General features: G+C 72.6%; 47 protein-coding genes (2 of these 47 only partly in view). 27 read left to right on the top strand and 20 right to left on the bottom strand.

Annotated elements, in window-relative coordinates; translation table 11 throughout:
- Positions 1 to 1,479, top strand: partial view of a peptidoglycan DD-metalloendopeptidase family protein gene (locus tag ACZ3X1_RS20430; protein WP_467280521.1) — the 3' portion only. Its footprint begins 63 nt before the window's first position; 1,479 of the gene's 1,542 nt are visible here — the last part of the coding sequence; its start codon lies beyond the left edge, outside the window; the stop codon is at positions 1,477 to 1,479.
- Positions 1,480 to 1,571: 92 nt separating this feature from the next.
- Here ACZ3X1_RS20430 and thpR read toward each other — a convergent pair whose 3' ends face one another.
- From thpR to ACZ3X1_RS20415, 3 genes are all read right to left on the bottom strand, one after another.
- Positions 1,572 to 2,126: an RNA 2',3'-cyclic phosphodiesterase gene (gene thpR, locus ACZ3X1_RS20425; RefSeq protein WP_356812963.1), complete on the bottom strand. Its 555-nt coding sequence runs from the start codon at positions 2,124 to 2,126 to the stop codon at positions 1,572 to 1,574.
- 121 nt (positions 2,127 to 2,247) lie between these two features.
- Entirely contained in the window at positions 2,248 to 3,615 is a 1,368-nt protein-coding gene (locus ACZ3X1_RS20420) for an MFS transporter (protein WP_467280520.1), read from the bottom strand.
- 25 nt (positions 3,616 to 3,640) lie between these two features.
- The gene (locus tag ACZ3X1_RS20415; protein ID WP_356812964.1) at positions 3,641 to 4,078 is read right to left on the bottom strand and encodes a MarR family winged helix-turn-helix transcriptional regulator; all 438 of its coding nucleotides are present in this window, start codon (positions 4,076 to 4,078) and stop codon (positions 3,641 to 3,643) included.
- 141 nt (positions 4,079 to 4,219) lie between these two features.
- Between ACZ3X1_RS20415 and ACZ3X1_RS20410 the strand changes: the two genes are divergently transcribed.
- Positions 4,220 to 4,402, top strand: a complete 183-nt coding sequence (locus ACZ3X1_RS20410; RefSeq protein WP_030662366.1) for a hypothetical protein — start codon at positions 4,220 to 4,222, stop codon at positions 4,400 to 4,402.
- A gap of 18 nt (positions 4,403 to 4,420) precedes the next feature.
- Here the strand turns inward: ACZ3X1_RS20410 and ACZ3X1_RS20405 are convergent, their stop codons facing one another.
- Positions 4,421 to 5,881, bottom strand: a complete 1,461-nt coding sequence (locus ACZ3X1_RS20405) for an NCS2 family permease (protein ID WP_467280519.1) — start codon at positions 5,879 to 5,881, stop codon at positions 4,421 to 4,423.
- 193 nt (positions 5,882 to 6,074) lie between these two features.
- On the opposite strand from ACZ3X1_RS20405, the gene ACZ3X1_RS20400 reads away from it, so the two are divergent.
- Positions 6,075 to 6,368: a DUF2530 domain-containing protein gene (locus ACZ3X1_RS20400; protein ID WP_467280518.1), complete on the top strand. Its 294-nt coding sequence runs from the start codon at positions 6,075 to 6,077 to the stop codon at positions 6,366 to 6,368.
- 578 nt (positions 6,369 to 6,946) lie between these two features.
- Positions 6,947 to 9,409, top strand: coding sequence for a cation-translocating P-type ATPase (locus ACZ3X1_RS20395; RefSeq protein WP_390078776.1), 2,463 nt, complete (start codon positions 6,947 to 6,949; stop codon positions 9,407 to 9,409).
- Positions 9,410 to 9,446: 37 nt separating this feature from the next.
- Here the strand turns inward: ACZ3X1_RS20395 and ACZ3X1_RS20390 are convergent, their stop codons facing one another.
- A complete protein-coding gene (locus ACZ3X1_RS20390; protein WP_467280517.1) occupies positions 9,447 to 9,866 on the bottom strand; it encodes a nuclear transport factor 2 family protein in 420 nt (139 codons plus the stop codon).
- A 95-nt stretch (positions 9,867 to 9,961) separates the two neighbouring features.
- Between ACZ3X1_RS20390 and ACZ3X1_RS20385 the strand changes: the two genes are divergently transcribed.
- Together ACZ3X1_RS20385 and ACZ3X1_RS20380 are read left to right on the top strand one after the other, a co-directional pair.
- The gene (locus ACZ3X1_RS20385; RefSeq protein ID WP_356812969.1) at positions 9,962 to 10,540 is read left to right on the top strand and encodes a PadR family transcriptional regulator; all 579 of its coding nucleotides are present in this window, start codon (positions 9,962 to 9,964) and stop codon (positions 10,538 to 10,540) included.
- Positions 10,524 to 11,327 carry an SGNH/GDSL hydrolase family protein gene (locus ACZ3X1_RS20380; RefSeq protein ID WP_356812970.1) on the top strand — a complete coding sequence of 268 codons (804 nt, stop codon included), beginning with the start codon at positions 10,524 to 10,526 and terminating at the stop codon, positions 11,325 to 11,327. The genes ACZ3X1_RS20385 and ACZ3X1_RS20380 overlap by 17 nt, the downstream gene beginning before the upstream one ends.
- A 260-nt stretch (positions 11,328 to 11,587) precedes the next feature.
- On the opposite strand, the gene ACZ3X1_RS20375 is transcribed toward ACZ3X1_RS20380, so the two are convergent.
- Complete coding sequence (locus ACZ3X1_RS20375; protein ID WP_467280516.1) at positions 11,588 to 14,716, bottom strand: sacsin N-terminal ATP-binding-like domain-containing protein; 3,129 nt, start codon at positions 14,714 to 14,716, stop codon at positions 11,588 to 11,590.
- A 313-nt stretch (positions 14,717 to 15,029) separates the two neighbouring features.
- The gene (gene serC, locus ACZ3X1_RS20370) at positions 15,030 to 16,148 is read right to left on the bottom strand and encodes a phosphoserine transaminase (RefSeq protein WP_356812972.1); all 1,119 of its coding nucleotides are present in this window, start codon (positions 16,146 to 16,148) and stop codon (positions 15,030 to 15,032) included.
- Positions 16,149 to 16,236: 88 nt separating this feature from the next.
- On the opposite strand from serC, the gene ACZ3X1_RS20365 reads away from it, so the two are divergent.
- From ACZ3X1_RS20365 to ACZ3X1_RS20350, 4 genes are all read left to right on the top strand, one after another.
- Positions 16,237 to 19,194: an FAD-binding and (Fe-S)-binding domain-containing protein gene (locus tag ACZ3X1_RS20365; RefSeq protein ID WP_467280515.1), complete on the top strand. Its 2,958-nt coding sequence runs from the start codon at positions 16,237 to 16,239 to the stop codon at positions 19,192 to 19,194.
- Between the two features lie 57 nt (positions 19,195 to 19,251).
- Positions 19,252 to 20,187 carry an EamA family transporter gene (locus ACZ3X1_RS20360; protein WP_467280514.1) on the top strand — a complete coding sequence of 312 codons (936 nt, stop codon included), beginning with the start codon at positions 19,252 to 19,254 and terminating at the stop codon, positions 20,185 to 20,187.
- Positions 20,187 to 20,543, top strand: a complete 357-nt coding sequence (locus ACZ3X1_RS20355; protein WP_356812975.1) for an iron chaperone — start codon at positions 20,187 to 20,189, stop codon at positions 20,541 to 20,543. The genes ACZ3X1_RS20360 and ACZ3X1_RS20355 overlap by 1 nt, the downstream gene beginning before the upstream one ends.
- 360 nt (positions 20,544 to 20,903) lie before the next feature.
- A complete protein-coding gene (locus ACZ3X1_RS20350; protein ID WP_467280513.1) occupies positions 20,904 to 22,451 on the top strand; it encodes a PKD domain-containing protein in 1,548 nt (515 codons plus the stop codon).
- A gap of 100 nt (positions 22,452 to 22,551) precedes the next feature.
- On the opposite strand, the gene ACZ3X1_RS20345 is transcribed toward ACZ3X1_RS20350, so the two are convergent.
- Positions 22,552 to 24,174 carry a CocE/NonD family hydrolase gene (locus tag ACZ3X1_RS20345; protein ID WP_467280512.1) on the bottom strand — a complete coding sequence of 541 codons (1,623 nt, stop codon included), beginning with the start codon at positions 24,172 to 24,174 and terminating at the stop codon, positions 22,552 to 22,554.
- Between the two features lie 318 nt (positions 24,175 to 24,492).
- Here ACZ3X1_RS20345 and ACZ3X1_RS20340 point away from each other — a divergent pair, with 318 nt between their 5' ends.
- The 7 genes from ACZ3X1_RS20340 (at position 24,493) to ACZ3X1_RS20310 (ending at position 34,155) form a co-directional block, all read left to right on the top strand.
- A complete protein-coding gene (locus tag ACZ3X1_RS20340; protein WP_467280511.1) occupies positions 24,493 to 25,305 on the top strand; it encodes a TIGR03084 family metal-binding protein in 813 nt (270 codons plus the stop codon).
- Positions 25,306 to 25,373: 68 nt separating this feature from the next.
- Positions 25,374 to 27,245: an acyclic terpene utilization AtuA family protein gene (locus ACZ3X1_RS20335; RefSeq protein WP_467280572.1), complete on the top strand. Its 1,872-nt coding sequence runs from the start codon at positions 25,374 to 25,376 to the stop codon at positions 27,243 to 27,245.
- On the top strand, positions 27,242 to 28,840 hold the full coding sequence (locus ACZ3X1_RS20330; RefSeq protein ID WP_356812979.1) for an acyl-CoA carboxylase subunit beta: 1,599 nt from the start codon (positions 27,242 to 27,244) through the stop codon (positions 28,838 to 28,840). The genes ACZ3X1_RS20335 and ACZ3X1_RS20330 overlap by 4 nt, the downstream gene beginning before the upstream one ends.
- A gap of 8 nt (positions 28,841 to 28,848) precedes the next feature.
- A complete protein-coding gene (locus tag ACZ3X1_RS20325) occupies positions 28,849 to 30,762 on the top strand; it encodes an ATP-binding protein (RefSeq protein ID WP_467280510.1) in 1,914 nt (637 codons plus the stop codon).
- Positions 30,759 to 31,931, top strand: coding sequence for an acyl-CoA dehydrogenase family protein (locus ACZ3X1_RS20320; RefSeq protein WP_467280509.1), 1,173 nt, complete (start codon positions 30,759 to 30,761; stop codon positions 31,929 to 31,931). Before ACZ3X1_RS20325 ends, ACZ3X1_RS20320 begins: the two co-directional genes overlap by 4 nt.
- An 884-nt stretch (positions 31,932 to 32,815) precedes the next feature.
- Positions 32,816 to 33,553 carry an enoyl-CoA hydratase family protein gene (locus tag ACZ3X1_RS20315; protein ID WP_356815101.1) on the top strand — a complete coding sequence of 246 codons (738 nt, stop codon included), beginning with the start codon at positions 32,816 to 32,818 and terminating at the stop codon, positions 33,551 to 33,553.
- Entirely contained in the window at positions 33,541 to 34,155 is a 615-nt protein-coding gene (locus ACZ3X1_RS20310; protein WP_467280508.1) for a TetR/AcrR family transcriptional regulator, read from the top strand. Before ACZ3X1_RS20315 ends, ACZ3X1_RS20310 begins: the two co-directional genes overlap by 13 nt.
- 118 nt (positions 34,156 to 34,273) lie before the next feature.
- Here the strand turns inward: ACZ3X1_RS20310 and ACZ3X1_RS20305 are convergent, their stop codons facing one another.
- Positions 34,274 to 35,380: a citrate synthase 2 gene (locus ACZ3X1_RS20305; protein WP_030027765.1), complete on the bottom strand. Its 1,107-nt coding sequence runs from the start codon at positions 35,378 to 35,380 to the stop codon at positions 34,274 to 34,276.
- Positions 35,381 to 35,580: 200 nt separating this feature from the next.
- On the opposite strand from ACZ3X1_RS20305, the gene pdxH reads away from it, so the two are divergent.
- The gene (gene pdxH / locus ACZ3X1_RS20300; protein ID WP_356815099.1) at positions 35,581 to 36,243 is read left to right on the top strand and encodes a pyridoxamine 5'-phosphate oxidase; all 663 of its coding nucleotides are present in this window, start codon (positions 35,581 to 35,583) and stop codon (positions 36,241 to 36,243) included.
- A 259-nt stretch (positions 36,244 to 36,502) separates the two neighbouring features.
- Here pdxH and ACZ3X1_RS20295 read toward each other — a convergent pair whose 3' ends face one another.
- Positions 36,503 to 36,763, bottom strand: a complete 261-nt coding sequence (locus ACZ3X1_RS20295) for a hypothetical protein (RefSeq protein ID WP_390080321.1) — start codon at positions 36,761 to 36,763, stop codon at positions 36,503 to 36,505.
- A 305-nt stretch (positions 36,764 to 37,068) separates the two neighbouring features.
- On the opposite strand from ACZ3X1_RS20295, the gene ACZ3X1_RS20290 reads away from it, so the two are divergent.
- Positions 37,069 to 38,385: a PAS domain S-box protein gene (locus ACZ3X1_RS20290; protein ID WP_467280507.1), complete on the top strand. Its 1,317-nt coding sequence runs from the start codon at positions 37,069 to 37,071 to the stop codon at positions 38,383 to 38,385.
- Here ACZ3X1_RS20290 and ACZ3X1_RS20285 read toward each other — a convergent pair.
- On the bottom strand, positions 38,379 to 39,134 hold the full coding sequence (locus ACZ3X1_RS20285; protein WP_356815096.1) for an SIS domain-containing protein: 756 nt from the start codon (positions 39,132 to 39,134) through the stop codon (positions 38,379 to 38,381). The two genes, ACZ3X1_RS20290 and ACZ3X1_RS20285, sit on opposite strands and share 7 nt — an antisense overlap.
- A 210-nt stretch (positions 39,135 to 39,344) precedes the next feature.
- Here ACZ3X1_RS20285 and ACZ3X1_RS20280 point away from each other — a divergent pair, with 210 nt between their 5' ends.
- The gene (locus ACZ3X1_RS20280) at positions 39,345 to 40,037 is read left to right on the top strand and encodes a metal-dependent transcriptional regulator (RefSeq protein WP_030665907.1); all 693 of its coding nucleotides are present in this window, start codon (positions 39,345 to 39,347) and stop codon (positions 40,035 to 40,037) included.
- 266 nt (positions 40,038 to 40,303) lie between these two features.
- Positions 40,304 to 41,179: an alpha/beta fold hydrolase gene (locus ACZ3X1_RS20275; RefSeq protein WP_356815095.1), complete on the top strand. Its 876-nt coding sequence runs from the start codon at positions 40,304 to 40,306 to the stop codon at positions 41,177 to 41,179.
- A 40-nt stretch (positions 41,180 to 41,219) separates the two neighbouring features.
- Here the strand turns inward: ACZ3X1_RS20275 and ACZ3X1_RS20270 are convergent, their stop codons facing one another.
- From ACZ3X1_RS20270 to ACZ3X1_RS20240, 7 genes are all read right to left on the bottom strand, one after another.
- Positions 41,220 to 41,894, bottom strand: a complete 675-nt coding sequence (locus ACZ3X1_RS20270) for a contact-dependent growth inhibition system immunity protein (RefSeq protein WP_467280506.1) — start codon at positions 41,892 to 41,894, stop codon at positions 41,220 to 41,222.
- A 12-nt stretch (positions 41,895 to 41,906) separates the two neighbouring features.
- Positions 41,907 to 42,206 (bottom strand): RNase A-like domain-containing protein, encoded by a 300-nt coding sequence (locus tag ACZ3X1_RS20265; protein ID WP_467280505.1) that lies wholly within the window; start codon positions 42,204 to 42,206, stop codon positions 41,907 to 41,909.
- Between the two features lie 25 nt (positions 42,207 to 42,231).
- Positions 42,232 to 42,804 carry a hypothetical protein gene (locus ACZ3X1_RS20260; protein ID WP_467280504.1) on the bottom strand — a complete coding sequence of 191 codons (573 nt, stop codon included), beginning with the start codon at positions 42,802 to 42,804 and terminating at the stop codon, positions 42,232 to 42,234.
- A gap of 11 nt (positions 42,805 to 42,815) precedes the next feature.
- Positions 42,816 to 44,003: an RNase A-like domain-containing protein gene (locus tag ACZ3X1_RS20255; RefSeq protein WP_467280503.1), complete on the bottom strand. Its 1,188-nt coding sequence runs from the start codon at positions 44,001 to 44,003 to the stop codon at positions 42,816 to 42,818.
- 785 nt (positions 44,004 to 44,788) lie between these two features.
- Positions 44,789 to 46,489, bottom strand: a complete 1,701-nt coding sequence (locus ACZ3X1_RS20250) for a transporter (RefSeq protein ID WP_467280501.1) — start codon at positions 46,487 to 46,489, stop codon at positions 44,789 to 44,791.
- Positions 46,486 to 47,328 carry an ABC transporter ATP-binding protein gene (locus ACZ3X1_RS20245; RefSeq protein ID WP_467280571.1) on the bottom strand — a complete coding sequence of 281 codons (843 nt, stop codon included), beginning with the start codon at positions 47,326 to 47,328 and terminating at the stop codon, positions 46,486 to 46,488. The genes ACZ3X1_RS20250 and ACZ3X1_RS20245 overlap by 4 nt, the downstream gene beginning before the upstream one ends.
- 123 nt (positions 47,329 to 47,451) lie before the next feature.
- Positions 47,452 to 48,120: a bifunctional DNA primase/polymerase gene (locus ACZ3X1_RS20240; protein ID WP_467280500.1), complete on the bottom strand. Its 669-nt coding sequence runs from the start codon at positions 48,118 to 48,120 to the stop codon at positions 47,452 to 47,454.
- A gap of 234 nt (positions 48,121 to 48,354) precedes the next feature.
- On the opposite strand from ACZ3X1_RS20240, the gene ACZ3X1_RS20235 reads away from it, so the two are divergent.
- Entirely contained in the window at positions 48,355 to 49,725 is a 1,371-nt protein-coding gene (locus tag ACZ3X1_RS20235) for a transcriptional regulator (RefSeq protein WP_467280499.1), read from the top strand.
- Between the two features lie 362 nt (positions 49,726 to 50,087).
- Complete coding sequence (locus ACZ3X1_RS20230; RefSeq protein ID WP_467280498.1) at positions 50,088 to 51,422, top strand: hypothetical protein; 1,335 nt, start codon at positions 50,088 to 50,090, stop codon at positions 51,420 to 51,422.
- A 22-nt stretch (positions 51,423 to 51,444) separates the two neighbouring features.
- Here the strand turns inward: ACZ3X1_RS20230 and ACZ3X1_RS20225 are convergent, their stop codons facing one another.
- Positions 51,445 to 52,746, bottom strand: coding sequence for an ABC transporter substrate-binding protein (locus tag ACZ3X1_RS20225; protein ID WP_467280497.1), 1,302 nt, complete (start codon positions 52,744 to 52,746; stop codon positions 51,445 to 51,447).
- Positions 52,747 to 52,942: 196 nt separating this feature from the next.
- Here ACZ3X1_RS20225 and ACZ3X1_RS20220 point away from each other — a divergent pair, with 196 nt between their 5' ends.
- Together ACZ3X1_RS20220 and purU are read left to right on the top strand one after the other, a co-directional pair.
- The gene (locus ACZ3X1_RS20220) at positions 52,943 to 53,389 is read left to right on the top strand and encodes an SCO4402 family protein (RefSeq protein ID WP_030902465.1); all 447 of its coding nucleotides are present in this window, start codon (positions 52,943 to 52,945) and stop codon (positions 53,387 to 53,389) included.
- A 14-nt stretch (positions 53,390 to 53,403) separates the two neighbouring features.
- The gene (gene purU / locus ACZ3X1_RS20215) at positions 53,404 to 54,288 is read left to right on the top strand and encodes a formyltetrahydrofolate deformylase (protein ID WP_356815083.1); all 885 of its coding nucleotides are present in this window, start codon (positions 53,404 to 53,406) and stop codon (positions 54,286 to 54,288) included.
- Positions 54,289 to 54,603: 315 nt separating this feature from the next.
- Here the strand turns inward: purU and ACZ3X1_RS20210 are convergent, their stop codons facing one another.
- The gene (locus tag ACZ3X1_RS20210) at positions 54,604 to 55,122 is read right to left on the bottom strand and encodes an EF-hand domain-containing protein (RefSeq protein WP_356815082.1); all 519 of its coding nucleotides are present in this window, start codon (positions 55,120 to 55,122) and stop codon (positions 54,604 to 54,606) included.
- 301 nt (positions 55,123 to 55,423) lie between these two features.
- On the opposite strand from ACZ3X1_RS20210, the gene ACZ3X1_RS20205 reads away from it, so the two are divergent.
- Both ACZ3X1_RS20205 and ACZ3X1_RS20200 read left to right on the top strand, forming a co-directional pair.
- Positions 55,424 to 56,002, top strand: coding sequence for a sigma-70 family RNA polymerase sigma factor (locus tag ACZ3X1_RS20205; RefSeq protein ID WP_030855644.1), 579 nt, complete (start codon positions 55,424 to 55,426; stop codon positions 56,000 to 56,002).
- Positions 55,999 to 56,657: the 5' portion of a maleylpyruvate isomerase N-terminal domain-containing protein gene (locus ACZ3X1_RS20200; RefSeq protein ID WP_467280496.1), read on the top strand. It continues 595 nt past the right edge of the window; 659 of the gene's 1,254 nt are visible here — the first part of the coding sequence; it begins with the start codon at positions 55,999 to 56,001; its stop codon lies off the right edge, out of view. Before ACZ3X1_RS20205 ends, ACZ3X1_RS20200 begins: the two co-directional genes overlap by 4 nt.

Genomic DNA, 56,657 nt, shown 5'->3' with positions numbered 1-56,657 from the left:
CTCATGTCCCGCCGGGTCCGCATCGCCACCGGCCTCGTCTGCGCCACCGTCGCCGCGGTGGCCCTCTCGGCCGGCGGTGCCAACGCCGACGGAGCTCCGGGGGATCCGCACGGCGACATGACCCAGCTGACGGCGGACGACCTCGGCCTGCCCGAGGGCTCGCAGATGACGGCCATGGCGGCGACCTCCGGCGACGAACGCCCCGACTTCCAGATGCCGTTCAAGTGCGGCGAGACCTGGCAGGGCGCCTCCCGCCCCCACCACAGCCCCACCGCCAACGCGATCGACTGGACGCAGGGCGGCTCGACGGTCAACTCGCCCGTCGTGGCGAGCGCCGACGGCGTCGTGTCCAAGGTGAGGGACCTCGGCGGCTCCAGCTACGGCAAGTACGTGGTCATCAACCACGGAGGCGGCTGGTCCACCGTCTACGCCCACCTCAACGGCTTCAACGTATCGAGCGGCGCGACGGTCAAGGCCGGACAGCAGATCGGCATCGTGGGCAGCACCGGCAATTCGTCCGGCGCCCACCTGCACTTCGAGCAGCGCCACGACCTGGTCGACCAGCGCCCGACCTTCAACGGCAGTGTCTTCAGCGGCTCCGGCTCCTGGTCCAAGTCGCTGACCAGCAAGAACTGCGCCACCAAGACCCCGGAGCCGATGCCCGAGGGCCCCGGTGACGGGGGTACCGGCTCGACCGGCATGGTCGACCTGGCCTCCGCCGACCTCAACGGCGACAACGTGGTCGACGTCGCCGCCGTGGAGGCGTCCACCGGCAAGCTGTGGCTCTACAAGGGCGCGTCCAACGGCACCATCGCCTCCGGCGGCAGCCGTGTCCTGATCGGCTCGGGCGGCTGGAACGGCATGTCCAACCTGACCGGCGGCGACTTCGACGGCGACGGCAAGGACGACATCGCCGCGGTGGAGGAGTCCACCGGCAAGCTGTGGCTCTACAAGGGCGCCGACAACTCGACGATCGGCTCCGGCGGCAGCCGCATCATGATCGGCTCCGGTGGCTGGAACGGCATGTCCAACCTGACCGCCCTCAACCTCAACGGCGACAAGATCGCCGACCTGGCGGCCGTGGAGAAGTCCACCGGCAAGCTGTACCTCTACCCGGGCACGGCGGGCGGCCAGCTCGCCCCCCGCAAGGAGATCGGCTCCGGCGGCTGGAACGGGATGTCCAACCTCACCGGCATGGACCTGAACAACAGCGGCCGTCAGGACCTGGTCGCGGTGGAGAAGTCCACGGGCAAGCTGTTCATGTACCCCGGTGACAAGGGCTACCTGAGCCCGCGCATCATGATCGGCTCCGGCGGCTGGAACGGCATGTCCGACCTGATCGGCGGCGACCTGCTGAACTCGCAGCTCTCGGACGACCTGATCGCCGTCCAGAACTCCACCGGCAAGCTCTTCCTCTACCCGGGCACCGGCGCCGGCGGCCTCGGCGCCCGCAAGGAGATCGGCACCGGCGGCTGGTGACCACCTGAAGGCGACGGCCCGAGGTGAAGACGCGTGAGGCGGCCCGTCCCTGCAGGACGGGCCGCCTCACGGCGTTCGCCGTGCGTACGCGGTCAGCCGGCCAGCGGCCAGGCGCGCACGGTCTCGTAGCGGGGCTGTTCGCCCGGTACCCCGCTCGCGGGCAGGTTGCTGCGGACCAGGCTGAGGGTGTCCACCTGCCAGGCGGTGCCCTCGAAGTCCGCGAGGGCGTCCAGGTACGGGCGCAGCGGGGTGGTGGCATGGCGGCTGCGGGCGAGGGTCAGGTGCGGGGTGTAGCGGCGGTGCTGCTCCATGGGTACCCCGGCCCGCCGTGCGGCCGCGTCGGCCCGGTCGGCGAGCAGGCGCAGGGCGTCGAGCTCCCCGGCGGCGCCGGTCCACAGGGCGCGGTCGCCGAAGTGCCCGCAGCCGTGCAGGCGCAGCGCGAAGGGCGCCGTCCGGTGGGCGGCCCGCTCCAGGCGGGCGTACAGCTCGGGGAGCACGTCGTCGCGCACCTCGCCCATGAAGGCGAGCGTGAAGTGCCAGCCCGCTTGCGCGGTCCAGGTCAGCCGGTCGTCGCGCACCGCGTGCACGGCGGCGGCGAGCTCGGCGACGGCCGCGTCCGGCGGCAGAACGGCGGCGAACAGTCTCATGCGGCGAGGGTAGCCAAGTCCAGCCTCGCCGGCGTTTGGGGCGCGGGTCCGGGCGGAGCCCGGCGGGGGCCGGGGCGGAGCCCCGTGAGGCGCCGGTCCGGGCCCCGCCGGAGGCGAGGGGCTACGCCACCGTCACCAGTTCGCGGCGGCGCGAAACGGCCGGGACGAAGGCCACCCCGTGGCGGCCGACCCGCAGCCGGAGGTTGCCGACGCGGGCCAGGACCACCGCGATGGCCACGGATGCGGCCAGGGAGATCAGGGCGCCCGAGGCCATGCCGACGCGCGCGCCGTAAGTGTCCGTGATCCAGCCCAGCAGCGGGGCTCCCAGCGGGGTGCCGCCGGTGAAGACCATCATGAAGAGGGCCATGACCCGGCCCCGCATCTCGGGGTCGGTGGCCATCTGCACGCTGGAGTTGGCGGTGACGTTGACCGTCAGGCCGAAGACGCCGAGGGGTACGAGCAGCGCGGCGAAGAGCCAGAAGCCGGGTGCGAAGGCCGTCACGAGCAGCAGTACGGAGAACAGCGCGGCCGCGGCCACCAGCAGCCGCAGGCGGGAGTGTCCGCGGCGGGCCGCGAGCAGGGCGCCGGCGAGGGAGCCGGCCGCGATCAGGGTGTTGAAGAGGCCGTAGGTGCCCGCGTCGCCGTGGAAGACGTCGCTCACGAACGCCGACAGCCAGATCGGGAAGTTGAACCCGAAGGTGCCGATGAAGCCGACGAGGACGATCGGCCAGACCAGCTCGGGCCGGCCGGCGACGTAGCGCAGGCCTTCGCGCAGCTGGCCCTTGGCGCGGGGCCGCGGCTGCACCGGGTGCAGCTCCTTCGTCCGCATCATCAGCAGGCCTGCGATGGGCGCGGCGAAGGAGAGGCCGTTGAGCAGGAAGGCCCAACCGGAGCCGACGGCGGTGATCAGCACGCCGGCGATCGCCGGGCCGACCAGCCGCGCGGACTGGAAATTGGCCGAGTTGAGGCTGACGGCGTTGGCGACCTGGTCCTTGCCGACCATCTCGGGGACGAAGGTCTGGCGGGCCGGGTTGTCCACGACGGTGATCAGGCCGAGGAGGAGGGCCGCGAGGTAGACGTGCCACACCTGGACGTTGCCCGCGAGGGTGAGGGCGGCGAGCGCGATGCCGGTGAGGCCCATCGCGCTCTGGGTGGCGAGGAGCAGGGGCCGCTTGGGCAGCCGGTCGGCGAGTACGCCTCCGTAGAGGCCGAACACCAGCATCGGCAGGAACTGCAGGGCGATGGTGATGCCGACGGCGGAGGCGGAGCCGGTCAGTGAGAGGACCAGCCAGTCCTGGGCGATGCGCTGCATCCAGGTGCCCGTGTTGGAGACGACCTGGCCGGTGGCGAAAAGCCGGTAGTTCCGGATCCTCAGCGAGCTGAACATCGAGTTCCTGCTCGCGGGTGCCGCGCTTGCCGCGGGTCGCGCGGCGGTAGTGGGGGTGGATATGTGGCCGGGTGCGGAGTCTGCTCCGTTTCCCGTACTCAAAAGCGTTCGCCTCCTGGCGTCGTTCCTACAGGTGTGCGAGCTTCTCCAGGACGGGTGCGGCCGCGCGCAGCTTGGCCCATTCGCCCTCGGTCAGCTCTGCCGCGAGCCCGGCCAGGAAGGCGTTGCGCTTGCGGCGGCTCTCTTCGAGCATCGCTTCGGCCTCCTCCGTCTGGCGGACCACCTTCTGGCGGCGGTCGTCGGGGTGAGGTTCCAGCGTGACCAGTCCCTTGGCTTCCAGCAACGCGACGATGCGCGTCATGGACGGCGGCTGGACGTGCTCCCGCCGCGCCAGCTCACCGGGGGTGGCCTGGCCGCAGCGGGCGAGGGTGCCGAGGACCGACATCTCGGTCGGGCTCAGCGACTCGTCGACGCGCTGGTGCTTCAGGCGCCGCCCCAGCCGCATGACGGCGGAGCGGAGGTCGTTCACGGCGGCAGCATCGTCGCCATGGGAGAGGTCAGGCATGTATTTAGAGTAACTCATTACTCTCGCTAAAGAACACCGGATTTCCCGGTCATGCACCCGGTATGTGCCAGGTCACTCGTACGGGTGAGTCGACGGCCGAAAGTGACACGCGTGCGCACCCACTGCCCCGACTCTTTCGCCATGGGGACACATGTGCTGAGCATGCGCATAGACGGGGAGCTCCTCGACAGGCTCCGTATCCATGCCGCCAAACGCGGAATGAGCGTCCAGGACTATGTGGTCCGGACGCTCATTCGCGATGACTTCGACGAGCGCTTCAAGTCGGCCGTCGACGAGACGGAGAAGTTCTACGGGCTGACGTAGGACGCCCGGCGGGATGTCCTAGCCGAGGCCGAGGGCGGGCATCGCGTAGTAGAAGACGAACACCGCCGACACGACGTACATGGCGGTCGGGACCTCGCGGCCCCGGCCGGTCGCCAGACGCAGCACGCTGAAGGCGATGAAGCCGATGCCGATGCCGTTGGTGATCGAGTAGGTGAAGGGCATCATCACCATGGCCAGGAAGGCCGGGACGGCGATGGTGAAGTCGCTCCAGTCGATGTCCTTGACCGATCCCGCCAGGATCAGGAAGCCCACCGCGACCAGGGCGGGCGTGGCGGCCTGCGACGGGACCATGGTGGCCAGCGGGGTGAGGAACAGCGCCACGGCGAACAGGGCGCCGGTCACGATGTTCGCCAGGCCCGTACGGGCACCCTCGCCGACGCCGGCCGTGGACTCCACGAAACAGGTGGTGGCCGAGGAGGAGGTGGCGCCGCCCGAGGCGACGGCGAGGCCGTCGACGAACAGGACCCGGTTGATGCCGGGGAACTCGCCGGACGTCTTGTCGATCAGCTTGGCCTCGTCGCCGACGCCCAGGATCGTGCCCATGGCGTCGAAGAAGCAGGACAGCAGCACGGTGAAGACGAAGAGGACGCCGGTGAGCACTCCGACTTTGCCGAAGCCGCCGAACAGGCTCACCTGGCCCACGAGCCCGAAGTCGGGTGCGGCCACCGGGTTGCCGGGCCACGCCGGGACGGTCAGACCCCAGCCGGAGGCGGGCAGGTCGGCGACGAGCTGGACGACGACCGCGACGAGAGTCATGGCGACGATGGAGATCAGGATCGCGCCGGGGACCTTGCGGATCAGCAGGGCGAGGGTGAGCAGCGTGCCGATCGCGAAGATCAGGACGGGCCAGCCGTCGAGGTGGCCGTTGCCGCCGAGCTGGAGCGGAACCGTGGTGTGCGCGGCGTCCGGGATGCGGGATACGAAGCCGGAGTCGACGAGGCCGATCAGCATGATGAACAGGCCGATGCCGATGGCGATGCCCTTGCGCAGGCCCAGCGGGACGGCGTTCATGACGCGCTCGCGCAGCCCGGTGGCGACCAGCAGCATCACGACGAAGCCGGCCAGGACCACCATGCCCATCGCGTCGGGCCAGCTCATGCGCGGGGCGAGCTGGAGGGCCACGACGGTGTTCACGCCGAGGCCGGCGGCGAGCGCGATGGGGACGTTGCCGATGACGCCCATGAGGAGCGTGGTGAAGGCGGCCGTCAGGACGGTGGCCGTCACGAGCTGACCGCTGTCGAGCTGGTGGCCGTACATGTCCTTCGCGCTGCCCAGGATGATCGGGTTCAGCACGATGATGTACGCCATGGCGAAGAAGGTCGCGAAACCACCGCGGACCTCGCGAGCGACGGTCGAGCCGCGCTCGGAGATCTTGAAGTAGCGGTCCAGCCCGCCGGAGGGCTCCCGGGGGGAGGGCTCCGGAGTGGCGGGTGCGGGGGCGGGGGCCGGGGTGCTCATACGGTCCTCATTGGTGGTTCATACGAAGAAAATGGGCCGCGCCCAAACCGTTTCAGTATGAACACATCAGAGAAGGGCCGTCCATCTCCGCGCGTAGACAGCGCGTGGCCCCGCGGCGGGGCAGCGGGAGCGAGCGCCGGGCGGGCCGAACGGCCGGACGGGACGCGCTCCGGCCCCCGCTTAAACTGGCTGCATGGCGAAATGGATTGCGAAGCACGAGGCGCCCGAGCCCCTTGAGGGCCCCGTCGTCGCGACGGTCACGGGTGGCACGATCCTGTGGTTCGCCCTCTTCGTGGTCCAGCTGCCCTTCTACGGGTGGTTCGCCGACCGCGGCCAGCTGTGGTGGGTCTGGACCTGCGCGGCCGGCGGCTTCCTCGGTCTGATCGGCATCTGGTACGTCCGCGGCCGCGAGGCGGCGCTGAAGCGGCACGCCGCCGACGCTGCTGCGCAGGCTCGGCAGGAGTCGGGCGGAGCCGCGGAGGCCTAGGCAGTCGTCGGAGCCCCCTGGACGTCCGGTGCGCGGGTGCCACCGAAAGAGACGGCCCGGACGCCTGTCGGGGCCGCCTCCGGCGGGAGCGGCGCCCCTGCGCTTCGTCGGGACGGGAGCGGTGCCCTTGCGGGGTTTTGGTGCGGGGCGGTGCGGTGCCCTCGCGGGGGCTTCGGATCGGCACGGTGTGGTGGTTCGTGGGGCGGCTTCGGTGCGGGGCGGTGCCCCTGCGGGGCGTCTCCTCGGCTCGTGAACCCTTCGCCGGACCGGCATGTGTCTCGGGGGTGGGTTCGCTCGGCCTGCGGGGACGCCCCGGAGTGTCCCCGCCCCGCGGTCCTGTGCCGGCCGGGCGGCGAGCGGCGGCCGCCCAGCGGCTCGGCTCCCGCCCGTGCGGACAGTCGTGGCGCGGCCCGACCGGGCTGCCGGGCGGTGGTGGGGTCACTCGGCCACGTCCCGGAGTGTCTCCACTCCGCGGGGCGGCGCCGGCTCCTACCCGGGGACGATTCGGGTCATCCGGAAGTCGCGTCTTCCGGCTTCTCGGCAGGTGAAGCCCTACAACCCCGCTTACCGTCGAAAACATGACGGAGCGGGCGAGGATCGACCATGACGGGCGGGAGCCGGGCGGCGGGCCCGGGACGGCCATAGACGCCGGGGCGGAGCTCGACCCGGTGCACCCCGTGCGGCCTCCGGCGCCCCGTTTCAAGCCGGGCGGGCTGACCACGGCCGAGGTCGCCGAGCGCGTGGCCCGCGGCGACGTCAACGACGTCCCGGTGCGCTCCTCGCGCTCCACCACCGACATCGTCCGCGGCAACGTCTTCACCCGCTTCAACGCGATCATCGGCGTCCTCTGGGTGGTCATGCTCTGCGTGGCGCCGATCCAGGACAGCCTCTTCGGCTTCGTGATCATCGCGAACACCGGTATCGGCATCATCCAGGAGCTGCGCGCCAAGAAGACCCTCGACGGCCTCGCCGTCATCGGCGAGGCCAAACCGAGCGTGCGCCGCGACGGCCGGACCGCGGAGATCTCCACCTCCGAGATCGTCCTCGGCGACGTCATCGAACTCGGTCCCGGCGACAAGGTCGTCGTCGACGGGTCCGTCGGCGAGGCCGACGGCCTGGAGATCGACGAGTCCCTGCTCACCGGCGAGGCCGACCCCGTCCTGAAGAAGCCCGGCGACCAGGTCATGTCCGGCTCCTTCGTCGTCGCCGGCGGCGGCGCGTTCACCGCCACCAAGGTGGGCCGCGAGGCCTACGCCGCCCAGTTGGCCGAAGAGGCCTCCCGCTTCACGCTCGTCCACTCCGAGCTGCGCTCCGGCATCTCGACCATCCTCAAGTACGTCACGTGGATGATGATCCCGACATCCATCGGCCTGATCATCAGCCAGCTCGTCGTCAAGGAGAACAACCTCAACGACGCCATCGCCCGGACGGTCGGCGGGATCGTGCCGATGATCCCCGAGGGGCTCGTCCTCCTCACCTCCGTGGCCTTCGCGATCGGCGTCATCCGCCTCGGTCGCAAGCAGTGCCTCATACAGGAGCTGCCCGCCATCGAGGGCCTCGCCCGCGTCGACGTGGTCTGCCTCGACAAGACCGGCACCCTCACGGAGGGCGGTATGGACGTCACCGAGCTCCGCCCGCTCGGCGGTGCGGAGCCGGCGTACGTCAAGAAGGTGCTCGGCGCGCTCGGCGAGTCCGACCCGCGCCCCAACGCCAGCCTCCAGGCGATCATCGACGCCTACCCCGACAGCACCGAGTGGCGGTGCACGGAGTCCCTGCCCTTCTCCTCCGCCCGGCAGTACAGCGGCGCCAGCTTCAGCGAGGGCGACGGGGAGAACAACACCTGGCTCCTCGGCGCGCCCGACGTACTGCTGCCCGCCGGGGACCAAGCCCTCGACGAGATCAACGACCTCAACGAACAGGGCCTGCGGGTCCTGCTGCTCGCCCGCTCCGCCCGCGAGCTGGACGACGAGGCCGTCGCCACCGGGGTCAGGCCGACCGCGCTGGTCGTCCTGGAGCAGCGGCTGCGCCCCGACGCCGCCGACACGCTGCGCTACTTCGAGGACCAGAACGTCAGGGCGAAGGTCATCTCCGGCGACAACGCGGTCTCCGTCGGCGCCGTCGCCGGCAAGCTGGGCCTGCCCGGCGCGCAGAACACCGTGGACGCCCGCAAGCTGCCCGCCGAGCAGGCCGAGATGGCCGAGGTCCTCGACGGCAACTCCGTCTTCGGGCGCGTGACCCCTCAGCAGAAGCGGGACATGGTCGGCGCCCTGCAGTCCAGGGGCCACACCGTCGCCATGACCGGCGACGGCGTCAACGACGTGCTCGCCCTCAAGGACGCCGACATCGGCGTCTCGATGGGCTCGGGCTCGGAGGCCACCCGCGCCGTCGCGCAGATCGTCCTGCTCAACAACAGCTTCTCCACCCTGCCGTCGGTGGTTGCCGAGGGCCGCCGGGTGATCGGCAACATCACGCGCGTGGCCACCCTCTTCCTCACGAAGACGGTCTACTCGGTGCTGCTGGCCATTCTGGTGGTCTGCTCGCAGGTCGAGTACCCCTTCCTGCCGCGCCACCTGACGCTGCTGTCCACCCTCACCATCGGCATCCCGGCGTTCTTCCTGGCCCTGGCCCCGAACAAGGAGCGCGCGAAACCGCACTTCGTGAAACGGGTGATGCGCTACGCGATCCCCGGCGGCGTGATCGCGGCGACGGCCACCTTCGTCACCTACCTGGTCGCCCGCCACCACTACACGGGCGCGGACGCCCTGCCCGCGGAGACGAGCGCGGCGACGCTGACGCTGTTCCTGACCTCGATGTGGGTCCTGGCGATCATCGCCCGCCCGTACACCTGGTGGCGCGTGGCCCTGGTGGGCACGATGGGCGGAGCCTTCCTGATCGTCCTGATCGTGCCGTGGCTCCAGGACTTCTTCCAGCTCAAGCTGGTCGGAGCCACGATGCCGTGGACCGCGGTGGCGGTCGCGGCGGCCGCCGCGACCCTCATCGAATTCACCTTCCGCCGGGTCGACCGCATGTTCCCGGCCTGACCGGCCTGACTTGCTTGACCGGCCGGTCGCCCGCGCCCTACGCCAGTCCGTCCGCCTGCAAGCCGGTCAGGACGGCCTGGCCCAGGGTGTGGACCGCGGACTGGGGCCGGACCATGACCGTGAACTCCTTGATGCGGCCCGACTCGTCGAAGTGCAGCATGTCGATGCCGTGGATCTCCTTGCCGTCCACCGTGGCCCGGAAGGGCAGGACCGACGCCGGGGCCGGGGCGCCGTCCGCGCTGGTCTCGGTCGTGCCGTCGAAGTGGCCGACGTAGCGCAGGTCCTCGAAGACGCGCAGCAGGACCCCGAAGAGGCCCAGCACCATCGGCCTGCCCTGGAAGGGGCGGAACTTCACCGGGCTGTACAGCCTGATGTCTTCGGTGAACAGGTCTTCCAGCGCGGACAGGTCGCGCTTCTCCACGGCGGCACGGAAGCGTTCGGCGGTCGTCTCCGTCACGGATTCCACGGCTCCTCCTGATAATCAAGGAATTGACTAGTCAGTTTCGTGAGTATCATGCGGTGGAGGACGAGGAAAGGGAAGGGGCAGCCGCGATGGCCTTGCGACATGCCGTACTGGCGGCGCTGCTGGACGGCGAGTTCAGCGGCTACGAGCTGGCGAAGTCGTTCGACATCGGCGTCGCGAACTTCTGGCACGCCTCCCCCCAGCAGCTCTACACCGAGCTGGCCAAGCTGGAGAAGGAAGGCCTGGTCGAGGGACGCCAAGTGGTCCAGGAGGCGCGCCCCAACAAGCGGCTCTTCCAGGTCACCGACGCCGGCCGGGCCGAGCTGGAAGCGTTCGCGGCGGCGGCCGTGAAGCCCTCGGTCATCCGCGACGACCTCCTCGTCAAGGTCCAGAACGCCGACCGGATCGGTACCGCGTCCGTGATCGCACAGCTCGACGAGCGGGCGGCCGCCGCCGACGCCAAGATCGACCTCCTCGGCAGGGTGCTGCGCAAGATGCGCGGCGACCTCGACGAGGAGGAGTTCCTGCTCCGCGGCGACGCGATCGGCGGGTACCTGACCGGCCTGCGCGGCATCGCCTTCGAGCAGGGGCACCGCGACTGGTGCCGCCGTAGCGCGGCGGTCCTGCGAGAGCGAGAGGGGCTGACCACCCGTGCCGACGCGCACTGAGTACCGGCGCTACGTCGCCCTGGGCGACAGTCAGACCGAAGGGCTCGGCGACGGCGACGACACCGCTGGCCTGCGCGGCTTCGCCGACCGCTTCGCCGGGCACCTGGAGACCGCCCGCCCCGGCCTGCTCTACGCCAACCTCGCCGTACGGGGACGTCTCGCCGGCCAGGTCCGCGCCGAACAGCTCGGACCCGCCCTGGCCCTGCGACCCGACATCGCCACCGTCGTCGCCGGGGTCAACGACGTGCTGCGGCCCCGCTTCGTGGCGGCCGAGGTCGCCGGCCACCTGGAGGAGATGTTCGCCGCGCTCACGGCCGCCGGGGCGCACGTGGCGACCGTGACCTTCCCCGACATCGGCAGGATCGCGCCCCTCGCCCGACCGCTGGCCCCCCGCCTGCTCCAACTCAACGAGTTCGTGCGCGCCGCGGCCGCCCGGCACGGGGTCTTCGTCGCCGAGACCGCCCTGCCGGAGGCCGTGGCGGACCCGCGGATGTGGACCGAGGACCGCCTCCACGCCAGCTCACTCGGCCACGAACGCATCGCCGCCGCCCTCGCCCACGCCGTCGGCCTCCCCGGCAGCGACGACACCTGGGCGCAGCCGCTGCCGCCGCCGGACGCGCTGCTCCGCTCCGCCGTCGCGGCCGAACTGCGCTGGGCCACCGCCTTCCTCGGCCCCTGGCTGGGCCGCCGCCTGCGCGGCCGCTCCTCCGGCGACGGCCGCACCGCCAAACGCCCCGACCTGCTCCCCCTGGCCACCGGAACCACCGGTACCGCCCGGGAGCGGTGACCCGACCGCGTCCCGGGCGTCAGTCTTTGGTGTGTCTGGCCGCCGGGCCGGCCGGTCCGGGCCGGTGACGGACGAGCAAGTCCACCGCACCCCCTCGGAAGGCGCTGACCGCCCTCGACCCGGCCCGAGCCCTCGGAACCGCCTCGGTCGTCTCTTCCCGACCTCGCCGGGCAGCGCGGGCCCGGCACGATCCGACAGAGACGGCCCTTAGGCCGTGTCGTCAAAGTCCCGCCTGGCCGGCGGCACTTTGACGACACTCCCTAGTCGAACCAGCGGTCCCGGGCCAGTTCCGTCGTGCGGGACGGGTCCTCCAGCAGGGCCGCCACCTCGAAGCGGCGCGGCCACTGGCCCGCCGACCAGGCCAGGCCCGCCGCCACGCCCTCCAGGGTGGACGCGTGGAGGGTGCCGTCGGGCGTGCGCCGCCAGTCCAGTTCGGTGCCGCCCGCGACCAGCTCCTCGTGCTCGACGTACGTCGCCGGGGTCGCCGGACCCAGCAGTACCCGCACCGACTCCGGGACCTCGTGCTCCTCGCCCGGCGTGGTCACCTCCGCCGGGACCGTGTCCGACAGCCGGCGCACCTGGAGGAGGTCCGCCAGGTCGGCCGCCCGGGACGGGGACACCGGCAGCAGGGGCAGGCCCGTCGCCAGCGGCAGCAGGTCCGGGGCGTCCGCGATCACCGCGTCCGCCGCGTCCACCACGAGCACCTCGCCGTCCACCACCGCCCGCAGCTCTTCCGGCAAGGTCACCTCCTCGGGGGCGAGATCGGCCAGAGCCCCGTACAGGCCGTGCAGCTGCCGGTCCGTCACCTCCCGGTCGGGGTCGGCGAGCCGGCCCAGCAGCTCGGCCGCGCCCCCGGGCTCGTCCAGCAGGGCCGCCACGGAGGTCCGTACCCCCAGCGCCCGCAGCACCTGCTCGTCTGCAAAACCGGTCGCGTCCGCCGAGGTGTAGAGGCCCTCCAGCAGCGGGTCGCCGCCCGCCGCACGCAGGCCCGCCGGGCGGCGGCCGTCCAGCACCGGGTGGTCGCGCAGCCACCACGCCGTGTACGGGCGCACCGACTGCGTCGTGCCGTCCGGCAGCAGGATCCGCACCGGCTGGGTCAGCGCGTCCCGCAGCGGCGGCTGCGCCAGCATCGCCAATGCCTGCGGCCAGCAGTCGTCGTCGACGAGGTCCAGGTCGCGGACGGCGACCAGCTCGGTCGCCACCGGCGGCACGGGCAGCTCCGGCAGCTGGTCCAGTACGTCCTCGCACCACACGTCCACCGCGTCCAGCAGCCCGGCGTCGTCCGGCTCGGCGAAGTCACCCTCGCGCGGCTCCATTTCGTCCGGGTCCAGGACCACGTCCGTGGCGCGCACCAGCTGGAACGACGCCAGCACCCCGCACGCGGTCAGCGGGCCCCCGCCCCAGCGCTCGGCCAGCTCGGCGTCCACGTACGGGACCTCGTCCTCACGGATGACGGCCGCCAGCGGCGAGCCCGGCAGCAGCAGTTCGCCCGCCGGGGTCAGCTCCCCGTCCTCGTCCGGCAGGGCCAGTGCCCCCAGCCAGGGCTCGTCCCCGGGAGCCAGCTCCGCGTCGCGGACCAGCCCCAGGACCACCTCGGCCAGTTCGTCGGCGTCCAGGGTGTCGGCGTCCTCGTCCCAGATCTCCCCGGCGTCCAGGGAGGCGGCCACCGCCGACCGTACCTGCGGGGTCGTCAGGACGGCACGCGCCGTCGCCGGGAGGGACCCGAGCTTCTCCAGCAGCGGGTGCGCCGCTTCCGGGTGGGCGACCTTCAGCCCCAGCCGGGCCAGTTCCGCGGGCGTCTCGGCGTACGGGAGCAGGACGTGGCGCGGCCCGATCGCCGTGCGGCCGTCGGCGAGCGGCACGGGCAGCCCGGACAGCCGGTCGGGATCCACCCCGGCGAGGCTGTCGTAGAGCCGGTACCACCACTCGGGGGTCCGCTCGATGCCCGCGATCCGCTCGATGGCCTCGCCCAGCGGGAGCCGGCCCACGCCCAGGGTGCGCAGCTCGGCGCGGCGCTCCAGGCCCGCCGGCAACAGGGTCGGCAGGACCTCCGCCAGGACGCGCACGGTGTCGGCGCCCGCGCCCTCCACCACCTCGGCCTCGAAGGGGCGCAGGGCGTTGCGCTCCTCCGCGTGCTCGGGCGGTGCGGCCGGTGCGAGGAAGGCCGTACGGGGGAGCCGCTGCAGCACGGCGGCGCGCAGGGCCCCGTCCAGCTCGCCCTTGCCGAGCGGGCCGGGGACGAGGTCCACGAGCCCGGTGCTCACCGGGTCCCAGGAGCCGAGGAGTTCGGCGTACGCGTCGGCCGCGCGCTCCACGAGGAAGTCGGTCAGCGGCCCCGGCGCGGGGTGGCGGCGGCTGGTGTCCAGCGGCAGGGTGGCGATGAGCAGCGCCGGGATGCCCAGCGGCTCGTCGGTGGGTGTCGGGGCGTGCACCACGGGCGCGGTGGTCGGGCGCAGCGGGGCGCCGTCGGGGTCGACGGGCACCGCCCACGACACCGCCCAGGAGGGCCGCAGCCGTTCCTCGACGGGCCGGTCGGCGAGCAGCGCCCGTTCGATGGCGCCGCCGTGGCGGACGGTGCGCCAGCGGGTGGTGTGCGTACCGGAGCCGGCGGTGTCCTCGACGACGGTGTACGCGCCCTCGTCGCGGCGGTTGAGGGTGCGCGAGCCGGCGGGCGTCTCCACGACGACCTCGCACAGCCCGGGCAGGGTCAGCAGCAGGGCGTCGTCGATGCCGGCGAGCAGCCGCTCGACGAGGTCCTCGGCGGCGGCGTCGCGCAGCGGGAGCACCACGACGGTGTCGTAGCCCTGGGGGGCGGTGCCCTCGGCGGGCAGGGGGAGCCGCAGCAGCGGGACGTGGCCGTCGCGGCGGCGCAGTTCGTCGCCGAGGCCGGGGCTGCCGACGGCGGCCTCGCGGGCCAGTTCGCGGGCCTCGGCGAGGGACCAGCGGACACCGCCGTGGCGGCCGAGCACCGCGGGCTCGTCACAGACGGCGAGGACGGCCGCGAAGCCGACGCCGAACCGGCCGACGCTCTCCGATGCGGGCTCCCGCTTGGCGGAGGCCCGCAGGGTGCTCAGGGACTCCACGCCCGTCGCGTCCAGCGGGGCACCGGTGTTGGCGACGGCCAGCAGCGCGTGGCCGCCCTCGCCCTCGTGGAGGGTGAGCCGAAGCCGGCCGGGCACCTTGGCGCGGGCCGCGGCGTCGGCGGCGTTCTGGGCCAGCTCGACGACGAGCCGGTCCCGGTACCCGCCGAGGGCGAGGTCCTCCTCGGCGTTGGCGTCCTCGCGGAACCGGGCCGGGCCGGCACCCCAGGCATCGAGCACGCCGCGCCGCAGCCGGGCCGTGCCGAAGGGGTCCACGCCGCTCTGGGCCGCCGTCACTCGCACGCTCACGCCGCTGCCTCCAAGAATCGCCCCACGGAACTCCTGAAGGTATCGCGTGCGCGGTCGGAGCTTGCCCGTGAGGTGGGCGAACACGACGACGTCCGCGTCCCGGTGGCGGTCCTTCGCGAGATGGCCGCCGCACTGCGGAGCGCAGCTCGGGCCGGCGACCCGCAGGCCGCGAGGGTGGCCCGGGCGTCCCGTCCGCCGGCTCTCCGCCCCGATTCCCGGGGCCGGAGCCCGCCCTGGTCCCGGCCCCACACAACAAGAAGCCCCCGGCGACGAGGAGTCGCCGGGGGCTCGGGAAGTGTCGGACGGACGACTGCTAGAGCTTCTCGATCACGTAGTCGATGCAGGCCGTCAGCGCCTGCACGTCTGCCGGGTCGATCGCCGGGAACATCGCGACGCGCAGCTGGTTGCGGCCGAGCTTGCGGTACGGCTCGGTGTCCACGATCCCGTTGGCGCGCAGCACCTTCGCGACGGCCGCCGCGTCGATCTCGTCCGAGAAGTCGATCGTTCCGATGACGGCGGAGCGCTTGTCGGCGTCCACGACGAACGGCGTCGCGTACTTGGACGCCTCCGCCCAGCCGTACAGGTTGCGCGCGCTGGCCGCCGTACGGCCGGTGGTGAACTCCAGGCCGCCCTGGCTGTTCATCCACTCCAGCTGCTGGTCCAGCAGGAACAGCGTCGACAGCGCCGGAGTGTTGTACGTCTGGTTCTTCAGCGAGTTGTCGATCGCCGTCGGCAGCGAGAAGAACTCCGGGATGTGCCGCCCCGACGCGTGGACGCGGGCCGCGCGCTCCAGGGCCGCCGGGGAGAACGCCGCCAGCCACAGACCGCCGTCGGAGGCGAAGGACTTCTGCGGGGCGAAGTAGTAGACGTCCGTCTCGGTGATGTCCACCGGCAGACCGCCGGCGCCCGAGGTCGCGTCCACCAGAACGAGGGACCCGGCGTCCGCGCCCTCGACCCGCTTGACCGGCGCCGCGACACCCGTCGAGGTCTCGTTGTGGGTGTACGCGTACACGTCCACCCCCGCCTCGGCCACCGGCTCGGGGTGCGTGCCCGGCTCGGAGGAGATCACGGACGGCTCGTCCAGCCACGGCGCGAGCTTCGCGGCCTTGGCGAACTTCGAGGAGAACTCGCCGAAGGTCAGGTGCTGGGACTTCCGCTCGATCAGACCGGCGGTCGCGATGTCCCAGAAGGCGGTGGAGCCGCCGTTGCCCAGGATCACCTCGTAGCCCTCGGGGAGGGAGAAGAGGTCCCGGAGGCCCTGGCGCACCGATCCGACCAGGTTCTTGACCGGGGCCTGGCGGTGTGAGGTTCCGAGCAGGGAGGTACCGGTGGCGGCGAGGGCGTCCAGCGCCTCGATCCGCACCTTGGAGGGGCCCGCGCCGAAGCGTCCGTCGGCGGGCTTGATGTCAGCGGGAATCTGGATCTCAGCCACGAGCGGAGCGTATCGGGTCCGGGTCCACGCTCCGGAAGCGCGTCCACCGGATGAGACGCGGCGCGACGCCCGGTGCGACGCCCGCGCGATGTCGGCGCGGCCTCGGCGGACGTCGGCGGACGGTGGCAGGCTGGGCGCCGTGACGACACCCGGTGAAGTCGAGCGGACGTTGCGGGCGGAGCTGCGCGGCGAGGTGGACTTCGGCGCCGCGGCACGCGCACTCGTGACGATGGACGCCTCCAACTACCGCCGCGTACCCCTCGGCGTCGTCGCCCCGCGCGACGCCGACGACGTGGCCGCCGCACTGCGCGTGTGCGCCGACGCCGGCGTCCCCGTCGTCCCCCGGGGCGGCGGCACCTCCATCGCCGGGCAGGCCACCGGCGTGGGCGTGGTCCTCGACCTCACCCGCCACATGGACGCCCTGCTGTCCGTGGATCCGGCCGCCCGCACCGCCGTCGTCCAGCCCGGCCTGGTCCTCGACCGCCTCCGCGACGCCGTACGCCCGTACGGACTGACCTTCGGGCCCGATCCCTCCACCCACTCCCGCTGCACCCTCGGCGGCATGATCGGAAACAACGCGTGCGGCGCCCACTCCGTGGCCTGGGGGACCACCGCCGACAACGTCACAGAGCTGGCCGTCACCACGTACGCGGGCGCCGCCCACCGCATCGGCACCGGCTGGGACGGCGCCCCCCGGGGCCTGCGCGAACTGGTCGGCGCCCACCTCGGCCTGCTGCGCACCGGCATGCCGCCCCGTTTCCCGCGGCGGATCTCCGGCTACGGCGGACTGGACGCGCTGCTGCCCGAACGCGGGGTGCGGCTCGCCGAGGCGTTCTGCGGCAGCGAAGGCACCCTCGGGGTGGTCACCGAGGCGGTGGTGCGCCTCGTGGAACTGCCGCCCGCGCCCGCCCTGGCCGTCCTCGGGTACGCCGACGAGAGCGCGGCCGCGGACGCGGCCGCCGGGCTGCTCCCGTACCGGCCCCTGACGGTCGAGGGCATGGCCGAGGACCTGCTCGGCGGGCCGGCGGGGCCGGTGGCCGGGGCGGCGGGGGTGGTAGCCGGGGCGGGGGGGCTCGGCGGCGGCGTCGCGGGGCTGCCCCGCGGCAGGGCCTGGCTGTTCGTGGAGATGCCGGACGAGGGCGGGGCGCGGGCCGTCGTACGGGGCGCCGACGCGCTGGACGCGCGGGTCCTCACGGACCCGGCGCAACAGCGGGCGCTGTGGCGGATCCGCGAGGACGCCGCGGGCACCGCGACCAGGACGCCCGACGGGCGGATGGCTTGGCCGGGCTGGGAGGACTGCGCGGTCCCGCCGGCCCGGCTCGGCGCCTACCTGCGGGACTTCCGGGCCCTGCTGGCCGCACACGGCCTGCGCGGCACCCCGTACGGGCACTTCGGCGAGGGCTGCGTGCACGTACGCATCGACTTCGACCTGGTCTCGGCCGCCGGCGTGGCCCGCTACCGCACCTTCTCGGAGGACCTCGCCGACCTGGTCGTCAGCCACGGCGGCTCCCTGTCGGGCGAACACGGCGACGGGCAGGCACGCGCCGAACTCCTGCCGAAGATGTACGGCGAGGACGTGATCCGGCTCTTCGGTGCCTACAAGGACGTGTGGGACCCGGCGGGCGGCATGAACCCCGGGATGCTGGTCAGGCCCGCCCGGCTGGACGAGAACCTCCGCTTCGAGGTGCTCCCGGCCACCCCCTTCGCCGGCGAGGTCGCCCGGTGCGTCGGGGTCGCGAAGTGCCGTACGAGCGAGCCGGGAGGGCCCGGCGTGATGTGCCCCTCCTACCGGGCCACCGGTGAGGAGCAGCATTCCACCCGCGGCCGGGCACGGCTGCTGCACGAGATGCTCGCCGGGGAGGTCGTCACCGGCGGCTGGCGCTCGCCGGAGGTCGCCGAGGCGCTCGACCTGTGCCTGGCGTGCAAGGGCTGCCGCAGCGACTGCCCGGTCGGCGTGGACATGGCCTCGTACAAGTCGGAGTTCCTGCACCACCACTGGGCCGGCCGGATCCGGCCGCTCGCCCACTACACGCTGGGCGGCCTGCCGGGATGGCTGCGCCTGATCGCCCGCCTGCGGGCGGCGGGCGCCGTCAACACGGCCGCACGCCTCCTGCCGCTCCCGGTGCCGGGCCTGGCCCGGGAGCGCGCCCTGCCGGAACTCGCGAAGCGGCCGTTCACGCGGGGGGTCGGCGGGCGCGCGGCGGGCGGCCGGGCGGTCCCGGCCGGGGCCCGGGAGGAGGCCGGTGGTCGGGCGGTCCCGGCCGGGGGCCGGGAGGGGGCCGCCGGCCTGGAGGAGGCCGGTGCTGCCGCCGTCGTCGTCCTGTGGCCCGACACCTTCACGGAGTACCTCGCCCCGGAGGTCGGCCACGCCGCGCTCCGCGTGCTCCGGGCGGCCGACCTGGACGTGTCCGTCCCCCGCACCCGCGGCCGGGTCTGCTGCGGCCTGACCTACCTCTCCACCGGCCGCCTCGACCGTGCCCGCAAGGTCCTGCGCCGCACCCTGGACACCCTCGGCGACGTCCCCGGCCCCGTCACCGTCCTGGAACCGAGCTGCGCCGCGGCCCTGCGCACCGACCTTCCCGCGCTGCTCCCCGACGACCCCCGCGCGGCCCGCCTGGCGGCAGCCGTACGCACCGTCGCGGAAACCTTGGAGGAGTACGCACCGAACTGGCGGCCGCCCCGCCTCGACCGCCCGGTGGTCGGCCAGACCCACTGCCACCAGCACGCCGTCCTCGGTGACGCGGCGGACCGCCGGCTGCGCGAACGCGCCGGACTCGTGGGGGAGCCCGCCGGAGGGTGCTGCGGCCTCGCCGGGAACTTCGGCTTCGAGCCCGGTCACCACGAGGTGTCGGTGGCCTGTGCGGAGGAACAGCTCCTGCCGTCCCTGCGCGCGGCCCCGCCGGACGCGCTGGTCCAGGCGGACGGGTTCTCCTGCCGCACCCAGATCGCCCAGCTGGGCGGAGTCCGGGCCCGTCACCTCGTGGAACTCCTCGCGGACGGATTGAGGGAGGAAGTCCCCCGGAGCGCTCCCGACACACGGCCGTAGCGAGCATGTAAGGCAACAGAAGCGGCAACACTCCTTACGGCGGCTTAGTCTGGAGGCATGCCCGCACCGACCGCGTCCCCGACGACCGCCGCCGCCGCACTCCCCACCGACCCCTCCGCCGAGGCGGCGGCCCGGTCCCGCTTCGGACCGGTCGCACTGGTGGTCTCGGCCGGCATCTCGGTGCAGTTCGGGGCCGCACTCGCGGTCATGATCATGCCCAGGGCGGGTGCTGCGGGCGTGGTGACCCTGCGCCTGGCGGCCGCCGCGATCGTGCTGCTGCTCCTGTGCCGGCCGAAGGTGCGCGGGTACACGCGCTCCGACTGGGGCACGGTCGTCGCGTTCGGCGTGGCGATGGCCGGCATGAACGGCCTCTTCTACCAGGCCATCGACCGGATCCCGCTCGGCCCGGCGGTCACCCTGGAGGTGCTCGGGCCGCTCGCCCTGTCCGTCGTCGTCTCCCGCCGCCTGGTGAACATCCTGTGGGCCGGCCTCGCCCTCGGCGGCGTGGTGCTGCTGTCCGGACACGGCGGGGGCGGTCTCGGCTTCGGCTCCCTCGACCCGCTGGGCGCGGCCTACGCGCTCGGGGCGGGCGCGATGTGGGCGGCCTACATCGTCTTCAGCGCGCGCACCGGCCGCCGCTTCCCGCAGGCCGACGGCCTGGCCCTCGCGATGGCCGCGGCCGCCGTCCTCTCCCTGCCGCTGGGTGTGTTCGAAGCCGGCGCGGACCTGCTGGTCCCGAGCACCCTCGCGCTGGGCGTCGGGGTGGCCGTACTGTCCTCCGTACTGCCCTACACCCTCGAACTCCTCGCCCTGCGGCGGATGCCCGCCCCGACCTTCGCGATCCTGATGAGCCTGGAGCCGGCGATCGCCGCCACCGCGGGATTCCTCGTCCTGAACCAGGCCCTTTCGGGGCTCGACGCCCTCGCCATCGCCCTTGTCATCGCGGCCAGCATGGGCGCGGTGCGCTCCCAGATCGGAAAGCAGCCCGCCTGATGGACGTCACCGCCTACCTGGAAGCCGCCCCCGAGGCCCGCAGGCCGGCCCTCGCCCGCCTGCGCGAGCTGTGCGCGACGGAGCTGGAGGGCTTCGAAGAGGGCATCGCGTACGGGATGCCGGCCTATGTGCGGGCGGGTGAGACCGACGCGGAGATCGCCTGGGCGAACCAGAAGCAGTACATCTCCTTCTACCTGATGCGCACGGACGTCCGGGACGCCTTCGCGGACCGCCTGGCGGGCCACGACATGGGCAAGGCCTGCCTCCGCTTCCGCAACCCCGCCAAGGTCGACTTCGACCTCCTCCGCGACCTCCTGCGCGCCACGGCCCGGGCGGGTCGGGGCGGGGTGTGCTGAGGGGTGGACCGGTGAGGCCGATCCGCCGGGGCGGGATCGAAGTCGCGCCGGGGGTTTCCCGTCAGTAAATCGCTACGCGCTCCTGCCCGACGGCGGCTGCGGGTTCCTGTGGCGGGGCACGGGCCGCCCCGGATCGCTAGGCGCTTCTCCCTGACCGCGTCCGGCCCTCGTCCGGGGCTGATCGGGGCGGACTGGGCTTCCGGTCGAGGCCGGCCCCGAGCAAGGCCGCGCCGGCTCCCGGCGTCTGGCCCGGTACGCCGGTGATCGCCCGCGCGCCGCTCTGTAGGCTGTGCGCGAGCTCACGCTGAGCGCGTTCAAAAGCAGAAAACAGGGGGATCGGTGCGTCATCGCCGACTCGTAATGTCCGCTGCCGCCATCGTGGCGGCAAGCATCGGTTGCATACCCGGCACGGCTCAGGCCGCTGATCCGGTCAAGCCCGCCGGGCAGGCGGCGGGGGCGCCCGCCGTGGATCCGGCGGCAGGGTTCGAGACCTTCACGAGTGCCGCCACCACCGGCGGCGCGCAGCTGAGTCTCTTCCTGAGCGCCCGGGCGTGGTCGGCGCACAGCGTCGAGCTGACGACCTCGCTCGGCAGGGGTACGCCGCCGCTGGAGACCACCATCGACTGGGGTGACGGGACCACGGGCACGGTGACGGCCTCCGCTTCTTCGGAGACGCGGACCTCGCACACCTACAAGGAGCTCGGCGAGTACACGATCAAGGCCACCGTCGTCGATCCGGTCCTCGGGACGAGCGACACCAGGGAGGTCCGGGTCAAGACGGCGGGCTCGGAGTTCACCCCGTACGGTCCCACCCGCCTGCTGGACACCCGCAGCGGCACGGGCGCCGTCCAGGGCAAGGTCAGGGGGTACTCCTCGACCCGTCTGAAGGTCGCGGGGAACGGCGGCATCCCCGCCGGGGCCACCGCCGTCGCGCTCAACGTGACCGCCGCCAACAGCACCAGTGGCGGGCACGTCAGCGTCTTCGCCTCCGGCGCCACGCGGCCGACCGCGTCGAACATCAACTTCGAGGCCGGTCAGACCGTTCCCAACCTGGTGATCGCGCAGGTCGGTGCGGACGGCTACGTCGAGCTGTACAACGGCGGCTGGGAGCCGGTCGATCTGATCGCCGACGTCACGGGCTACTTCGGCCAGCAGGAAGCCAGCGGTTACGCCCCGCAGGCGCCGGCCCGGGTCGTCGACACCCGCTACGGGACCGGCGTGCAGGGCGGTCCGGTAGCCGGCCAGGGTTCCTTCACCGTCAAGGTGGCCGAACCGGGTGCCACCGCCGTCGCGCTGAACGTGACGGCCACCAACCCGCAGGAGGCCGGTCACCTGACCGCCCACCCGGCCGGGCAGGCGGCGCCGACCACGTCCAACGTGAACTTCACCGCCGGGCAGACGGTTGCGAACTCGGTGATCGTGCCGGTCGACAAGGACGGCCGGATCACCGTCCGCAACGGCTCCTGGGCCCCGTCCGACGTCATCGTGGAACTGGTCGGCACGTACAGCGCCGCGAGCCCCTGTGCCTACGTGCCGGTCCCGCCGGTCCGGCAGATCGACACGCGCGAGGGCTGGTCCAAGGGACCGTGGCCCACGCGCGGTTACCTCTGGCAGGCCTTCTCGATCGGACAGGAGGCCTGGGTGCTGAACACCACGGTCACCAACACGCGCGGCGCGGGCTTCCTCTCCGTCGCACCGGACCCCAACTCCACCGGCAGCTACGCCGACAGGACCGCCCTCGCCCCGCAGCGTCCGGTGTCCTCCACCCTGAACTGGGCGGCGGGCAAGACCACCGCCAACCTGGTCCAGGCGAGCTCCGGTGAGTACGGCATCGTCGACTTCTGGAACCAGGGCTGGGACAGCGCCGACCTGGTCGTCGACATCTTCGGCTACTACGACAACTGGTAGCCGGGCCGCGCCTGCAACCGGACCGGTCCACCGTGCGTCATCTGTGGAGCGTGCGCCCGCCCGGACGGCCGCGGGGGACCGGCTGGGCGGGCGTACGGCATCAGCCGAGGGGGAGGTCCAGGTACGACGGGGTGGCCTCCGGGGAGGTGAAGGCCAGCGTCGCGCGGGGCAGGTTGGCATCGGCGTAGAAGGGGTCGCGGGAGTCGATCACCAGCATCAGGCGGTGGCCGCGCCGCACGTCGTACGCCGTGGCCTGGAGCTCGATGTCCGCGCTGATCAGGCTGTCGGGCGGGGACTCCAGGTCGCTGTACGGGGCGTGGGTGACGAGGTGGGCCGTGCCGTCCGGGGCCGCGTCGAGGAGGTACGCGACGAAGGTGGACCCGGGGTTCGCCGCCCGGTAGGTCACGCGGAGCCGGGGCGTGCCGCGCAGCCGGACGGTCTCGGCGGCCGGGTCGGCGGTCCAGACGGCGGCGACGGTGCGGTCGATGTCCTCCGTCAGGTAGACCTTCGGGCGGCCCGCCATCTCCGCGTAACCGGACTCGACGACCTTGTCGGCGACGGTCGCCGGGGTGTCCATCCCGCACAGCGCGGTCGCCGTCCAGCCGGCCTCCGCGTCCGGGGCGAGTTCGCCGCCGTCGGCGAGGTAGAGCCGTCGCAGCTGTTCGGTGACGGAGGGCCAGGTGGGGCGGGGTTCGAGGGTTTTGCTCCACATGACCTCGCCGATGAACTGGCCCTCGTCGTCGATGCCGTTGTCGATGCCCTTGAGGTGGTGGTCGAACCAGCGGTGGGCGTCCGTCCAGATCCGGTTGGGCAGGCCGAGGACGCCTGACATCTCGGGGCCCGAGTGGTCGCCTATGGAGATCGCGAGGCGTTTGGGCCCGGTCAGCTCGTTGAACATCCGCAGCGTCTGGTTGGCGGGGAAGAGCGTCTCGTGCCAGGCGTGCGAGAAGAAGACGGGCACCTGGCGGCGGTTGAGCTCCTTGATGTGGGTGAACGGCGAGCGGACCTCGGCCCAGCGCAGGGTGCCCCGGACGTCGCTGCCGGTGAGGACGTTGTCGAGGACGCTCTGTGTCTGCGGGCTCAGCCGTGCCTTCGCGGCCGCCTTGAGCAGGGCCTGCACGGCCGCGACGCGGCGGGTGGAGTTCTCGTGGAAGGCCTCCCCGAGGTCGCCCCAGGTGCTGAGCGCGACGACGGCGTCGACGCGGGTGTCGTGCGCGGCGACGAGCTGGCTGATGCCGGAGCCGTACGAGCCCCCGAGAAAACCGATCTTCGTCACGGGGCCGGTGCTGCGCTCGATCAGGTGGTCCAGGGCGCGGCTGCCGTCGGCGACGTCGAGCGGGCCGGCCACGTCGACCTGCCCTTCGGAGCCCGCGAAGCCGCGGGTGGAGTAGGCGAGGACGTTGTAGCCGCGGGCCGCGAAGAGGGTGGCCTGGACGGCGTACGCGAGCCAGCCCAGGCTGGTCCAGGGCGACGGCATGACGATCATCGGGCGGGGCTGGGCGCCGGTGTGCCGCCAGAGCGCCGCGTCGAGGAGGTCGCCGTCGGCGCCGGTCACCTTGCCGCGGGTGAAGACGGCGAGGGCGCGCGCCTCGGCGACCTCGGCGGCCCGGGCGGTCGGCAGGCCGGTGACGTCGCCGCTCTCCAGCGCGGAGACGAAGGCGCCGAGGGCGGTCGCGTCGAGTTCGGGATAGAGGGAGAAGGGAGGTTGGGCGGCTGCAGTCACGTCAGTTCATCCTCTTTGTCGAGTGACACGAACGTGGGCGCCCGCCCGGGCCCGGAGCGGAGCGTTCAGTATCGACGGGACATCCGGTGACGTATCGCGGGTTTCCGGCTTACGGCCTGAATCGCCCTCCGCGGTCCCCGGCGTGGGCGTGCCGCGAGACCTGCGGGCCGTGCGGGTGTGGATCAACTGCCCCTGAGATGCGGTGGCTTGGTGCGGGTGGCGCGAAGGTGCCACCCTCCGAGAAAATCATGCAAGCGTGCTTGATTGTTTTTCTGGGTGCTGTCAGTCTTCCCCTCACGCCGAGAAGGGGAGCGCACCGTGCCCGATCCGTCCGCCGTCGACGACGCCGTCGCCGTCTTCACCGATCTGCGCGAGGAGGGACGCGAACTCGACGCTCTCGTCGAGAGGTTGCCCGGCCCGGACTGGGCCCGTCCCACGCCCGCACCCGGCTGGAGCGTCGCCCACCAGATCGCCCACCTGCACTGGACCGACCGGGCCTCGCTGCTCTCCCTCACCGACGCCGCCGGCTTCGGCCACATGGTCGAGGAGGCGCTGAAAGCTCCCGACTCCTTCGTCGACGACGGCGCGCGGGAGGGCGCGGCGCTGCCGCCCGCCGAGCTGCTCACCCGCTGGCGGGACACGCGGGGCGCCCTCGCGCAGGCCCTGGCCGAGGCCCCGCCCGACACCCGTTTCCCCTGGTACGGGCCGCCGATGAAGGCCGCCTCGATGGCCAGCGCCCGCCTGATGGAGACCTGGGCGCACGGCCAGGACGTCGCCGACGCGCTCGGCGTGCGGCGCACCCCGACCGCGCGACTGCGGCACGTGGCACGGATCGGCGTACGGGCCCGCGACTACGCCTACGCCGTACGCGGACTGCCCGCCCCCGACGGAGAGTTCCGGGTGGAGCTGGCCGCCCCCGACGGCGCGGGGGTGTGGGCGTACGGGCCGCCGCAGGCCGCACAGCGGATCACCGGCCCGGCCCTCGACTTCTGCCTGCTGGTGACCCAGCGGGCGCACCGCGCCGACTTGGACCTGACCGCGACCGGCCCCGACGCGGACCGCTGGCTGGACATCGCCCAGGCCTTCGCCGGGCCGGCGGGCGCCGGACGCGAGCCGGGGGGCCGACGGTGACCCGGCGCCCCCTCCTCATCGGCAACGCGTCCGGCTTCTACGGCGACCGCTCCAGCGCCCTGCGCGAGATGCTCACCGGCGGCCCGCTGGACGTGCTGACCGGGGACTACCTGGCCGAGCTGACCATGCTGATCCTTGGCCGGGACCGCCTGAAGAACCCCGAACTCGGCTACGCCAAGACCTTCCTGCGCCAGCTGGAGGAGGCGCTCGGGCTCGCGCACGAGCGGGGCGTACGGATCGTCACCAACGCGGGCGGTCTGAACCCGGCCGGGCTGGCCGACGCGGTACGGGCGCTGGCGGCCAAGGTGGGCGTGCCCGTCTGCGTGGCCCACGTCGAGGGCGACGACCTCACCGCCCGCGAGGACGGCGCCCTGACGGCCAACGCCTACCTCGGCGGCGCCGGGATCACGGCCTGCCTGCGGGCCGGCGCGGACGTGGTCGTCACCGGCCGGGTCACGGACGCGGCGCTGGTCAGCGGCCCGGCGGCCTGGTGGTTCGACTGGGCGCCGGAGGACCACGACCGGCTGGCGGGAGCGGTGGTCGCGGGCCACGTCCTGGAATGCGGAACCCAGGCCACCGGCGGCAACTACTCGTTCTTCACCGCCCACGACGTCCGCCGCCCCGGCTTCCCGCTCGCGGAGATCTCGGCGGACGGCTCGGCGGTCATCACCAAGCACCCGGGGACGGGTGGGGTGGTCTCGGCGGGCACGGTCACCGCCCAGCTCCTGTACGAGACCCAGGGCGTCCGCTACCTCGGCCCGGACGTGACCGCCCGCCTGGACACGGTCCGGCTCGACGACGACGGCGCCGACCGCGTGCGGATCTCGGGAGTGCGCGGGGAGCAGCCGCCGTCCACCCTCAAGGTGGGCGTGACCCGGATCGGCGGCTGGCGCAACGAGGTGGTCTTCGTCCTGACCGGCCTGGACATCGAGGAGAAGGCCGACCTCGTCCGCTCCCAGCTCGCCGAGGCCCTGGAGGGTGTCGCCGACGCCGCCTGGACCCTGGCCCGTACCGACCACGACGACGCCGACACGGAGGAGACGGCGAGCGCCCTGCTGCGCCTGGTGGTCCGCGACCCGTCCCCGGACCGGGTCGGCCGCGCCCTGACCTCGACGGCCGTCGAACTGGCCCTGGGCAGCTACCCGGGCTTCCACCTCACCACCCCACCCGGCCCGGCCCAGCCCTACGGCGTCTTCGCCTCGACCTTGGCCCCGGCAACGGAGGTCCCCCACACCGCAGTCCTCCCGGACGGCACCCGCGCCCCGATGCCCGCCCCCGCTGCTCCCGCCCCACTGGCGGAGCCGGCCGCTTTTCAAGCCTCCCCTGCAGAGCCAGCCGCACCTCCAGCCCGGCCGGCGGAGCCGGCCGCTTTTCCAGCCTCGCCGGCGTTTTTTGAGGCGCGGGGGTCCGGGGGCGGAGCCCCCGAAGGGGTCGGGGGCGCAGCCCCCGCCGGCCCCGGGGCGGAGCCCCGGGAGACCGTCCGCGCCCCCCTCGGGGCGCTGGCCGGGGCCCGCAGTGGAGACAAGGGCGGCGACGCCAACGTCGGCGTCTGGACCGAGTCCGCCCCCGCCTGGCACTGGCTTCGCGACACCCTCACCGTCGACCGGTTCCAGGCCCTGCTCCCCGAGACCCGCGGCCTCGCCGTGCAGCGGCACGAACTGCCCAACCTCCGCGCCCTGAACTTCACCGTCACCGGCATTCTCGGCGACGGCGTCGCCTCCGGCCACCGCTTCGACCCGCAGGCCAAGGCCCTCGGCGAATGGCTGCGCGCCCGCCACCTCGACATCCCCGTCGACCTCCTGCCACCCCAGGCCCGCACCGCGACCGCCGCGGCGCCCGCAGCCGCCCCGCGGCCCGCCGAGGGCCCCGCACCCGTATCCGCCCCGCAGCCCGCCCAGGGCCCCGCACCCGTATCCGCCCCGGAGGGGACCGGCCCATGACCCGCCTGCGCACCACCGTCGACCCCCACGCCCCCGAGCACACCAGCGCCCGTACGGCCGCACTGGAGCGCCTCGACGCCCTCGACGCCGAACACGCCAAGGCCCTCCAGGGCGGCGGGGACAAGTACACGGCCCGTCACAAGAAGCGCGGCAAGCTCCTGGCGCGCGAGCGCGTCGAGCTGCTCCTCGACCCCGACACCCCGTTCCTGGAGCTGTCCCCGCTCGCCGCCTGGGGCAGCGACTACCCCGTCGGCGCCTCCATGGTGACCGGCATCGGCACGGTCGAGGGCGTCGAATGCCTGGTCACCGCCAACGACCCCACCGTCCGGGGCGGCGCCAGCAACCCCTGGACACTGAGGAAGGCGCTGCGGGCCAACGAGATCGCCCGCCAGAACCGCCTCCCCGTCATCAGCCTCGTGGAGTCCGGCGGCGCCGACCTGCCCTCCCAGAAGGAGATCTTCATCCCGGGCGGCGCGATCTTCCGCGACCTCACGCGGCTCTCGGCCGAAGGCATCCCGACCGTCGCGGTCGTCTTCGGCAACTCCACCGCCGGAGGCGCGTACGTCCCCGGCATGTCCGACCACACCGTCATGATCAAGGACCGCTCCAAGGTGTTCCTCGGTGGCCCGCCCCTGGTCAAGATGGCCACCGGCGAGGAGAGCGACGACGAGTCCCTCGGCGGGGCCGACATGCACGCCCGCACCTCCGGGCTCGCCGACCACTACGCCCTCGACGAGTACGACGCCATCCGCCAGGCCCGCCGCATCGTGGCCCGCCTGAACCACCGCAAGCCCCACCAGGACCCGCCGAAGGCCGAGGAGCCCCTCTACGACCCGGAGGAACTCCTCGGGATCGTCCCGCCCGACCTGAAGACCCCCTTCGACCCGCGCGAGGTCATCGCCCGCATCGTCGACGCCTCCGACTTCGACGAGTTCAAGCCGCTGTACGGCACCAGCCTCGTCACCGGCTGGGCCACCCTCCACGGCTACCCCGTCGGCATCCTCGCCAACGCACAGGGCGTGCTGTTCAGCGCCGAGTCCCAGAAGGCCGCGCAGTTCATCCAGCTCGCCAACCAGCGCGACATCCCACTCCTCTTCCTCCACAACACCACCGGCTACATGGTCGGCAAGGAGTACGAGCAGGGCGGCATCGTCAAACACGGCTCGATGATGATCAACGCCGTCTCCAACTCCAGGGTCCCGCACCTGTCCGTGCTCATCGGCGCCAGCTACGGCGCCGGCCACTACGGCATGTGCGGCCGCGCCTACGAGCCCCGCTTCCTCTTCGCCTGGCCCAGCGCCAAGTCCGCCGTCATGGGCCCCCAGCAGCTCGCCGGAGTCCTCTCCATCGTGTCCCGGCAGTCCGCCGCCGCCAAGGGACTCCCGTACGACGAGGAACAGGACGCCGGGATGCGGGCCTTCGTCGAGGCGCAGATCGAGTCCGAGTCCCTCCCCATGTTCCTGTCCGGGCGGCTGTACGACGACGGGGTCATCGACCCGCGCGACACCCGTACCGTCCTCGGCCTGTGCCTGTCGGCCGTCCACAACGCCCCCGTCGAGGGCGCCCGTGGCGGCTTCGGCGTCTTCCGGATGTGAGCCCGCACATGACCCCTCAGATCAGCTCCCTGCTCGTCGCCAACCGGGGCGAGATCGCCGTACGGATCTTCCGCACGGCCCGCGACCTGGGCCTGGCCACCGTCGCCGTCCACTCCGACCCCGACGCCGACGCCCTGCACGTCCGCGCCGCCGACGCGGCCGTCCGGCTGCCGGGCGCCGCCCCCGCAGACACCTACCTGCGCGGCGACCTGGTCATCAAGGCCGCCCTCGCCGCCGGAGCCGACGCCGTCCACCCCGGCTACGGCTTCCTCTCCGAGAACGCCGACTTCGCCCGCCAGGTCCAGGACTCCGGCCTCATCTGGATCGGCCCGCCCCCCGAGGCCATCGAGGCCATGGCCTCCAAGACCCGGGCCAAGGAACTGGTGCGCGCCGCCGGCGTCCCGCTCCTCGACCCCGTCGACCCGGCCACCGCCACCCCCGCCGACCTGCCGCTCCTGCTCAAGGCGGCCGCCGGCGGCGGCGGTCGCGGCATGCGCGTGGTCCGCGACCTGGACGTCCTCAAGGAGGCCCTCCACGCCGCGTCCGCCGAAGCGGCCTCCGCTTTCGGCGACGGCGAGGTGTTCGCCGAGCCCTACATCGAACGCGGCCGCCATGTCGAGGTGCAGATCCTCGCCGACGCCCACGGCACCGTCTGGGCCCTCGGCACCCGCGACTGCTCCCTCCAGCGCCGCCACCAGAAGGTCATCGAGGAGGCCCCGGCGCCGGGCCTGCCGGACACCCTGCGCGACAGCCTGCACGCCGCTGCCGTCGCCGCCGCCCGCGCCGTCTCCTACCGTGGAGCGGGCACCGTCGAGTTCCTCGTCACCACCGACGGACACCCGTACTTCCTGGAGATGAACACCCGCCTCCAGGTGGAACACCCCGTCACCGAAGCGGTCTTCGACCTCGACCTGGTCGCCCTGCAGCTGCGCGTCGCCGAAGGCGCCGCCCTGCCCCTGTCGCCCCCGGAGCCCACCGGCCACGCCGTCGAGGCCCGCCTCTACGCCGAGGACCCCGCCCAGGACTGGCGCCCCCAGACCGGCGTACTGCACACCCTCGACATCCCGGGCCAGGTCCGCGTCGACACCGGCTTCACCGACGGCGACACCGTCGGCATCCACTACGACGCCATGCTCGCCAAGGTCGTGGCCCACGCCCCCACCCGTGCCGAGGCCGTACGCAGCCTCGCCCACGCCCTCGCCGGCGCCCGCATCCACGGGCTCACCACCAACCGCGAACTCCTCGTGGGCTCCCTGCGGCACCGGGAGTTCACCACGGCACAGATCGACACGGGCTTCTTCGACCGCCACCTCGCCGCCCTCACCGAGACCGCCCCGGACGCCGGCACGGCCGCCCTCGCCGCGGCCCTCGCCGAGGCCGCCCCCACTCCGGACGCACCCCTCGCCGCCCGCCTCGGCGGCTGGCGCAACGTGCGCTCCCAGCCGCAGACCCGCCGCTACACCTCCGCCGGTACCGAGTACGAGGTCCAGTACCACCCCGTCGACCACCCGGGCATTCGAGTCCTGGCCGCCGAACGGCACCTCGTCACCCTCGAAGTCGACGGCATCCGCCGGATGTTCCACGTGAAACGAAATTCGAACAACACCGAGGTCTACGTCGACTCCCCGCTCGGAGCCCACACCCTCACCCCCGTCCCCCGGTTCCCCGACCCCCAGGACCGCACCGAACCGGGCTCCCTGCTCGCCCCCATGCCCGGCACCGTCGTCCGCGTCGCCGACGGCCTCGCCCCCGGCAACCACGTCACCGCCGGCCAGCCCCTGCTCTGGCTGGAGGCCATGAAGATGGAGCACCGCATCCTCGCTCCGGCCTCCGGCACGCTCACCGCGCTCCACGCCGCCACCGGCCAACAGGTCGAGTTCGGTGCCCTGCTCGCCGTAGTCCAGGAGGAACCGCAGCCATGAGCTCCACCATCGAATCCGCCGAACACAAGGCCCTGCGCACCGCCGTCGCCGCCCTCGGACAGCGCTACGGCCGCGAGTACCTCGCCCGCGTCGCCCGCGAGGGCGGCCACCCCGACGAACTGTGGGCCGACGCCGCGAAGCTCGGATACCTCGGCGTCAACCTCCCCGAGGAGTACGGCGGCGGAGGCGGCGGCATCGCCGAACTGGCCATCGTCCTCGAAGAACTCGGCGCCGCCGGCTGCCCCCTGCTCATGATGGTCGTCTCGCCCGCCATCTGCGGCACGGTCATCGCCCGCTTCGGCACCGACGAGCAGAAGCGGACCTGGCTCCCCGGCCTCGCCGACGGCAGCCTCACCATGGCCTTCGGCATCACCGAACCCGACGCCGGGTCCAACTCCCACCGCATCACCACCACAGCCCGCCGCGACGGCGACGGCTGGATCCTCACCGGCCGCAAGGTCTTCATCTCCGGCGTCGACATCGCCGACGCCACCCTCATCGTCGGCCGCACCGAAACAGCATCATCCAGCGGGGCCGCACCGGCCCTCAAGCCGTGCCTGTTCATCGTCCCGCGCGACACCCCCGGCTTCGGCCGCTCGGTCATCGACATGGAACTCCAGGCGGCGGAGAAGCAGTTCGAACTGACCCTGGACGAGGTCCGCCTGCCGTCCTCCGCGCTGGTCGGCGACGAGGACGCCGGACTGCTCCAGCTCTTCGCCGGCCTCAACCCCGAACGCATCATGACCGCCGCCTTCGCCATCGGCATGGGCCGCTACGCCCTCGCCCGGGCCGTCGAGTACGCCAAGACCCGCCAGGTGTGGAAGGAGCCGATCGGCGCCCACCAGGCCGTCGCCCACCCGCTGGCCCAGGCGCACATCGAACTGGAACTGGCCCGCCTCATGACACAGAAGGCGGCCGCGCTGTACGACGCCGGCGACGACATGGGCGCGGGCGAGGCCGCGAACATGGCGAAGTACGCGGCGGGGGAGGCCTGCGTCCGCGCGGTCGACCAGTCCGTCCACACCCTCGGCGGCAACGGCCTCACCCGCGAGTACGGCCTCGGCTCCCTCATCACGGCCTCCCGCGTGGCCCGCATCGCCCCCGTCAGCCGCGAAATGATCCTCAACTTCGTCTCCCACCAAACGCTAGGCCTCCCCAAGTCCTACTAGGGCCCTGCGGGCTGGCTCGGCGGGGTCGGCCCGGTCGCTCCGGTTGCCCTGGGGGCGGCTCGGTGGTGTGTGGCGTGCGTCGGCGGAGCCGGGTGGGTCTGGTCGGTGCGGGGTGCCGTGGCGGGGTGTCTCCTCGGCTCGGCGCGTGGGGGCCATCGCGGCTGTACCCGGTGGTTGCGCGCTCGTCCTGCGGGGACACCCCGCCACGTCCCCCTCCCCTCCACCAACCCGGCCGCGGGCAGGCCGGAGCCACCCCATGGGAACCCCGGCACTGCCGGAGCCGGCGGTGGGGTGGGGACACGTAGGAGGGTCCCCGCAGGACGAGGCGCGACCACCGGGTACGGCCGAGAGATGCCCGGACGCGCCGAGCCGAGGAGACCCTCGTACGGGGCACCGCCCCACACCCCGACCCCGCCAAGCACCCGCGCGGGACCGGCCACCGCTGGACACCGCCGAGCACCCCCGCAGGGGACCGGCTGGGCCGCCCGCCGGGCATAACTGGACACCGCCGAGCCCCCCGCGGGGGACCGCACGCCCTGCACCCGCCGAGCACCCCCGCAGGCGCCCCGCACGCCCTGCACCCGCCGAGCACCCCCGCGGGGGACCGCACGCCCTGCACCCGCCGAGCACCCCCGCAGGCGCCCCGCACGCCCTGCACCCGCCGAGCACCCCCGCAGGGGCCCCGCACGCCCTGTACCCGCCGAGCACCCCGCAGGGGACCGGCGCAGCCCCCGAGACCGGCGGACACCCCTGGGGGACCGGCCCCGGCCGGACAACACCGAGCCCGCAGGGCAACCCGAACACCGCCGAGCAAGCCCGCAGGGCAGGAGCGCATACGCTCCCCCGAAGGACCCCGCGCACCCAGCGACCGCTCCGGAGGAGCCATGGCCACACCCGTCCACGCCGCAACGGCGGCCGGAGTCACCACCCTGACCCTCGACTCCCCGGCCAACCGCAACGCCCTCTCCGCGGAGCTCGTCGCCGAGCTCCGCGCCGCCTTCGCCGCGGCCGGGGCCGACCCGGCGGTGCGTGCCGTCGTCCTCACCCACACCGGCGGCACGTTCTGCTCCGGAGCCGACCTCAAGTCGCCCTTCGACCCCGCCGACTTCGTGGCCCTGCTGCGCGAGATCACCGAGCTGCCCAAGCCGGTGGTCGCCCGCGTCACCGGCCACGTCCGGGCCGGCGGCCTCGGCCTGCTCGGCGTCTGCGACATCGCCGCCGCCGGGCCGAAGTCCTCGTACGCCTTCACGGAGACCCACCTGGGCGTGGTCCCCGCCGTCATCTCCGCGCCGCTCCTGCCCCGCCTGGACCCGCGCGCCGCAGCCCGGTACTTCCTGACGGCGGAGGCGTTCGACGCCGCCGAGGCCGCACGGATCGGGCTGCTCACCCTCCACGGGGAGGACGTCGACGAGATCCTCGCGCCCGTCCTCTCGGGCCTGCGCAAGGCCGGCCCCGAGGCGCTCGCCGCGACCAGGCGACTGGTCACCGCCCCTGTGCGGGCGGCCCTCGCCCAGGACGGCGTCGCGCTCACCGAACTGTCCGCACACCACTTCGCCTCCGCCGAGGCCCGCGAGGGCATCACCGCCCGCTTCGAGCGCCGGGACCCGTCATGGGCCCTGTGACCGACAGCGCCGCCGCCGCGGCCATGACCGGCCCCAAGCAGGCGCGCAGTCGCGTCACCCGCCGTCACCTGCTGGAAGCGGCCGTGTCCTGCCTCGCCGAGCACGGCTGGGCCGGGTCCACCGTCTCCGCCGTCGCGGAACGCGCCGGCGTCTCGCGCGGAGCGGCCCAGCACCACTTCCCCACCCGCGAGGACCTGTTCACCGCCGCCGTCGAGTACGTCGCCGAAGAACGCTCCACCGCCCTGCGCGACCTCTTCCACGCCAGCCCGGCCGCCCGCCCGGCCGTGGTGCAGGCACTGGTCGACCTGTACACGGGCGCCCTCTTCCGCGCCGCGCTCCAGCTGTGGGTCGCCGCCTCCAACGAGGAGCAGCTGCGTCCGCGGGTCACCGAGCTGGAGGCCCGGGTCGGCCGCGAGACCCACCGCATAGCCGTCGAACTGCTGGGCGCCGACGAGTCCGTGCCCGGCGTACGGGAGACCGTGCAGGGCCTCCTCGACATGGCCCGCGGCCTGGGCCTGGCGAACGTCCTGACCGACGACGCCGCCCGACGGGCCCGTGTCGTGGCCCAGTGGTCCCGGATCCTCGACGCGGCCCTGGGCTGAGCCGGGCGGCCCGAAAACGCGGCGGGGGCGCCGCGCCCGGAGGAGTCCGGGACGCGGCGCCCCGCGGGGTGCGGCGGCCGAGCCGGTCAGGCGCCGAGCCGCGCAGGCGCCGAGCCGGTCAGGCGGTGTCGGCGATGTCCGCGTAGCCCTCGATCTCCTGCGGGTTGCGCCGGCCCGGCCCCGTGTAGCGGGCCGACGGGCGCACCAGGCGGCCCGTGCGCTTCTGCTCCAGGATGTGCGCCGACCAGCCCGCGGTACGGGCGCAGCTGAACATCGAGGTGAACATGTGCGCCGGCACCTCCGCGAAGTCCAGCATGATCGCGGCCCAGAACTCCACGTTGGTGGCGAGCACCCGGTCGGGGCGACGCGCGTGCAGCTCCTCCAGCGCGGCCTTCTCCAGCGCGGCGGCCACCTCGTAGCGCGGCGCGTCCAGCTCCTTGGCGGTGCGGCGCAGCACGCGGGCGCGCGGGTCCTCGGCGCGGTAGACGCGGTGCCCGAAGCCCATCAGGCGCTCGCCCTTGTCGAGGGCCTTCTTCACGTACGCCACGGCGTCGCCGGTGCGCTCGATCTCCTCGATCATGCCGAGCACGCGGGACGGCGCCCCGCCGTGCAGGGGCCCCGACATGGCGCCGACGGCGCCGGAGAGCGCCGCGGCGACATCCGCCCCGGTCGACGCGATGACGCGCGCGGTGAAGGTGGAGGCGTTCATGCCGTGCTCGGCGGCGGACGTCCAGTACGCGTCGACGGCCTTGACGTGCTTGGGGTCCGGCTCGCCCCGCCAGCGGATCATGAACCGCTCGACGACGGACTCGGCCTTGTCGATCTCGCGCTGCGGGACCATCGGCAGGCCCTGGCCGCGGGCGGACTGGGCGACGTACGACAGCGCCATCACGGCCGCGCGCGCCAGGTCGTCGCGGGCGGTCTGCACGTCGATGTCCAGCAGCGGTTTCAGACCCCACACGGGGGCGAGCATCGCGAGGGCGGACTGCACGTCGACGCGGATGTCACCGGAGTGGACCGGGATGGGGAAGGGCTCGGCGGCCGGCAGGCCGGGGTTGAAAGCACCGTCGACCAGCAGGCCCCACACGTTCCCGAAGGAGACGTGCCCGACAAGGTCTTCGATGTCGACACCCCGGTAGCGGAGCGATCCGCCTTCCTTGTCGGGTTCGGCGATCTCCGTCTCGAACGCGACGACCCCTTCGAGCCCGGGTACGAAGTCGGACATCAGGCGGCTCCTCAGATAGTGCGAACACGCGCGGCTCCCGGCGTGACTCGCGGTCCGGCGCGGTCATCCCCGTTGATGCCCGGCACGGCCGATGGTCACCCGTGCGGGGGCCTTCGGACCGGCCCCAAGATTTTGGCGGCTGCGCCCCGACTGCGGAAGCGTGACATACGGCACACCCTCCCCGGTCCACCTGCGGCAGGATGGCTCGCGTGACCGATCAGGACATTGACCCCGCCATGATGCGCAAGCAGTACCGCTCGGAGATCGTCCACGAGGAGAGCCTCGCCGAGGACCCCATGGAGCAGTTCGCCCGGTGGTTCCAGCAGGCGGCCGACTCGCACCTCTTCGAACCGAACGCCATGGTCGTCTCGACGGCCACCCCCGACGGACGGCCCAGCTCGCGCACGGTGCTGCTGAAGCAGTTCGACAGCAGGGGCTTCGTCTTCTTCACCAACTACGCGTCCCGCAAGGGCCGGGAGCTCGCCGCGAACCCGCACGTCGCGCTGCTCTTCCCGTGGCACCCCATCGCCCGCCAGGTGATCGTCACCGGCACGGCGTCCCGCATCGGCCGCGACGAGACGGCGGCGTACTTCCGGTCCCGGCCGCACGGCTCGCAGCTGGGCGCCTGGGCGAGCGAGCAGTCGAGCGTGATCGGCTCCCGGGCGGAGCTGGACGGCCGCTACGCCGAGCTGGCCGCGCGCTACCCCGAGGGCGAGCAGGTCCCGGTCCCGCCGGAGTGGGGCGGGCTGCGGGTGGTTCCGCAGGAGGTCGAGTTCTGGCAGGGCCACGAGAACCGGCTGCACGACCGGCTGCACTACGTACTGGAGGGCGAGAAGTGGCGCCTGGAACGGCTCTGCCCGTAGCCGCGGGGACCACGCCGCCTGTTCGCGCCCCGCGGGAGGCGGCCCGCTCCCGTTCCTGCCCACCCGCGGCGGGAGCGTAGACGCAGACGACCCGCGGGCTCGGGTCCTCTCCTGCAGTGAGAGGAGCCGGCCGGACGTGCCGGCGAGCCCGCGGGTCGGGTGACTGCTTGGGATTGGCGCCGGGCGATCCGCCGGGCACCGCACTGGGTGCGTTGCTGACGACGGGCCCTAGCCCGCAGCCACCTCACGCGTCCGGAGTTCATACATTTCCGGGATCACCTCCTTTCAGTGTGCGTCCACTGTAAGCAGGCCCGCGCTCGTGGCTCAATCGAATTTCGTCGGCGAATCCACAGGTGTGTCCGTCGGCTCTCCGGAGCAGCCGCAAATTCCGGTGGGAGACATCAAAACTGCTGGTCAGCATTGTGATCTCGAATCCGGAGTGCGTCCGCTCCGAGAAATCCCGGTCACTGGATGACATGGCCGCCGCGATCAAGACCGTGCCGAACGCGGTCTGCTCCACGTGGAGCTCCATCACGGGTGTGAACCGGCACAGGCGCGATGCTGGCCAGCCCTCGGCGGACGAGGGTGGGCCGCCCCTGCGGGCCGAATCGCCGCGCAGCTGCACGCCCGCGACCGCAGAGCCCGCACGGCTTCGGTCCTTGAGCCGGATGGTGGGCGTCAGCGGCTCTCCGTGTCGCCGTCGCGGGCATGTTGCCCCAGATGTGGGGGACCGCAGGGATTTCCCCGAATGCGGTGTGGGCTGCGTCACGTTCGAGTTCAATGATCTGACGTGCCGCATACGCCAACACCTGCTGGGGGTTCCAGGTGAGTGCTTCCGGACGTGACGAGACCACCGACGATCTGCTCGCCGCGCTGCTGGACGGGATGGACGCCGCGCTGTGCGCCTTCGACTCCGACGGGGTGATCACCCACTGGAACCGTGAGGCAGAGCGGATCCTGGGCTGGTCCGCCGGGGAGGCCGTGGGGCGCAAGGGGTTCGAAGGGTGGGCGGTGCGGGCCGCCGACGCGCAGGACGTACAGGACAGACTGATGTCCGCCCAGCACGTGCCCGGGCGCCAGGTCCACGAGTTCGCGCTGCTCACCAAGGACGGCGGGCGCGTCCTGGTACGGACGCAGTCCGCCGGGGTGCCGGGCGCGGACGGCTCGCCCGCAGGGGTGTACTGCGCCTTCAGCGAGGTGCACGCACAGATCGACCTGGAGCGGTCCATCGCGCTGAGCGAGGCCCTGATGGAGGACGCCTCCTGGGGCGTCGTCCTCGTCGACGTCGACCTGCGGCCCGCCGTGGTCAACGCGCACGCCGCGCGGGCCTTCGGGACCGGCCGTACCGCCCTGCTCGGCCGGCCCCTCGGCGAGCTGCTGACCCAGGGGGTGGAGGAGCTGGAGGGGGCGCTCCAGCACGTGCTCGCGGAGGGGGCGCCACCCGCGCCCGTGGAGATGTGGGTGTCGGTGCGCACGGCCGAGGGCGTACGGCGCCGGTGTTGGCGCTGCGGGTTCGTGCGGCTGGCTTCGCCGCTCGCGGAGGAACCGGTGCCGCTGGGCGTCGGCTGGCTGCTCCAGGACGTCACCGAGGCCCGGCAGGAGCAGCTCGACGCCGCGCAGGCGCGGTTCCGTTCCCACCAGCTGCACCGGGCGGGGCGGGCCGCCGCCGAGTGCGAGGACCCGGCGGAGGCGGCCGCCGTACGCCTGGACTTCGCGCTCGCCGGCTTCGCCGAGCACGCCCTGCTGGACGTACTGGCCCCCGCGGCCGACTCCGAGCGGCGCAGGCTCGTACGGTGCGCCGCGTCGCCGCCCGCGCTGCCGGGGCCCGGTTCGATCCCCGTACGGTACGCGGCCGGGCACCCGGCGCTGCAGGCGCTGGACCGGATCGGCTCGGTGCGCACCAGCGCCCCGCGCGGTGAGGCGGACGCGGAGTGGGCGCGGGCCCGGCAGTGGCCCGAGGGCGCGGCGCACGTGCTGTGCACGGTGCTGCGCAGCCGGGGGCGGACCCTGGGGGCGCTGACGTTCCTGCGGGGGCCGTCGCGGGCGGCGTTCGAGCGTGCGGACGCGGCGTACGCGGAGGAGGTGGCGGCCCGCGTGGCCGCGGACCTGGACCTGGCGGCGGGCTCCGGGCCCGCTCAGTGACGGAAGAAGATCCGGTCGCCGTACTCCTGCATGACGCGGCCGTTCCACTCGTGGCCGCCGTCGACGTTGCCCGAGCGCAGGAGCGGGGGCTCCAGGCCGCGGGCGGCGAGTTCGCCGGCGGCCGTGGCCATGACCGCCTGCATGATCGCGCTGGTGACGACGGTGGAGGCGGGGGCGAAGGGGGCGTCGATGCCGTCGATGCTCAGTTCCGCGTCACCGACCGCGATCTTGCTGTCGAGGACGACGTCGCAGTGGTCCTTGAGGAAGGTGCCCGAGGCGTGCCGTGAGCGGGTGCCGGTGGCGTACGCGACCGAGGTGACGCCGATGACCTTGAGGCCGATGGCGCGCGCGTTCATGGCCATCTCGACGGGCAGCGCGTTGCGCCCGGACAGGGAGATGATCACGAGGACGTCGCCGTCGGAGGCGGGGCTGCTGTCGAGGACGGCGCCGGCCAGGCCGTCGACGCGTTCGAGGGCGCTGCCCAGGGTGGCGGGCATGACGTCGACACCGGCGGTGCCGGGGACGGCGAGGAAGTTCATCAGGGCGAGGCCGCCCGCCCGGTAGACGACGTCCTGGGCGGGCAGTGAGGAGTGGCCGGCGCCGAACGCGAAGAGGCGGTTGCCGCCGGCGACGGCGTCGGCGACGAGGGTGCCGGCCTGGGCGATGCGCGGGGCCTCCTCGTCCCGGACCCGCTCCAGCAGGCCGATGGCGGCGTCGAAGAACTGACCGGCCAGCTTGCTCTCGCTCATACGCCGAAGGCCCTTCCAGAGGTGGGGTGCGTCCGTGTCCGCCGCTCACCGTGCGGTCTGGACCAAGGGCGTGTCAATACGGCCGTCAATCCCGTGGCCCAAGGGCCGGGGGAGGTCCGGGACCCGTCTTGGCCCACGGCACGGGACGGTTGTCCGCCCGATGCGTCAGAATTGGGGACAGGGCCAGCGCACGCAATCCGAGGGGCACGAATGTCCGGACTGATCGATACCACGGAGATGTATCTCCGCACCATCCTCGAGCTGGAAGAGGAAGGCGTGGTCCCCATGCGCGCCCGGATCGCCGAGAGGCTGGACCAGAGCGGGCCGACGGTGAGCCAGACGGTGGCGCGCATGGAGCGGGACGGTCTGGTGGCCGTCGCCACGGACCGCCATCTGGAGCTGACGGACGAGGGCCGGCGGCTGGCGACGCGCGTGATGCGCAAGCACCGGCTCGCCGAGTGCCTGCTCGTCGACGTCATCGGACTGGAGTGGGAGCAGGTGCACGCCGAGGCCTGCCGGTGGGAGCACGTGATGAGCGAGGCGGTGGAGCGGCGGGTGCTGGAGCTGCTGCGCCACCCGACCGAGTCGCCGTACGGGAACCCGATCCCGGGGCTGGAGGAGCTGGGCGAGAAGGCGGAGGCCGAGCCGTTCCTGGAGGACGGCATGATCAGCCTGTCCGAGCTCGACCCGGGTACCGAGGGCAAGACGGTGGTCGTGAGGCGGATCGGGGAGCCGATCCAGACGGACGCCCAGCTGATGTACACGCTGCGGCGGGCGGGCGTGCAGCCCGGGTCGGTGGTGAGCGTGACCGAGTCCCCTGGGGGTGTGCTGGTCGGCAGCGGTGGCGAGGCCGCCGAGCTGGAGGCCGAGATCGCCTCGCACGTGTTCGTGGCGAAGCGCTGACCCCGGGGTCCTTCGGTGTGGGCGGTCCCGGCGCCTTGCGGCGCCGGGACCGGTCCTCCCCTGTGTGACCTGGAGCCCCGAGCTCTCAAGGTCGTCCCCACGGACCGTCTTCCCCGAGCGGCCCGCTCCCTGTTGAAAGGATCTCCATCGGCAGTGGCGGTCAATCCTTGAGCAAGGTCACTCGAAAGAGCGGTGTTGTGGGCGAGAACCCCGTTTTCGAATGGGGGTTCGATAGTCTGGCGGGGAGCGAAGGGGGTGCATCTGCGGTGGTACAGCGCATCGATGTGACAGGGGCCGAAGGTGTCCGGCTGGCCGCCTGGCAGTTCCGAGAACCGGTCCCCGGAGCAGACCCCCGCCCCGGCGTGCTGTTACTGCACGGGCTGATGGGCCGCGCCTCCCACTGGGCCGGTACCGCCCACTGGCTCGGGGAACGCCGCCGCGTTGTCGCCCTGGACCAGCGCGGCCACGGCCACAGTGCCCGCCCGCCCGCCGGTGCGGCCCCGCACACCACCCTGGGCCGCGAAGCCTTCGTGGCCGACGCGGAAGCCGCCGTCGTACAGCTCGGCCTCGCCCCCGTCACCCTGATCGGCCACTCCATGGGCGCCCTCACCGCCTGGCAGCTCGCCGCCCGCCGCCCGGACCTGGTCGCGGCCCTCGTCATCTGCGACATGCGAGCCTCGGCCCTCGGCGCTGCCTCCCAACGCGAGTGGGAGGACTGGTTCCACCTCTGGCCCCTCCCCTTCCCCACCCAGGACGCCGCCCGCCGCTGGTTCGGCGAGGACGACCCCCGCGTGGAGCGCCCCGACCCCGGCCGCGGCGCCTTCTTCGCCGAGGTCATGCACGAGTCCTCGGACGGCTGGCGCCCGCTCTTCTCCCGCCGCCAGATGCTGACGGCCCGCGAAACCTGGGTCCACGACGCCCACTGGGAGGAGCTGGCCCAGGTCCGCTGCCCGACCCTGGTGGTCCGCGGCCTGGACGGCGAACTGGGCCGCGCCGAGGCCCAGGAGATGGTCCGTGTCCTCCCGGCCGGCCGCTACGCGGAGATCCCCGACGCCGGCCACTACCTCCACTACGACCAACCGACAGCCTGGCGCGCCGTCCTGGAGCCCTTCCTGGACGACATCCCGGCCCACACCTCCTGACACCGGTCCGACGGGGTGGGAGAGCGACCTGTCCGGACGGCTACGCGTACTCCGGTCGGAAGCCGCTCAGTCCGTCAGCCACGGAAGCAAGCCAGCTGCCCGTCGAGTGCGGCGCCGGCGGGTCGAGCTCCATCCCCAGCTCCGCCACGGCGAGGGCGTGTTCGTCTTCGTCCAGCCCGAGAGCGAGCAGTTCGCGGATCTCGCCGACGAGGCGGGCCACGAGACTGCGGTCCGTAGCGCCGTCGTAGTCGCGGATGGCTGCCGCGTGGTCGCTGAATTCGTCCGCCATGTCCTGCGAGAACCAACCGCCGAGGAACTGGCCGAGTTCGGGGAAGCGTGCATGCCATTCCCAGCGGGTCTCGGGCAGTACGGAGGGGCGAGGAGCCTCGCCGCCCTCGATGCTCTGCTTGACGTGGTCGGCGAGGAGGAGGAGCCACCTCTGGATCGACGCCTCAGGCAGGCCGACGTCCGGAACCGGGTAGAACTCGCCGAGTCGTCGGCGCAGTCGACCCGGCGGGTTGTGCGCGTAGTCGCGCAGCTGCTGCTCCGCGACCGACAGGGCCCAGGGCCGGGTGTGCCAGGTGTGCCGAAGGTAGGCCCGCAGGGCAAGGCTCGGCCGGTCGGGCTCGTCATCGGCAGGCTGCCCGAGGTAGGCGCCGATCACCTGGTGCAGCTCGCCGTAGCGGCGGTCGAAGTCGATGGGCTTCATGGGCATCGGGGACGGCCTCTACATGTAGATCGGGACGGTGGTGTGCACGACGAAGCCATGGGGGGCGGCGGGCTCGCGGCGCAGCACGACCCGGACCGCACGCACGTCCACCGGGCCGCGCCCGGCGTACGCCATGGCCTGGAGCAGGACGCGGCCGACCGGATCGGGACGGGACGGCCAGGCGGCCTCCAGGGTCAGGCGCGGGCGGGTGCCCTGGGCGAGCCAGCGGTGGATGGTGTGTTCGTTGAGGGCGATGACCTCCTGGGTGGCCCACTGGGCGGTTTCCCGGTCGGGATAGGTGGCGGTTCGGGTGAGCATGGGGTCCCATCTTCGGTGGGTTTGATCAAGTGGGATCAAAATGCCAGAGCATCGCGATCTCGGCGTCGTTGACGGCAATCAGGCCAGCGTCCCAGCCGTAACGACTGAACGGGTTCGTCCTGCGAACGGGTTGCTCGTAGAAGTCAGGGGCCTCGCCTTCCCAGCCGATGTTGGAAAAGAAGCGTGTGCCGTCGGGAAAGCGCGAAATGATCAGGTGCGCTCGACGTTCCATTTCGGGCCGATCTTGGGCGAAGTCCGGGGCTCTTGCCACGTCCAGGCCGGGAATGCCGAGAAGTACCAGTAGTGATGAGACAGAACCCCGCGGGAGCTCGGTCACTTTCGGCCGGAAGCGGACCACTTCTGCCTGTGTCGTAGGGGCCTCTATGAAAGGGAACAAGGGATCGTCTTGGCGCTCCGGTTCGTCCTCGTCCGGGTCGAGCAAGGGCCATCCGCGCGGGTCGGGTGCTTGGTGACACATGGCAGTTGCGGCGTCAAGCCACCATTCCTCGTGTTCGCGGCGGGCAACGGAGACGGACGTATAGCTGTACTGGTACAGCTCGAGCGCGTCCGCCCAAACTTCCGCGGTGAGTTCAGTCATCCTTTACTCCACTACTCAGGTGACGACGTGTGGACGACGAAGGGCGGATCCAGGTTTGCATCGTACTGAAGGCGCGTTCGCACCCCTTTGGCATCCTCGACGGGCATGACTACATTCTTCACACCGCGACTGGTCCTTCCCGTCACCGCATCTCCGCTCAGCGGCCCTTCCTGCGGCACCGAGGAGACGACAATGGACAGCGATTTCTTCGCTGGGGGTGGATTCTTGAGCCAGTCCTGGATCTGCGAGGTGTTTTGCCGAATGTTGTACTGAGTGTATTTCTGAGCTGACTCGAAGTCTGCGAAGCTCGACGCCGACATCAACTCGAGCTTCCCCGAGGGCTTGCTCTGATCCCGGTGCCGCTGGAGCAGCTGTTCGTCCGTCTTACCTACGTGCTTCTCCAGGGTGTGTCCGCCCCCGAGGTCCTCGTTCGTGGCGAGGTCGAATGAGTACATGTACGGGCTGTGCCCTTCGCCGCCGCGCTGCCAACGGTGTTCCTGCTTGAACTCGTTGAGCGACCGTGCGCCGAACCCTTGGGCGCGAGCGATCTCGGACTCGTAGGTCGGAGCGCTGAGGATCGCCTCATCCAGCTCCGGTACGAGTGCGTTGAGCTTGACGGCCGCCTCGCTGAACTCGCGATGGTAGTTCTCTACGGCCGCGTCCATCGTCGCCTTGTCCATGTGGGACCGGAACCTGATCACAATCTCGGCGACCAGGAGGCCGACCGCGAGCTTGGTCGCGTCGAGGGGGTCCAGGCCGGTCGTGAGGTCCTTGACCGTTGCCTCGGCGGCCTCCCTTCCGCAACGCTCGGTTGTCGCCCTGGTCGTGTCCATGACCCCGGCAAGATGGTCGAGGACCTCGGGCACCGTCTCCGCCGTCTTCTTCAGCACGTCGACGATGGGACGTCGCGCGGCGGGTGGAAGATCGCGGTTGGTGCGCCACTGGCGTCCGGTCTCGACCCTGTTGAGGTTCTCGTCCCGGGCCCTGCCCCACTCGGTCGTGCCCCAGATGCTCTGCCCGAACGCCCGCATCGCGCGTTGCCACTCGCCGTTTTTCCGCGTATCGGTGATGGTGGAAATCGCGGCCGTGAATTCGTCCGATCCCTTCACAGCCTCCCCCGCGATGAGGCGCCATGCGTTGGCCATGGCCCGCCCGTCGCGCTGCTTGAAGCCGGGCGTGATCTCGTGGACCTTGCCCACTTCTAGCCCCAGATGATCACTGCGTTGACGCTAGCAAACGGCATCCCGGACGGGCCGGGTCGGCGGTGGGGAGGGCGTGTCAGGGGGATGTCAGTGAGGTGTTCGGGGGCGTCAGGGGGGGGGGCAGGTTCTACGTCGCCAGGCAAACACCTGAGAAACGAGGAAAATCGATCAACGCCGTCGCCGCCTTGCAGATCCTGATCGCCCTCGCCTTCCTGAGCATCCCGCTCGTACGCAGTCGCTACGGCAGCCGCACACAGGCCGCCGTCGAGACCGGGCTCGGGCGTCAGGGGTACGCACCCCGTCATGGCCGAGAACGGGATGCGCCTCTACGCAGGGGGCCACAAGACCTGGGCGCCCGTCGGGGCGGCACCGCCCACGCCGTGCCCGCCGTCCTCGGGCACGCCGGCAACTCCGCGGCGGACACGCTCACCTGGATCGTCCCCCCCCCTGGTGATCCTCGTGAACTGCGTGATCCTCCACTCCAGCCTCACCACCGTGCCGTCCGTCACCGCCGCCTTCGCCAAGTCCGCGACGGCGAACTCCGGCACCCCGACGTGGAGTCCATGCTCCGCGCCACCGAGCGGGGCTTCCTCCGCTGGGTGATGCCGTACCTGCAGAACAAGCGCCACGGCATCGTCTTCGCCGGCTCCGCCGCCGCCCTCGTCCTGCTCGCCGGCCGCTGACCCCGGCCGGCCCGCCTGGCGCCGCGCAACCACACGACGGGCCGGCCTGCGCCCCCACCAGGGGGCGCAGGCCGGCCCGTAGCGCTGCGGCCGGCGACGTCAGCCCTTGCTCACCGCCGACAGGATCTCCGGCAGCTTGCGCGCCACCGTCGGCGCCGCGAGCCGCAGGCCCGCCCAGGCCGCCAGCCAGCCCCAGGCCACGCCGACCGGGAGCACGATCCAGGACACGTCCCGGTGTTCGGCCGTGTTCAGCCATACCGCCAGGGCGATCACCGGCGCGCACACCAGCGCCGACGCCAGCATCCCGCCGAGGATCCCGCCCCAGGCGAGCCCGCCCTGCCCCGGGGCGACGTTCTTGAACGCGCCCTCGGTCGGGATGGAGTACGGGAAGCGGGCCGAGGCCAGAGCCCCGGTGCACAGCATCGAGCCCAGCAGGGCGAGGGCCATGCCCACGGCCGCGGGGAAGCCCTGCCAGTCGTCCAGCAGGGCGGCGGTGACCACCGTGACGAGGACCGTGTACGGGAGGGTGACCAGGGCCAGCGCGGAAGCACGGGCACGCAGCTCCACGTACGCGTCGCGGGTGCCCGAGATGGTCTGCGCGACCATCCAGAACGCCGAGGTGTCCTGCCCGAACTGGTTGTACATCTGGACGCCGAGCATGCCCGCGCCGAAGCTGCCGAGGTAGACCGATCCGGTTCCCTGCACCGCGTTGGCGACGGGCACGATCATGCCGATCGCCAGCGCGGTCACCCAGGCCGACTTCGTCTTCGGGTCCCGCACGACGTAGCGCAGGGTGCGCTGCATGGAGGCGCCCGTCCGGCCGGAGGGCAGCAGCGACCAGAAGCCGCCGCCGACGCCACCGCGGTCCTTGACGGGCCCGGAGGCCGAGATCGTCGAGCCGTCCGGGGTGACCATCAGCCGGGTCAGGCTGCGCTCCCAGGACCACAGCAGGCCGGCCAGCGCGGCCAGGGTCAGCACCAGCTGGGCGGCCGCCCGGCCGTACGCGCCCTCGCTCACGGAGTCCACCATGCCGACGGCGGTCGCCGGCGGCAGCCACCGCACCACCGCCTCGACGGGCTCCAGCGCGGACAGGCCGCCCGACTGGAAGAGGCTCTGGCTGGCGAAGTTGGCGAGCTGCGCGCCCACCGCGATGACCAGGCCGCTGAGCACCGCCAGGTCACGCCCCTTGCGGCTGGTCAGCAGCCGGACGTTGGCCGTCGCCACGGCCCGCGCGAGGACCACGCAGCCGAGCAGCAGGAGCGGTACGGCCACCACCGCGGCCACTGCGCCGGCGGCGCCGCGCGCGACGGCTATCACCGAGCCGACCGCCAGGCAGAGCGTGAACAGCGGCCCGATGCCCACGAGCGAGGACGCGAGCAGGGCCGCTACGAGAGGACGCGGCCGCAGCGGCAGCATCACCAGCCGGCTCGGGTCCAGCGTCTCGTCCCCGGTGGGGAAGAACAGCGGCATGAAGGCCCAGCCGAGCGCCAGGATCGCGGCCAGCAGGACCACCGCAGTGCCCGCGTGCGCGTGGCCGTGCAGCAGGCCCAGGCCGAGCGTCATGAAGAAGCCGACCACCAGCGCGAAGGCCAGCGTCGAGAAGTAGGCGGCCTTGCGCTTCGAGGAGCCCTTCAGGCCGTTGCGCAGCAGCGACAGTTTGATGCGGACGAAGATCGGGGTGAGTGCGAGCGGCGCCGCGGAGGCGGCGGCCGGTCCGGCGGCGATCCCGGCCGCGCCGGACACCCCCGCGGGCGCATTCGACGTACCGGAGGCTCCGGCGGAGGCGGCGGGCGCGCTCATCGCGTGACCGCCCCGGAGTTGCCGCCGAGCCAGTCCAGCGAGTCCCCGGACGCGTCACGCCCGTGCGCGCCGACCAGTTCGAGGAAGGCGGCCTGCAGGGAGGGTGCGGAGCCCCGTACGTCGGCCAGCGGGCCCGCGGCGCGGATCCGGCCGGCGGCCATCACGGCCACCCAGTCGCACAGCGACTCGACGAGCTCCATCACGTGGGAGGAGAAGACGACCGTGGCACCGGACGCGGTGTAACGTTCCAGCACCCCGCGGATGGTCTGTGCCGACACCGGGTCGACGCCTTCGAACGGCTCGTCCAGGAAGAGCACTTCGGGGTTGTGCAGCAGCGCCGCCGCCAGGCCGATCTTCTTCCGCATGCCGGTCGAGTAGTCGACGACCAGCTTGTGCTGCGAACCGGCGAGGTCGAGGATCTCCAGCAGCTGCGTCGCCCGCTTGTCGGTCTCATCGCCGGGCAGTCCGCGCAGACGGCCCATGTAGCCGAGCAGTTCGCGCCCCGACAGCCGCTCGAAGAGCCGCAGCCCCTCCGGCAGTACGCCGATCCGCGCCTTGACCTCGGTCGGGTCGGCCCACACGTCGTGCCCCGCGACGACGACCCGCCCCATGTCGGGGCGCAGCAGCCCGGTCACCATCGACAGCGTGGTCGTCTTGCCCGCGCCGTTCGGCCCCACCAGGCCGACGAACTTGCCCGCGGGCAGCTCCAGGTCGATGCCGGCGACGGCCACCTGCTCGCCGAACCGCTTCCACAGACCTTCCACGCGCACGGCGGACGGCGCGGTTCGCGCACCATCCGTCCCGTACGTTCCACCCGTCGCATCGCCCTGGTCCGGCATGCGCCTGCCTCTCATCGCGTCCCCCTTGGTCGTTCCTCCTTCACGATAGGAGGAGGGGGAGAGGCCTCATCAGTTACTTATGTCATGAGTTTCCGGACGCATCGTCATCACGTGGGAGCGTGCTCACCCCTGGCGCCGCTTGCGTTCCGCCGCCGCCTCGCTGCCGCACGCGTAGGCCAGCGCGTCGATCAGCTCCTCCGTGTCCGGGAGCCACCGGTTGGCGGGGGTGGGCCGGCGCGCCCATTGGACCGCGCCCCGCCCGCCGAAGCGGGTGGGCGGGGCGGCCACGTACTCGCCCTCACCGCGGGCGGTCAGGTCGAGCGCGGACGGCGACCAGCCCAGCGTGCGCACGAGGTCCGCGACCTTGACGCCGGCGCCCGGCAGCACGAAGAACAGCATCCGGTGGTCGGGCGTCAGCGTGACCGGCCCGAGGGTGCGCTGCATCCGCTCCAGCCGGGCCAGCGCCAGGAAGCCGGCCGATTCCGGCACGTCCAGCGCGTCGAAGGTCCGGCCCGTCGGCAGCAGGATCGACGCCTGCGGGTGCTTGCCCCAGACCCGGCGCACCTGCACCGCACTGCCGGTGGCGTGCGCCGCCCAGTCCTTGACCGCCGCGTGCGCGCCGGGCACCGGGCAGTCCGCGGCCCCGCAGGAGCACAGCTCCCGGCCGTCCCCGGGCTCCAACCAGGTGCCGGCGAAGACATCCCAGTGCCGTTCTTCCGCGTACCGCACGGCATGGTCCAGCAGCTGCTCGCCGCGCTGCTTGGGGATGGGTGCGGTCTCCGTGACTCCCATGGTCTCTTCCACGCCCATCACAACTGCCCGGATCACCCGGGGTTACGGGCGTAAACCAGCGTGCGGGCGGAGCATCGATCCTGCATACGGGGCGCACTGATGCATGCGTGGGGGCGCGTAGGAGGCCGGGGCGCTGTTGCTGGGTAGCGACACGACGCAGAGCGGAAGATTCTCCGCACATCAGGCGGGAAGTGATCATTCCAACGGATCACCCGCGGTCAGCAGGGGGTTTTCATGGCAGCCAGGCCTCTCGTCGCCCGCCAGCCGAACGAACGGCTGCAGGCGCTCATCCAGGAAGCCGGGTGCTCCAATGCCGGGCTCGCCCGGCGCGTGAACATGTGCGGGGCCGAACACGGCCTCGATCTCCGCTACGACAAGACCTCGGTGGCGCGCTGGCTGCGCGGCCAGCAGCCGCGCGGCCGGGCCCCCGGCATCATCGCCGAGGCGCTCGGGCGCAAACTCGGCCGGACCGTCACCATCGACGAGATCGGCATGGCCAACGGCAAGAACCTGGCCTCCGGCGTCGGCCTGCAGTTCTCCCCGACCGTCATCGGCGCGATCGAGCAGGTCTGCGAGCTGTGGCGCAGCGACGTCGGCCGCCGCGACTTCCTGGTGGGCTCCAGCGTGGCCGCGTCGGCGCTCGTCGAGCCGAGCCGCGACTGGCTGATCACCGGCGCCGACACCCAGGTGGCCCGCAGCGGCGGTTCGCGGGTCGGCATGTCGGACGTCGAGGCGGTACGGGCGACCACCGAAGCCCTCAAGGACCTCGACCACCGCTTCGGCAGCGGCCACGTACGGCCGGTGGTCGTGCACTACCTCAACTCGGTGGTGTCCGGCCTGATCGGCGGCTCCTACCGGGAACCCGTCGGGCGGGCCCTGTTCGCGGCGGTGGCCCGGCTGACGGAACTGGCCGGCTACATGGCGGTCGACACGGGCCAGCCGGGCCTGGCGCAGCGCTACTACATCCAGGCGCTGCGGCTGGCGCAGGCGGCGGGCGACCGGGCGTACGGCGGCTACGTCCTGGCGGCGTCCATGAGCCACCTCGCAGCCGAGCTCGGCAACCCGCGGGAGATCGCGCAGTTGGCGCGGGCCGCCCAGGAGGGGACCCGCGGGCAGGTCACTCCGCGGGTCGAGGCCATGTACTACGCCGCCGAGGCGCGCGGGCACGCGCTGCTGGGCGACGGCCGGGCGACGGGCGTGCTGTCCGCGCGGGCGGTGAGCGCACTGGAGCGGGCGGAGCCGGAGTCGGGCGACGACCCGGTGTGGATCCGCCACTTCGACGAGGCGTACCTCGCGGACGAGCTGGCCCATTGCCACCGGGACCTGGAGCAGGGGAACGCGGCGGCCCGGCAGGCGCAGGATGCCCTGCGGGGGCTCCCGGCGGGCAAGGCCCGCCGCCGGGCCATCGGACTGCTGCTGCTGGCGGCGGCGCAGGTGCAGCAGCGGGAGGTGGAGCAGGCCTGCCAGACGGCCACGCAGGCGGCGGAACTGCTGGAGGGCCTCCGCTCGAACCGGGGGGCGGAGTACCTGGTGGACTTCAGGGCCCGGCTGGAGCCGTACCGGGAGGAGGCGGCGGTCCGGGAATTCGCCGCCCGAGTCGCCTGACCGTCTGCTCCGAATGCCAGCGGCACCAAACCGGGGCTCCGCCCCGGACCCCGCGCCTCAAACGCCGGCGGGGCTGGATGGTGCGGCGGGGCTGAACAGGGGACGGAACGAGGTCGGAAAGACGGAGGCGGTGGGAGGGGACGGGGGTGGGGTGTTGGCCGGGACCTGAAACGTGATGTGTTGGCGCGGTAGGAGCCGGTACGGCCGATCCGCCCCAGGGCGCCATAAATCATGCAGTCCCGGACGGCACCCCACCCCGCCCCCGGCCCCGGCTCCCCGGGCCCCGCCCCCGCTCCGTCCCGCGAGCAGGTAGCGTTGCCGGACGGTTCCGTACGGTCGGGCGAGTCGGAGAAGGAGTCCCGGTGACGCAGAGCGGACAAGGGGGCGCACCGCAGCCTGGTGCCCCGTGGGATCCGGACCCGGCGTCCGGGTATCCGGCGTACCCGGAACAGCCGCAGCAGCCGCACCCCGGGGCCGCATACGGCTACCCGCAGGCCTACCCCGCACCGGCGTCCGAGCCCGGCCACGTGGTCGGGCCCGGCTACGAGGGCCCCGGTGCACCGCACGGCTATGGCTATCCGCCGCTGCCCGAGGCCGCGACGCAGTACATCCCGCCCGTCCCAGCGGCCCCCGGCCACGACGAGGCCGCGACGCAGTACATCCCGCCCGTCCCAGCGGGCCCCGGGCACGACGAGGCCGCGACGCAGTACATCCCGCCCGTGCCCGCGGCCCCCGGGCACGACGAGGCCGCGACGCAGTACATCCCGCCCGTCCCGGCGGGCCCCGGGCACGACGAGGCTGCGACGCAGTACATCCCGCCCGTCCCAGCGGGCCCCGGCCCCATCGCCCCCGCCGCCCCCATGACCCCCGCCGCCTCCGGCGTCGACGGCTTCGACGGCCTCTTCCGCGGCGACGACGACGCCGCCGGTCACACCCAGCACCTGCCGCCCGTGCAGGAGCCCGTCCTGCGCGGCCGCCCCCCGCGGCGCCCCCACCACCCGCAGCAGCACCCGCACCCGCACCCGCAGCAGTACGCCCCACCCCCGCCCCCACCGGCGGAGCCGTCCCGCAAGGTCTCGCCCGCGATCATCGGCGCCGTCGTCATCGGCCTCGCCGTCATCGGCCTCGGCGTCGGCTCGTTGCTCGGCGACGGCAAGCCCCAGAACAACGACCCCGGCGCCGTCCCCGCCGCGCCGACCGCGAGCGGCGGCTCCGCCGCGCCCGCCGGCGAGGCCCCGGTCGACCCGGCCCGCCCGCAGGCGGTCCAGCTGGACAAGCTCCTGGCGGACAGCAACGACAGCCGGGCCTCGGTGATCAAGGCCGTGGAGGACATCAAGGGCTGCTCCAACCTCGACCAGGCGTCCTCGGACCTGCGTGACGCGGCCCGCCAGCGCGAGGAAATGATCACTCGCCTGCAGGAGTTGAAGGTCGACAAGCTCCCCGACCACGCCAGGCTGTCCGCCGCCCTGACCAAGGCCTGGCAGGCCTCGGCGGACGCCGACAACAGCTACGCCGCCTGGGCGGACGACGTGGACGAAGACAAGTGCAAGGACGGCAAGGCCAAGGCCACCAAGAACGCCTCCGACGGCAACAAGTCGAGCGGCGAGGCGACCAAGGCCAAGGAGTCGGCCGCGACCATGTGGAACACGATCGCGGCCAAGTACGGACTCACCAAGCGCGACAAGTCCCAACTCTGACCCGAGAGGCCGCCCGCACCCGTCAGGCCGTGCGCGGGGCCTGCACCAGGGTCGGCGTCATGTCCAGGGGCTGCTCACCCGGCTGCGCCACGAGCCGCCCGGACTGGACGACCTGGAAGGTGACCCGGCCGTTGACGATGCGGGGGAAGCCCGCGACGGCCCTCATGTCCTGGTAGCGCCAGCTCAGGTCCGGGGTGAGGCCGCCGGTCGTCACGGGCTGGGACTCGTTCAGCGACCGCTTGACCTTGCGTGCGTCGATGCTCTCGTCCTCGTCGAAGCGCTTCACGATCTCGCCGAGCACCGTGTACGCGATCCAGGTGGTCTGCGCCCCGCTGTCGTCGGGGTCGACGGTGTCGTCGCCGAAGGCGAAGTCGGTGACGACCTTGCGCATCGGCTCCCAGAGCGGATCGGAGGCCACCGGGTACCAGCTCGTGAGGTACGCGCCCTCGAAGGGGCTCTCACGTCCGCCCGTGCGGTCCACCAGGGACTGGCTGACGCTGCCCAGCACGGAGGAGATCTGCGGCTTCTGGCGCTGCGGCTCGGTGCGGCGGAAGGCGTCGAAGAACGTCTCGGTGCGCTCGCCGAGGACCGCGGTGACACAGCCCTTGTCCTTGTCCCTGTCCTTGTCCTTCTCCTTGCCGTTGCCGGTGGTGTGCGCGATGGCCTCGCCGGCCTGCGGCTTGAAGTCGGCGGAGTCCTCCGCGGCCCGGATGTCGGATGCGTCGGCCATCTTGTTGGCGCGCAGTCCCGCGTTGAGCAGGACCGGCAGGGTGTCGCCCGCGAGGGTGTCGGGGCGGACCAGGGCCACCTGGGTGCAGGCGCGGCTCAGCTGGTGGCCGGCGCCGGCGATCAGGACCGGCTGGCCGCCGTTGACGGGGTAGGAGAGCGGGGACTGGAACTCCTCGGAGGAGACTCCGTAGCCGCCGATGAACGGGATGCCCTCCGCCTCCAGCGGGGCCATGAAGGCGCGTCCGTGCTGGCTGTAGGAGCCGACGACGGCGACGGCCTTCTCGGCGACGGCCTTGCGGGCGCAGTCGGCGGCGCCGCTGGGCGTGTTCTTCTCGTTGCAGGTCAGCACGCGGAGCCTGTGACCGTTGATGCCGCCCTTGGCGTTCACCCAGCGCTCGTAGGCCTTGGCCATTCCGGTCATGCCCGGCATGTTCGTGGCCTTGGTCTCTTCCGGCGCGAAGGTCATGACGGTGATCGTTCCCCCGGAGCCCCCCGAGCCCCCGGGAAGCGTCCCGCACCCGGCCACGAGGCAGGCACCCATCGCCGTGGCCACGAAAGTGCGCGAGAGGGATGCTGCACGTCGCGAGATGGTCATGTCCATGCACCATTCCGCCCCACAGATAACTGTTGAGTGAGATGGACACAACATTCGGTGACGGCGGGGTGAATTACGGGGGCGCGATCCCTTGCGGGCGCTTCAAGATCGCACCGAACGGGAACGTACGATCGAAAGCGTGACATTCGCCCAAGGTTCGAAGAACTCTTCCAAACGGGGCGGCCGCTCCTCCACCATGGGCGGCATGCCCCTGAACGACATGCCGTGGTGGCGCTGGCGCAGCAATGTGCGCTCGGCGCTGCACATGCTTTCCGATCCGGCGTTCCACGAGGACACCTGGCTGGCCGGCGACGAAGGGTACGGCGACGTCACCGACGCCGTGTACCGGCTCGTCGAGGACACGTGGCTCGACAGCTGGTCGGCGGAGAAGTACGTCGGCACGATCTTCCGCGACTCGCAGGAAGCGGCCCTCGTCGACCTCGCCGTGCTGCGCGTGCTCCGGATCCTCCACCAGGTCGGCCCCGACGCCCCGGTCTCCGTCTACCTGGAACACCACGCGTGGCCCGAGGCGGTCCGCGCCGCGCGCGAGGCGCACGTACGGCTCGCGCAGGCCGACGGGGACGATCCGGACGTACGGCCCACCTCGCTGGAAGTGTTGAAGATCCTCACCCGCGCGGTGTGAAAGGCTGTGCGGTCATGAGCGACCCGCACAACGAGGCCCAGGCCCAGCAGCAGCCCCAGTACGTCCTGACCGTGTCCTGCCCCGACAAGCAGGGCATCGTGCACGCCGTGTCGAGCTACTTGTTCATGACCGGCTGCAACATCGTGGACAGCCAGCAGTTCGGAGACCGGGAGACCGGGCTCTTCTTCATGCGGGTGCACTTCGAGGCCGAGTCTGCGGTGACGGTGGAGAAGCTGCGGGCGAGCTTCGCCGCCATCGGCGAGTCCTTCAAGATGGACTGGGAGATCCACCGCTCCGAGGAGCGCATGCGGATCATCCTGATGGTGTCCAAGTTCGGGCACTGCCTCAACGACCTGCTGTTCCGCTCGCGGATCGGGGCCCTGCCGGTCGAGATCGCGGCCGTGGTCTCCAACCACACCGACTTCGCCGAGCTGGTCGCCTCGTACGACGTGCCGTTCGTGCACATCCCGGTGACGAAGGACACCAAGGCCCAGGCCGAGGCGCAGCTGCTGGAACTCGTACGCGCCGAGAACGTCGAGCTGGTGGTGCTGGCGCGGTACATGCAGGTGCTGTCCGACAACCTCTGCAAGGAGCTGAGCGGGCGGATCATCAACATCCACCACTCGTTCCTGCCGAGTTTCAAGGGCGCGAAGCCGTACCACCAGGCGCACGCGCGCGGTGTGAAGCTGATCGGCGCCACCGCGCACTACGTGACGGCCGACCTCGACGAGGGGCCGATCATCGAGCAGGAGGTCGAGCGGGTCGGCCACGAGGTCACCCCGGACCAGCTGGTGGCGGTCGGACGCGACGTGGAGTGCCAGGCGCTCGCGCGCGCGGTGAAGTGGCACAGCGAGCACCGCGTACTGCTGAACGGCTCCCGCACGGTGGTCTTCGCCTGACGCACGGGGCCTGACGCACGGGGCCTGACGCACGGCGCCTGGCGCGGGGGCGCGGACGTACGGCGCCTGGCGGGCGGGCGCCTTCACGTGCGGACCCGGCGCGCGCACTCCCGCGTCGGATCGGCCGGCCGTGGCGCGGGCCGGGCGCCGGGGGCGTCGCCCCCGGATCCCCGCGCCTCGATGGCCGGCGAAACAGGCGCACCTGCCCGTGGAGCCCTGCCCGTCACCTGTGCGGGGCGGCGGGGCGGCGGGGCGCCGGGGCCACGGGGGCATCGGGCGGTCGGCGGTCCGGGACTCGCGAGCTCCCCGCAGGCGTTACGCGTCCGGGGCTTCCACCCCGCAGTACCCCGCGAAGGCGGCCAGGATCTCGTCCTCGGAGATGCGGCCGTCGCCGTCGGGGTCGAGGGCCAGCGCCACCTGCTCGGCCAGCTCGGGCGCCGTGCCGAGGACGCGCAGCACCCGGGCCGCAGCCGGCGGCGTCGCGCCGAGGCCGTCCTCGTCCGCCACCGCGATCACGGCCCGCAGGAACGGGCGCGCGATCTCCGCGAACCGCTGCGGGTTGTCGCGCAGCCGCTTGGCCGCCCCGGTGATGAACTCCTCGCGGGACACCCGCTGGTCCCCGTCGACGTCCGCGATCCCGGCCATTCCCTGCCAGAACGCCTCGGCGCCGCCGAAGACGGCCTGGCCCTTCTCCGACCGTGCGGCGGTACCGAATTCGGCCAGGACGGCCTTCGCGGCCGCGCTGAAGTCCTCCCGGTCGATGAAGCCGGACCCGTCCTGGTCGAAGGTGGCGAATCGGGCGGCGATCTTGCGCTCGTATTCTGAGCTGTCCATATGCGGCGTTCCACCTTCACGTGTGCGTGGGGTTCAGATCAAGACAAGGCAGGAGCGTAAGGCCTAGTTGGCCTGCACGTTAAGCGAAGCGGTCAAGCAGGCGGCCGCATCGAACCCGCGCACGGGGAGCGCGGCGGGGCGCGTACGCGTGTACCCATGTGCCCTCGACCGCACCACCGTTCACGCCCTGCAACGCCCCTATCACGCAGGGCCCACTTCCGAGGGGAGCTTCGCCCAAAACAGGCGCGATCCGCCAGGTGCCCACTACATTCGATGCGTCGACACACGGCTGGGGGCACTTATGCCGAAGGACGTACCACCGCGCTGGGACCGCCGCATGCAGCAGCGCCTGGCCCGCGGCGAGGCCGCCGCGCTCGGCGAGCTCTACGACCGCTTCGCCTCGCTCGTGCACAGCCTGGCGCACCGCGTGCTGGGCGACGAGAAGGCGGCGGACCGGATCACCCGCGAGGTCTTCGGCTACATCTGGGAGAACCCGGACGCCTACGACCCCAAGCAGGGCTCCATGCGCTCCTGGGTCGCCAGGATCACCCAGGGCCAGGCGGTGGCCCGGCTGCGCCAGGCCGAACTGGGCCGGGGCTCCCGCGAGGAGCTGGAACAGAAGGTGCGCAGCGCCAACGCCGCCGCCCGCGCGGACTACATCGTGACCTCCATGCCCGCGCCGCTGCGCGCCGCGCTGGAACTCGCGTACTTCAAGCGCCGCGACTACCGGCAGGCCGCCGCCGACCTCCAGATCAGCGAGGACGAGGCGCGCCGCAGGCTGCGGCTCGGGCTCCAGCTGCTGTCGACCGCCAACGCCCTCCCGCAGGAGGACGCCGCCCAGTCCGGTTACGGCCCGCGCGAATACGGAACACCCCGATGAACGGCCCCGCCCAGTCGCCCGACGACGGATACGAGCGTCCCGGCGGCCAGGCACGGATACCGGGCCCGCGCGGGCCCGCCGACGACCTCGACCCGCAACACGCACCGCGGCCGATGCCGTTGGCGCTGCCGGAAGCGCCGCCGGCCCCGCCGCCCTCGCACGCCGTGCTCAAGTCCCTGCTCGGCGCGTGGGCGCTGGCCGCCTGCTCGGCCGAGGAGACCCGCGCGGTGGAGGACCACCTCACCGAGTGCGCGCCCTGCGCGGAGGAGGCGCTCCGGCTGCGCGACGCGGTCGGACTGCTGCACCCGGAGGAGACCCTCGACCTCAAACCGCTGCTGCGCTCGCGCGTGCTGGAGGACTGCCTCGGCAAGCGGCCGGCCCGCATTCCGATACCGGCCTGGGCGAGCCCCTACGACACCGAGACCGCGCGGCTCGACGCCCTGCTCCAGGACTTCGGCGACTCCGAGTGGCACACCCCGGTACGCCTGAAGTGGTTCGAGGAGGAACGGCGCCGGTCACAGCGGACCACGGTGGCCGGCGTGATCGGTCACCTCCTGACGGTCGACGGGCTGATCGCCACCGCGCTCGGGCTGGACGACCCGCTGGGGTCGGACGCGCCGCCGGGCGGCCCGACCGTACGGACCGAGTACTTCTG

The sequence above is a fragment of the Streptomyces sp. NPDC023541 genome (genome assembly GCF_055559995.1).
This window is presented reverse-complemented; position numbering and strand designations above follow the sequence as displayed.

Bases quoted from the DNA above. Each gene is read 5' to 3' on its own strand.
- thpR (WP_356812963.1), bottom strand. From the start codon at position 2,126: ATGAGACTGTTCGCCGCCGTTCTGCCGCCGGACGCGGCCGTCGCCGAG.
- ACZ3X1_RS20415 (WP_356812964.1), bottom strand. From the start codon at position 4,078: ATGCCTGACCTCTCCCATGGCGACGATGCTGCCGCCGTGAACGACCTC.
- ACZ3X1_RS20410 (WP_030662366.1), top strand. From the start codon at position 4,220: ATGGGGACACATGTGCTGAGCATGCGCATAGACGGGGAGCTCCTCGAC.
- ACZ3X1_RS20405 (WP_467280519.1), bottom strand. From the start codon at position 5,881: ATGAGCACCCCGGCCCCCGCCCCCGCACCCGCCACTCCGGAGCCCTCC.
- ACZ3X1_RS20400 (WP_467280518.1), top strand. From the start codon at position 6,075: ATGGCGAAATGGATTGCGAAGCACGAGGCGCCCGAGCCCCTTGAGGGC.
- ACZ3X1_RS20395 (WP_390078776.1), top strand. From the start codon at position 6,947: ATGACGGAGCGGGCGAGGATCGACCATGACGGGCGGGAGCCGGGCGGC.
- ACZ3X1_RS20385 (WP_356812969.1), top strand. From the start codon at position 9,962: ATGGCCTTGCGACATGCCGTACTGGCGGCGCTGCTGGACGGCGAGTTC.
- ACZ3X1_RS20365 (WP_467280515.1), top strand. From the start codon at position 16,237: ATGTCGGCGCGGCCTCGGCGGACGTCGGCGGACGGTGGCAGGCTGGGC.
- ACZ3X1_RS20360 (WP_467280514.1), top strand. From the start codon at position 19,252: ATGCCCGCACCGACCGCGTCCCCGACGACCGCCGCCGCCGCACTCCCC.
- ACZ3X1_RS20355 (WP_356812975.1), top strand. From the start codon at position 20,187: ATGGACGTCACCGCCTACCTGGAAGCCGCCCCCGAGGCCCGCAGGCCG.
- ACZ3X1_RS20350 (WP_467280513.1), top strand. From the start codon at position 20,904: ATGTCCGCTGCCGCCATCGTGGCGGCAAGCATCGGTTGCATACCCGGC.
- ACZ3X1_RS20335 (WP_467280572.1), top strand. From the start codon at position 25,374: ATGCTCACCGGCGGCCCGCTGGACGTGCTGACCGGGGACTACCTGGCC.
- ACZ3X1_RS20330 (WP_356812979.1), top strand. From the start codon at position 27,242: ATGACCCGCCTGCGCACCACCGTCGACCCCCACGCCCCCGAGCACACC.
- ACZ3X1_RS20325 (WP_467280510.1), top strand. From the start codon at position 28,849: ATGACCCCTCAGATCAGCTCCCTGCTCGTCGCCAACCGGGGCGAGATC.
- ACZ3X1_RS20320 (WP_467280509.1), top strand. From the start codon at position 30,759: ATGAGCTCCACCATCGAATCCGCCGAACACAAGGCCCTGCGCACCGCC.
- ACZ3X1_RS20315 (WP_356815101.1), top strand. From the start codon at position 32,816: ATGGCCACACCCGTCCACGCCGCAACGGCGGCCGGAGTCACCACCCTG.
- ACZ3X1_RS20310 (WP_467280508.1), top strand. From the start codon at position 33,541: ATGGGCCCTGTGACCGACAGCGCCGCCGCCGCGGCCATGACCGGCCCC.
- ACZ3X1_RS20305 (WP_030027765.1), bottom strand. From the start codon at position 35,380: ATGTCCGACTTCGTACCCGGGCTCGAAGGGGTCGTCGCGTTCGAGACG.
- pdxH (WP_356815099.1), top strand. From the start codon at position 35,581: ATGGCTCGCGTGACCGATCAGGACATTGACCCCGCCATGATGCGCAAG.
- ACZ3X1_RS20285 (WP_356815096.1), bottom strand. From the start codon at position 39,134: ATGAGCGAGAGCAAGCTGGCCGGTCAGTTCTTCGACGCCGCCATCGGC.
- ACZ3X1_RS20280 (WP_030665907.1), top strand. From the start codon at position 39,345: ATGTCCGGACTGATCGATACCACGGAGATGTATCTCCGCACCATCCTC.
- ACZ3X1_RS20270 (WP_467280506.1), bottom strand. From the start codon at position 41,894: ATGCCCATGAAGCCCATCGACTTCGACCGCCGCTACGGCGAGCTGCAC.
- ACZ3X1_RS20265 (WP_467280505.1), bottom strand. From the start codon at position 42,206: ATGCTCACCCGAACCGCCACCTATCCCGACCGGGAAACCGCCCAGTGG.
- ACZ3X1_RS20260 (WP_467280504.1), bottom strand. From the start codon at position 42,804: ATGACTGAACTCACCGCGGAAGTTTGGGCGGACGCGCTCGAGCTGTAC.
- ACZ3X1_RS20250 (WP_467280501.1), bottom strand. From the start codon at position 46,489: ATGAGCGCGCCCGCCGCCTCCGCCGGAGCCTCCGGTACGTCGAATGCG.
- ACZ3X1_RS20245 (WP_467280571.1), bottom strand. From the start codon at position 47,328: ATGCCGGACCAGGGCGATGCGACGGGTGGAACGTACGGGACGGATGGT.
- ACZ3X1_RS20240 (WP_467280500.1), bottom strand. From the start codon at position 48,120: ATGGGAGTCACGGAGACCGCACCCATCCCCAAGCAGCGCGGCGAGCAG.
- ACZ3X1_RS20235 (WP_467280499.1), top strand. From the start codon at position 48,355: ATGGCAGCCAGGCCTCTCGTCGCCCGCCAGCCGAACGAACGGCTGCAG.
- ACZ3X1_RS20225 (WP_467280497.1), bottom strand. From the start codon at position 52,746: ATGACCATCTCGCGACGTGCAGCATCCCTCTCGCGCACTTTCGTGGCC.
- ACZ3X1_RS20220 (WP_030902465.1), top strand. From the start codon at position 52,943: ATGGGCGGCATGCCCCTGAACGACATGCCGTGGTGGCGCTGGCGCAGC.
- purU (WP_356815083.1), top strand. From the start codon at position 53,404: ATGAGCGACCCGCACAACGAGGCCCAGGCCCAGCAGCAGCCCCAGTAC.
- ACZ3X1_RS20210 (WP_356815082.1), bottom strand. From the start codon at position 55,122: ATGGACAGCTCAGAATACGAGCGCAAGATCGCCGCCCGATTCGCCACC.
- ACZ3X1_RS20205 (WP_030855644.1), top strand. From the start codon at position 55,424: ATGCCGAAGGACGTACCACCGCGCTGGGACCGCCGCATGCAGCAGCGC.